Genomic DNA, 57,671 nt, shown 5'->3' on the forward strand with positions numbered 1-57,671 from the left:
GTACAAATGATTGATGCAATACTCGGTACAGATCGCCTTTTAAATGGCTTATTGAATCTGGCCTTATTGCTACCGAGCTTAGCTGTCGGTGCCCGTCGTCTACATGACACAAATCGTTCTGGTTGGTGGCAACTTCTTGTTCTGACTGTTATTGGCATTATTCCCCTTATCATCTGGTGGGCAACCGATACCAAGGCTGAAAGCAATCAATGGGGTCAGCCAGCTCGACAAATTTAAATCTTAGAATCAAAAAAAAGGGCGTTGATCGCCCTTTTTCATTTATCTCGACTTAACCATATTTTCGGGCAAAATCTTCATCTGAGGTACATAAGTAAATAATGAACTCAATGAAAGCCACAATCGCAGGGATAAAGGTCCAGAAGAAAATCAGATAAACAATGCCCCAGCCAACTTGCCCTAAATAAAACTTATGTACACCGAAGCCACCGAGAAAAAAGGCTAAAATTGCAGCCACAATCCTGTTTTTCTCACCCAATTGAGTCGCAAATGCTGGAGCTGAACTCAGCACATAAATGTCGTTGGCCTGACCTGTTCCATCCACGGTAAAATCAACTTTCTGACCTCTAGCAGGTGGAACTTGTCCACGCCAGCTTGCTCCAGAAAAGTTATAGCGGTTCTGGTCATCGCCACTAATCACACCAGAATTACTTTGAATAGAAAAATCCAATATCTGACCTTTCATAAATACCCTTATTTTTCTTTACATTAGCTTTTAAAGCATACGTTCAATTGCACACATTTAAAATATTTTTAATCACATTTTTCTAGGCGTATCAGCTTTGTTTTTTATTTCCTTCGGCTAATTTTTTAACCAATAAAAAATCTCAGCAGCCGCTTTATAATTTAAAGCGTAAAAATTTGAATCTAAAAATTGCATAACAAGATTTACGTTCACACTCAAATCTACAACAAAAATAGCCAAACCCGACTAAGCTCAAAAAACTTACAATAGATGAGCACAGGAAAGACCAATACAAGAAAATAATGCGCGAAAACGAGCATTAAAAAATCCAGATGCGGCTCAATTGGAGTCACATTGATCACAACCGCATACAATAGCTGTCCCGTGATGGAATAGTCATTGTACAAAAAATTGCAATCACACCCTCTTTATCATTTTCTTGAAAGGTGATGGTTCATGGACATAGCAGCTGAATATCCCCTATTTCAATGTCGTTATCTGCCGCGTTTTTTAATTGGGCTGATCTTTATCCCTGCCATATTTATTGTTTTAGCGCAGCATTCACTCAGTAGCATCAATATGGTTCAGGATTTCAGTAGCCTGATTCAGTATTTATCGCATCAATCCCTGTCGGGCTGGTTAATGGTGATGCTTTTCATCATATTGGCCTGTATAACGATGAACATTAAACTTGTGGTCACTAGCCAAAGCATATCTGTTCAAAGCTTAGGAATAAAGCTCAATAAGCTGGTGCAGCGCGATAGGCTGTTCAAAGCCCAGCTTTATTCTTCGCATGCCTCAAAGTATCGTATGCTAAAGCCTCTCACAGCAGAAGCATTAAGCAAGGCGCAACAGTGGAAAACCTGCAGGATCGGCTTTATTTTAAAGCCTGAATTCCGCAAGCAATATAAAATGGCGCATATCGACCTGAATATGTTGAATGAGGACAACCGACGACAGCTGATCCAGATTTTGGCGCAACACTACTATTTAGACCCTAAATTTTTTTTAGGCAGAGCACAATTTGCCAGACGAAAACTGCAGCACAAATTTTAATAAAAAAGCGCTCTCCGCGCTTTTTATCATTCCCTGTTTAGGCCGGAATACGCAGCACCTGCCCTGGAAAAATGTCATCGGCATTTTTTAGCAAGGGACGGTTGGCTTCAAATATTTTGTTGTATTGATTAACATCTCCATAAAATTCTTTGGAAATTTTAGACAGGGTATCTCCCGATTTGACGGTATAGAATTTACTTTCAGGTGCCGGGGTAGCGACTGTCATCTGATCATCCACCTGGGCGACATGATCGATATTTCCCACCGCCAATACAATTTTTTCACGGTCAGCCTGGCTTTGCACCTGACCTTTAATGGTCGCCAGATCCGTCGTGCCATTATAACTAACAGATAGCCCAGTTACAGGTAGTCTCAATGCCTTGATATGCCCTAGAAGCTTGTTTGCAATTTCCTGTGCAGAGGGTTCAGCTGGAGTGGCAGGCGCAGCCTGTTGTTCTGCGGGTGCTGTATTTTTTTTACCAATACCTTTTACAAAATCAAAAAGACCCATTGTATTTCTCCATCATTATTATTTGTACGATTTAAAAATAGCGCTCTTTTTTTATACCTAAAATCTATTCACAGAAAGGTTGTCTTTGGTCAAGCATCAGTAAAGATTTGTAGGGTCTGTTGACATTTCATAAATGGCTTGCGTTGTCGCAAACATAGAAGAATTGTCAACAGACCCTATTTATAATTTTGATTATTCAATAAAAAAGCCACCTTTCGGTGGCTTTTTTATATTCAGCAGAGCTGAAACAACAATTAACCTAGTTTCTTAGAAACATAGTCAATAGCTGATTGAACAGTTGTGATTTCGTTAGAATCTTCATCAGGGATAGTGATGTCAAAATCATTTTCGAAAGACATAACAAGCTCAACTAAGTCCAAAGAGTCAGCACCTAAGTCATCCATAAAAGATGCTTCGTTTTTGATTTCTTCAGCTTTAAGACCAAGTTGTTCTGCAACCGCTTGTTTGATACGTAGTTCGATATCGCTCACAGGAATTCTCCTCATTGCTTGTGGCGTTTTTAATGCCGTTAGTTTAATTGAATATCTTATTTTTGCAAAGTTTATAGTTGAGCTTAGCTCATGTATAAACCGCCATTTACATGTAAAACAGTACCGGTAATGTAACTTGCCTTCTCGGAAGCCAAGAAACTTACAGCATTTGCGATATCTTGTGGATCACCTAAACGGTTTAACGCCACTTGATCACTCATTTTCTTGCGAATGTCTTCACTGAGTTGTTCAGTCATTTCTGTTGCAATAAAGCCTGGAGCCACGGCATTCACGGTAATTTGGCGGCTTCCCATTTCTTTTGCCAGACTGCGACCAAACGCTTCTATGCCTGCTTTGGCAGCAGAATAGTTGGCCTGTCCTGGATTTGCAAAGTGTGCAACGACAGAACTGATATTAATAATGCGGCCAAAACGTGCCTTGGTCATGCCTTTTAAAACACGCTTAGACAGGCGATATACGGCTTTCAAATGAATATTGAGAATGTCATCCCAATCATCTTCTGACATACGCAGTAACAAATTATCTTTGGTAATACCGGCATTATTCACTAATGCAAGTACAGGGCCATGTTTTTGTTCAATTTCTGTAACCAGAGCATCAATCGCTGCTGCATCACGTACATCAAGAACTTTACCTGCGCCATTTTCAGCAAAACTTGCAGATAACTTTTCTGCGCCTGCTTCTGAAGTGGCTGTACCTACTACAAAATAACCGTCTTGAATCAATTGCTGAGCGATGGCTGCACCAATCCCTCTGCTCGCGCCTGTCACTAATGCGACTTTGCGTTCCTGTGTCATGCAATTTTCCCTTCCGCCACTAAAATGGCGCTTAACGCATCTTCCATACGACTGTTGCTGTCGAGTGGGAATGCTTTTTCGATATTTGGTAAACGCTTCGCAAGGTTAGCCAACACATTCCCCGGACCACATTCAACCACGTACTGCACTCCCTGATCTTGAAGGAACTGCATGGTCTTGGTCCATTGCACAGATTGATACAATTGTGCAGTCAATGCCTGACGTAACCCTGCCACATCTGTCGCGATTTCCGCGTTGACATTTTGTATTACAGGAAGGCTAGGTAGCTCAATGGCAGTATGTTCCAAAGCTTGTGCAAATTTGTCAGCAGCTGGTTTCATCAGTGAACAATGCGATGGCACAGAAACTGGCAAGGCAATGGCTTTACCGCCATTTTCTTTGGCCAAGTCCATGACCGCTTCTACCAAAGTCTTATCACCAGCAATCACCACCTGGCCCTGAGCATTGTAGTTAGCAGCTTCTACTGAACCACGCCCCTGTATATTGACCTGTTCACATAGCTCAAGCACTTTGGCATCTTCCAGCCCCAAAATCGCAGCCATTGCGCCCTGACCTTGCGGTACTGCATCTTGCATAAGTTTGCCACGCAAATTGACCAGCTTAACTGCATCACCCAGTGACATCGCTCCAGCGGCAACCAATGCGCTGTATTCACCCAGAGAGTGTCCTGCAAGATATTTTGGTGCCACCCCACCCAATTCTAACCACACACGCCATAAAGCGATTGATGCTGTCAACAATACAGGTTGGGTAAATTCAGTCTGATTTAAACCTTCGCCGCTTTGTGCAATCTGCCATAGGTCAAAACCCACAGCTGCCGATGCTTCTGCAAAAGTTTCTGTCACGCTACTAAACTGTTCAGCCAATTCTGCGAGCATGCCGACTTTTTGTGAGCCCTGACCCGGAAATACAAATGCTGTTTTCGTTGCTTGAGCGACTTGCTCGAGTTGTTTAGCAGACATAAAAAAATCCTGTAATGAAGTGATATTGTTATTCAACAATCGGTTAAATAACCAACATACACTTATGTAAGCTTATTTACGGAACGGAATTTAACATTTAATTTTTGTTTTGGTAATTGCCAAATACAACAAAAATACAGCACAAAAAAAGGGAGCTTAACGCTCCCATTTTTTCTACTAAGCTTGACGCTTAATACATCATCAATTATTCAGCAGATGCTTTAGCGAATAATTGGCGACCACGGTAGATACCATCTTTAGATACGTGGTGACGACGGTGAGTCTCGCCAGTAGCTTGGTCTACAGTTAATGCATTCTCGGTTAAAGCGTCATGTGAACGGCGCATGTCACGGCGAGAGCGACTTTTACGGTTTTGCTGAACGGCCATGATGGCTCCTTACAAAGATCGAAAAAATGGATCAGAACAAATTCAGTTGTCTTATACTTAACAGTATAACACAAAAATTAGTTAAGTTTACCCTTCAAACTTGCCAAAACACCAAACGGGTTGTCCCGTTTTTCTTCGACAATGTCCTCAGCGGCAGGTTGATGCTTATGCTCACAAACGTCATGCTTAGGAGACAAAGGCACCAACAATAACAATTCATCTTCTATCAGAGAAAGTAAATCAGCCGTCGCAGGCGCATCATAGCTACCTTTTGTCGTTGCTTCACTTTCACCTAAGACGATGAAATCAGCATCCTCATCCAAGCGCTCTATCAGTGATTCATCATCCACAAGCGCTAAATGAAAGTCTGAAACGAGAGAGATTTCAACGGGATTCAGACAACGCTGACATTCCATTGGCACTTTCGTTTCAACATGACCATCTAACCATACGACACGATGATACGCATCCATTGATAGCTTACAGTCTATGTTGATCAATTGGTTATCAATTGATCCAACAGCTTCACGGGAAATTCGAACAAAGCGAGACAATGGCAGTGTACCTGACCATGTAAAGCCTTGTTCAGCCCATTTAAACGGCTCAATCTGTGCCGGAAAGGTATTTGCTGACATAATTAAGGCGGCAATTCTACAAATTCATCGGTACTCTGTCAAAGATTAAGATACAATTTTGTACTTATTTAGACAGATCAATTGGGTAATACAAGTCATGCATCAGTTGCAGCCGCAACCTGAAGTCACCACTTCATTACAGTTAACTACTTATTCAACCTCAAGTTCTGCTGTTTATATCGACCCTGTGCAACTCTCACCTTGGGCCAGTTTGCAAACAGAAGTTCAACAAGTAGATTGGCTTATACTACACTTTAATCACTGGTTTTCCCACTTAAATGTGAGTTTAGTCAAAGGCGATTTTGAACCTGAATATTTTCCGGCAACTGCAGATGCCCCTGCCCGCATTCAATTTGCCCATGGCTTCTTTAATAGTGCCTTACATGAAATCAGCCACTGGAGCATTGCCGGAGAGCAAAGACGTTTATTGCCAGATTTAGGCTATTGGTATGCCCCAGATGGACGCAGTGCTGAACAGCAAGCGCTGTTTGAACAGGTCGAAATCAAGCCGCAAGCGATTGAATGGATGTTTGCCAAGGCCTTTGGACGAAAGTTTCGCGTGTCTTTAGATAATTTAACTGGTGATAGTGGTAATGGTGCCAGCTTTAAAGACAATGTTTTTGCTCAGGTTCAGCAATATTTTAAAGGTGAGGCCAAGCTTCCACGTGATGCTGCACATTTTATTGTCTGTATCTGTGCCTGTACCCGGGGTGGCAAAACATTACAAAGTGATGAGTTTCAACGTCACATGTTGGATTAAATTACACAAAATCATCACAGCTTGATTGCAAGACTTTGTAAAATCAACAGATAATGTCTAACAACAAGTCGGGGGAGAATAAATATGCTGCATTTAAGAATACATCCTGATAATCCTCAGCCGCGTTTGATCACTCAGGCGGTAGAGCGGATTCGCGCCGGTGATGTGGTGGTTTACCCGACCGATGCCGCTTATGCCATTGGCTGCCAGATCGGAAATAAAAATGCCATGGAGCGGATTGCACAGATTCGTGGCTTAGGGCCGAAACATCAATATGCCATTCTGTGTTGTGATTTATCCGATATTGCTACCTATGCCAAGGTGGACAATGCCATGTATCGGTTGCTTAAAAACAATACCCCCGCTGTCACCACCTTTATATTACCTGCAACCAGTGAAGTCCCTAAGCGACTGATGCATCCTAAAAAGAAAACGATTGGCCTGCGTATTCCAAGCAATCCGATTTGTCGAATGTTATTGAAGGAATTGGACGAACCGCTATTAACCAGTACGCTGATTCTTCCCAATCATACAGAGCCTTTAGATGATCCGTATGATATTGAAATGGAACTAAGCAAACGGATTGATGTATTTGTCGATGGCGGTCTGGGAATTTTAAATACCACCAGTATCGTGGATTTATCCGGTGATCATCCTGAAGTGATCCGTCGCGGTATGGGTGATGTCAGCGCGTTTGAATAAGCACTGTTAAGATTAAATATTAGGGAGTGATCAGGATCAAGGAGTAGCGCTAAAATGGATCTGTTTTATGTGCTGCTCAACTATCATGATTTTGAGGCAAATAGCCGCATTTATGCGGAAATTCCCTGGACACTTGAGTCTAAAGTCAAAATTATTGCGGCAGAGGCTGAGCAAGCCCCTTCCCTGATGATCAATAACACCGCATATGCGTTTTTCTCAGAAATTGCATTGATTCACAAATTATCCAGCCTCTATCAAACTCAGAATCTATGCCTGCAAGACAGTGCGCAACGAATCATCGAATTCATCCTCAAGTTGTCTGAACACACCTCAACAGATCACTCATCGCAATAGCGCAGTAACATTAAAGAAAATCACGCAAGCGCATTTTTTGTTGACCATTCACGTCAAAATTATCGGCTTTTAACCAAGCCAGATAGGCCTTTTCCAATTCAGGCCATTCTTGATCCAGAATGGAAAACCAGGCGGTATTGCGGTTACGGCCTGGCAAATACGGTCTTGACGAAAAGTGCCTTCATGCTGAAAATCAAAACGCAAGGCAGCACGTTTGGATGGCAGGTTCAAGTCATCACACTTCCATTCCACACGGCGAAAGCCCTGCTCAAAACAAGCTTTTAATAATAAATAACTTCTGTCGAAGCTGTGGACTGCTTCATTAAATATGAAAAATAAATATTTCCAATTTCAATAACATGATCTGCAGAACGCTGATTCAGCAAGCCTAGCCATCCCACAAACGTATGATTAACCTCAACCAGATAATGGGTTGAATCTTTAAAACCAAAGCTCTTTTCAAGAGCAGCCCGTAATTCCTCTGCACTTTCAAAACCTGAATAAGGCAAATAAGTCCAACAACTGCGATCTACTTCGCCATGTACACATTGCCAAAGTTGCTGCATCCGATTCGGGTCAAGTATTGCTGAGGACAGCACCTGCAAGGTGGCATGTTTTCCATACAAGCGGTCTGCTAAAAAACTGATGGGGAAAGGATTAGACACCGGAAGTCCAATAAATTGACCATATTCATTTTCTTGTAGTGTTTGATTATTTTTCATGACAATTAGATTTCTTTTTATTGGCTTTAATATTGTCTAAAAATTTTGTTTTATTCTATTCCGGACTTTCTTTAATTTTATTCAGTATATAAGGCTGGAGACATGGCCAGCTTTGTCCATGAAAATTTAAATATTAAATCCAATAGATCGGTCTAAAGAATCAAAATCCTACAAAACCAGTCCATTTCACATAATCAAGCCGCTCAAAAACCTTACTTAATTTCAGGTTTTTTTGTATTTGATCACTTAACTAATTTATTTGAAGTCAAATTTCCATTACACTAGCGCTTACTAAATTACGTGCTTTTTCTTTCGATGCGAGATCGAAGCAAAAGCCTTCTGCATGCCTTTGAAAATTCGCGTGGCCTATAACTGCAATGAATCAACCTATCCATAATCCTATGGAGCCAAGCTCACACATCCGTGTTATGGATGAGTGGCAAGAATCGATTCCAGAGGATTTATATATTCCTCCTGCTGCATTTGAAATTCTGTTAGAGCATTTCGAAGGTCCACTCGACTTCCTGATTTACCTGATTCAAAAAAGCGGTTTTGACTTATTACAGCTCGACATCGCTCCAATTGCCGCACAGTATCTATCTTATATGGATGCCATGAAGTCCTTGAATATTGAGCTGACGGCAGATTATATGGTGATGGCAGCCTTATTGGCCGACCTGAAATCACGACTGCTGTTGCCAAAACCGAGCGCTAGCATCGTCGTTGAAAAAGATCCCAAACAGGAACTGATTGACCGACTGGAAACCTATTTACGCGTGAAACAGGCGGCTGAACGTCTGGGTCAGATGCCGGTTCTGGAACGTGATACCTTTCCAAGCAATGTCAGTCTGGGGCATGTGGTGCAAAGCAATGAAGGCTATGATGTCAGCCAGCTACGCGATGCCCTGTTTTGTGTGTTTAACCGCCCAGAACCGGTGGTTCATCAAATTCAACAAGAACCCGTACTGCTAGAAGAACGCATTGCTTTTATTGAAAGCCGCTTACAGTCAGGTGAAATCCTGCATTTCGAGGCCTTGCTGAAACCGAGTCAAGGACGTATGGGTATGGTGGTCACCTTTATGGCCATTTTAGAGCTTAGCCGCCAACAAAAAGTGAATATTATTGCGACAGGTATTGAAGCGCCACTGGCGATTCAAGGAGTACAAGCATGATAAATGATCAAGCGATACCCCTATCTGTTGCTGATAACCAACATGAAGTTTTGATGCAACTGGAAGCCATTATTTTTGCCAGTGAAACAGCTGTTTCGCTTGCACGTTTGAAAGAAGCCTTCCAAAATCAATATAATAAACAGGAATTGCGTCAGTTGTTACAACAGCTCGCCATGCTACAACATGGCAGATCAATCGAACTGGTAGAAACCGCACAAGGGTTCCGTTTCCAGGTTCGGGCTAAATATCGCAATATCATTACTCAGGTGTGGCCGGAACGACCAACTCGTTTATCGCCTACCCTGCTCGAAACCCTTGCTGTGATTGCTTATCATCAACCAGTAACCCGAGCAGATATTGAACAGATTCGTGGAGTTTCAAACAATAGTCAGATCCTTCGATCATTGTTTGACTGGAACTGGATTAAAGAGTCCGGTTTTAGAGAACTTCCGGGAAGACCCGCGTTGTTAGTTACAACGCCACAATTTTTAAATGCTTTTGGCCTGTCTTCACTGGGTCAATTGCCTCCCCTGCAGGATGCCAAGGAAGCTTTTATGGCGCTCGATGCTCACGCACCGAAGTCATAGATAGGTGAACTGTTGATGATAATTTCTAAGGTTATGCTGTCATGAGTGAAAAATTACAAAAGGTGCTTGCACGCGTAGGTTTGGGTTCTCGCCGTTATATGGAAGAAGTCATTGCTGCTGGTCGTGTGAGTATCAATGGACGCGTTGCCCAAGTGGGTGAACGCATTGAACCGGGTGATGAGCTTCGCATCGATGGTCGTAAAGTCCAATTTCAGATTGAAGATGAAATTCGTCGTCGTGTTCTGATTTACTACAAACCAGAAGGTGAAATTTGCTCACGCAATGATCCTGAACAACGTCCAACCGTATTCGAGCAACTGCCTGCGATTGCTAATGATCGCTGGGTCATGGTCGGCCGTCTGGATATTAACTCAACTGGTCTTTTACTGTTCACGAATGATGGTGAATTGGCCAACCGCCTCATGCACCCATCAAACGAAATTGAACGTGAATATGCTGTTCGTGTGATGGGTGAAGTAACGCCACAAATCAAAAACAACATGCTTAAGGGTGTCGTTTTAGATGATGGTCCGGCAAAATTTGAATCATTCACTGAAATTGGTGGTGACGGGATTAACCGTTGGTATCAGGTGGTGGTTAAAGAAGGTCGTAACCGCGAAGTGCGTCGTATTTTCGAATCACAAGGTTTAAAAGTCAGCCGCCTGCTTCGTACCCGTTATGGTACTGTCATTCTACCGCGCGAACTTCGTACCGGTCGCTGGATGGAGCTCGATAAAAACGATATCGATAACTTAACCAAAGCTGTTGAGTTAAAACCGCGTCAAGGCACAGGCTTGTTTGGTATGGCAAAACGTCGTACTGAGCGCATGCAAGATAAACCAATGGCGGCACGTCGTGGCGGTTATTTACGTCAGCAACGCCGTGACACCGAAGAGGGTGAAAATCAAAACCCAATGGCCTATGCACAGCGTGATCGCCGTGAAAACCAGAATGGTCATGCGCAACGTCGTCAAGAGAGCACCCAAACCGGTAATGCTCAACGCGAACGTCGTGACAGCAATAGCAATGGTTTTGGCCAACGCGGTGAGCGTCGCCAAGACAGCAACCAAAACACTTATGCTCAGCGTGAATCACGTCAAGGCAACAGTAATAGCTATACACAGCGTGAAAACCGTCCTGAAAACTTTGGCAATCAAGGTACTTATGGCCAACGCGAACGTCGTGATAAAAATGCGCCACGTAAACCATTTGGCAACAAAAGCTTTAAAAAGTTTTAATTTTTAAAGCTTTTCCTTGCAAATAAAAAGCCACTCTATTGAGTGGCTTTTTTATACCCTTTTTTAGGGGAGAATTAGAATAAAACAGGAATATCAATCCACTGTGCCTTGGGAAAATGTTTCACCAAATACGCTTTTAAATACTCAGATGTATCTTTAGAAATCAATGCATCTTGCGATTCATCATTTAAGTTATAAGCCAGGGCAAACAGTTCCAGACCACGACTTTTTAAAGCTTCTAAGCTCAGCAAAGTATGATTAATACTGCCTAAACGACCTGAACTGACCAAAATTACCGGGAATTTCTTTTCTGCCACATAATCAATGGTCAGTAATGTTGTGGTTAAAGGCACCATCAAGCCACCAGCACCTTCCAGCAAAACCACCTCATATTTATTCGCCAATTGCTGAGTTGCATCTGCAATTTTCTGAAAATCAATTTCGCGACCATCAATTTTGGTCGCCAAATGCGGCGAAGCCGGATAAGTAAAAATTTCCGGCATGGTCAATTTAGTTTCATCTTCCGGAAACCAGCCCATTTTCATAATTTCACGATGCTGTTCGATATCTTCAGAAATATCGGTATTGCCGGTTTGCACCAGCTTTTGGGTAATGGTTTTTTTGCCCTGCTGATTCCATAACTTGGCCAAGTAGCCTGTGGTATAAGTCTTGCCAATTCCGGTATCAATCCCACTGATAAAATAAACATCTGCTGTCATGCTGTGCTCCGAGCAATGCAATAAATAGGATGGTAACTGAGCTGGTATTGTCGTTGTCCCATCTGATCAAGTTGTGAAAATTGCTGATAGCCCTGATAAAACTGCTGTAAAGACTGTTTGCTCCAGCGATGCTGCGAAGCGGTTGCAGTGACCCCGGTAGCCTTTAAATGTTGCAGTACAGCTTTAGGATGGGAAAAGCTCAGCATTTCCAGGTTTTCGGAAAGATGCAGGATTTCAAAACTCTGCTTAAGCAGCTTGTTCTGAATCTCATCAAGAGTCAGATAATTCAGTCCTTGCCCAGTCAGTGCCTTAATTTCTCGTAAATTCTGCTGACCGAAAGTGGAAAAACACAAATAGCCATTTTCGATAAGCGCCGCTGCACTTTTTTTAAAGATCGAATCAATATCACCCACCCATTGCAAAGCCGAACTGGAAGTAATCAGGTCAAGGGATTGCGGAAAATCCAGTTGCTCAATATCGCTAATCCACCATTTTAGTTTCGGATCATTTTGAAAATGCTGCTGAACTTCAGGATACAGGTCATTTAAAAACAGTTGTTGGATTGCAAAATGCTGCATCAGCAAGTGACTTAAATTGCCTGATCCACAACCGATTTCAAACACACGGTCTAAACTGTTTTTGGATATGTATTCTTGCATCAACCCAATTAAATGCTGGCAAATCTGTTTTTGCACCACCGCATGTTGAGCATAACTTTGCCCGGCCTTGGCAAAACGCTGTGAAATTTGGGATTTATCAATATTCACGGCTAGAACTCACAATAATGCCACCAATTGTTCAAGATCGGTCTGATTGACTTGTGAAGTCAGTGAAATACGCAATCTGGAACTGTGTTTTGGCACTGTGGGCGGACGTACCGGCATAATATAAAAACCGGCCTGTTGTAGCTGCTTGGCCTTTTCCACCGTGCTTTGCGACTCACCAATAATTACCGGCACAATATGTGAAGTAGATGGGCAATCAAAGCCTTTGGCCTGTACCGACTGTTGCAGATTTTGGCTGATCTGTTGCAGATGCTGGCGTTGTTGCTGTAAGTCCAAAACTTTCTGGAAAATAAAATTGCTCCAGGCCATACACATGGGTGGCTGTGCAGTACTAAAAATCAGTGGACGCATGCTATTAATCAGATATTCACGGATAATGGGATGACAGATCAGATATCCTCCGACCGAAGCCATTGCCTTACCAAAAGTTCCGACCAGCAGGTCAATATTATCAATCACGCCATATTGTTCAGCACAACCCAGCCCCTGATCACCGCGTACCCCAATCGCATGTGCTTCATCGACATACAGCATGACTTTAGAAAATTGCTGTTTGATGCGCACCAGTTCAGCCAGATCGGTTTCATCACCATCCATGCTAAAAATGGATTCAGTCACTACAATGATGCGATCAAAAGCCTCATCTGCGTGGTATTGCTGTAAAAGCTGTTGCAGATGCTTCAGGTCATTATGTCGATAACGTACATATTTGGCGGTAGATAAACGAATACCGTCAATCATGCTGGCATGCACCAGTTTATCGGCAAGAATCAGGGTTTTACTGTCACTAAGCGCAGGTAAAATACCGATATTCATGTGATAACCACTGTTAAATAACAGCGCAGCGCGACCATGAAAAGCCTGACTTAAGCTGGCTTCCAGCTGTTCATATTCAGCAAAGTTACCGGTCAGCAAACGTGAAGAAGATGAACTCATTCTGCGCAGCTCATTTGGCGTTTCATCAAAAAATTGTTCACGTAAACTCAAGTCAGAGGCCAAACCCAAATAATCATTGGATGAGAGATTAAGCATCTTATGACCCTGGATTTCAATCATTCGGCCTTGCTGAACATTGGAAGTAAATTGCCGTAAATTGCCCTGCTGTTTTAATTCATCCAGCTTCGTCGCATAGCTCTCCAACAGGCTCATGCCATTTCCTCCTGCATCTGTTTTACGACTTCGACCAGTTGTTGCAACAAGGTATTGAGTTCTACTTCAGTAATGACATAAGGCGGCATTACGTAGACCAGTTTGCCAAAGGGACGAATCCAGATGCCGCGTTGCACAAACTGCTGTTGCAGGGTTTTCATATCGACATTAAATTTCAGTTCAACCACGCCAATCGCCCCCAGCACCCGTACATTCTGCACATAATCGAGCTGTGCCAACGGTTGCAGCTGTTGCTGTAACTGTTTTTCGATGCGTTGAATATTGCTTTGCCAATCTTGTGCCAATAAAACTTCGGTACTTTTTAGCGCTACAGCACATGCCAGTGGATTGGCCATAAAGGTTGGGCCATGCATAAACACACCCGCCTCACCCTGACTGATGGTTTCTGCCACATGTTTACTGGTTAAGGTAGCCGAAAGCGTCATATAACCACCAGTCAAGCCCTTGCCTATGCACATGATATCTGGCTCAACCCCGGCATGTTCCCAGGCAAACAGTTTGCCGGTACGGCCAAAACCGGTGGCAATTTCATCAAAAATCAGCAGCACATTATATTTTTCACACAGCAATTTGGCCTGACGCAAATATTCAGGATGATAAAAATGCATGCCTCCGGCACCCTGCACAATCGGCTCCAGAATTAAAGCGGCAATGCTTTGATAATGTTCAGCTAAAGTTTTTTCCAGTTCAGCAATATCATCTTGATTCCATTCATCATAAAAACCGACTTGCGGTGCAGCAACAAAGAAACGGTTGGGTAAACTGGAGCCAAAAATTTGATGCATGCCTGTGACCGGATCGCAAACTGACATGGCATTCCAGGTATCGCCGTGATAGCCAGACCGCGGCGTGACAAAATTGGTTTTCTGACTTTGGCCTTGTGCAGTCCAAAACTGCACCGCCATTTTTAACGCCACTTCTACCGCGACCGATCCAGAGTCCGCATAGAAAATTTTGTCCAGACTGGGCGGCGTTATTTTTAATAAAAGTCTGCCGAGTTGAATCGCGGGATCATGAGTTAATCCACCAAACATAATATGCGACATGCTTTGCAGCTGATCGGTTATTGCCTTGTTCAGTTCAGGATGGTTATAACCATGAATAGCACACCACCAGGAAGACATGCCATCAATCAATTGCTGTCCATCTTCCAGCTCAATGATTGCTCCATAAGCCTGCTTAACCTTAAAGGTCGGCAATGGATCAGTCATGGAGGTATAAGGATGCCAGATATGCGCAAGATCAAAGTCCAGATCGGTTAACTCGGTCATCCATCACTCCATGCAGATGCTTGAAATCAATTTTTCATGATCTTAAACCTGACGAAAATAAAAAGAAATTGCGAGATAAACCAGTTATCCGTTTATTTGTTCTATTTTCTTTAAAAAATGACAGATTTTGCCAGTTATTATTTCAGCTTCAAACAAAGGAAAACCATGAGAGCCACTCATCAGCTCAGACTCTAAAAACTTTGCATTGAATTCTTGAAAATTTCTTTGAACTTTGTAACTAACTAAAAAATCCTGTTTTGCAAAGACATGCAATTGAGCACCTGAATAGTTTTTCAAGATATCTACATTATTTAACTGTTCAAGACACAATAGACCCTGTTTTAATAGGTCAATAGACTGGGGCTGAATCAAACTTTGTAAAGTGATGAAGTCAGCTTTGGTGGTTGCTGTGCCCTGACACACCATATAGCCAAATTTTTTTAAGGTTGAAATGGCATCCTGCTCAAATGACTGTTTGAACTGCTGAAATGTCGGCTGATCCATTGCCATAGGCCATGTATCATTTGCTACGAAACAGGGATTAGAACCCAAAGTAATCAATACTTTTTCCAGCCCATGCTGCTTTTGAATCTGATCGACCAGAACCGTTGCCAGCTGACCACCCAATGACCAGCCAGCAATTACATCAAACTGGCGGGCCAGTTCGGTTTGCTGCACTAACACCTGCTCATCCAGAGCATTGAAGATATTCCACAGTTCAACCTGATACCCTTGCTGTTCTAAAGCCTGCTTTAAAGGATTGAGCAGTTTGCTGCCACCGCCCCAGCCTGTGATGAGTAAAATACGTTGCTGCAATGTTGACCTTTAAACTTATGCTCTGATTGACTGCAGTATATAAAATTTTATTGCTTTTAAACTGCACCAAATCCACCAAAAAATGATGTACGTCTAATGAAGATTATTTTGTTAGTATTTAAGCATTCTTCCAACAACAAAATATTATGAAAGCTTCTAAAATATGCAAAGCTGGATTGCTGTGGATCAGCTGTATGACTGTATTTTCTCAGTCGGGTTATGCTGAAAACTCCATTTTTTCTAAATCAGAACAGGCCCAAAAACAGTGGGTCGGAAAATCTGCTCCGGCGTTTAAATTGCAGGATCAAAATGGTCAATGGCATTCCTTGAACCAGCACAAAGGCAAATGGGTGGTGTTATATTTCTATCCTAAAGACAACTCTCCAGGCTGTACTCAGGAAGCCAATCAGTTTAAGGCACTCTATCCGCAGTTTATAAAAAATCATGCGGTAGTGCTTGGCGTCAGTCTGGATGATGTGAAGTCTCATCAAAAATTTTCAGAAAAGTTAGCTTTACCTTTTCCTATTCTGGCAGACCACAATCATCAATTGGCAGATCAATTCGGAATTGTCCGTAATCTTGGCATTACTAAAATAGCCAAACGAGAAAGCTTTTTGGTTGATCCCAAAGGAACCATTGTTTACCACTACAATAGTATTAATACACAATCACATGCGGCTCAGGTTTTGGCCGACATTCAAAAGTTTTCTAAATAGATTTTTGCTTATTCAAAATTTCAAAATCTAGGCAGTACGATTTGGCACAAATGATAAACTGGGTTCAAATAATAAAAAATAAAGATATAAAAAAAGCCCGACTATGGTCAGGCTTTCTCTGTCTAAATTTGTAATCTTACATTTGCGATTGAATATAGTTTTGCAAACCAATGAGTTCAATTAAACGAATTTGTTTTTCCAACCAGTAGGTATGATCTTCTTCAGTATCAGACATTTGCTGACGCAGCATCTCACGGGTAACGTAATCGCCTTTTTCTTCGCAAAGTTTCACACCTTGCGCCAGTTTTTCACGCACATGATATTCGAGTTTTAAATCTGCTTTTAAACATGTGACCACATCTTCACCTGTTTCGATGTCATCACGGTTCATATTCGGTGTACCTTCCAGGAATAATACACGGCGAATAATCGCATCGGCATGAGCAGCTTCTTCCTGCATTTCATGGTCGATCCGTTCAAAAATCTTAGTTAAACCCCAATCTTCATACATGCGAGAATGAATAAGATATTGATCACGAGCCGCCAGTTCGCCACCGATCAACATATTTAGATAGTCTACGACTTCTGGATTGCCACGCATTTCAATTACTCCCTACCCTTTTTATAATATTATGGACAAAACCGCCCCTTAATGCAAAATATAAATTATGTAAGTTTATGATTTTTATAAAATTAAAATGAGAAACATACGCATTTGCAGTTTATTTAACAAAACTTTCCATATATAAAATAAGCCTTTGCGTAATTGAAGAAATTTCCACAAGGCTTATTTAAACTGTAAAAGTATATTTTTAAGATTTGTAACGCTTACAAATAGTTCTTATTTCCTCCGCCAATAAAAAACATGAACTTTGCAATACCTGTCTCACTTGACAGGCGTTCAGCAACCCACCCTGCTGGTTTTAAACCAATTAGATACAAGTAGATTATTTATTTATAGGAAATAGAGCATTACCAAGTACAACTTTTAGCTAAAGTAAGCATCAATCAGTCAAAGACACGCCTGTGATTTCACTCTAAGATATGCGCAAACTTAAAAACAACAATGGTTTAACTCATGACGAATCTACAACATAGCACACCCATTCTTGTGACAGGTGCGACAGGCTACATCGCTAGTTGGGTCATTAAAAATTTACTGGAGCAAGGTTATACCGTACATGCTACTGTCCGTGACCTGAACAAAAAGCCAAGCTTTGCACATTTAGATAAAATTGCCGCTAAAACCACGGGCACACTTAAACTTTTTAAAGCCAATCTACTTGAAGCCAATTCATTTGATGAAGCCATGCAAGGCTGTGAAATCGTGTTGCATATGGCATCGCCTTTTGTGGTGAACAACTTTAAAGATGCAATCAAAGACATTATTGAACCTGCTATTTTAGGTACTGAAAATGTGCTGAACAGTGTTAATAAAACCGAGTCAGTTAAACGTGTGATCGTGACCTCAAGTATTGCCTCTACTTATGGAGATGCGATTGATATTCAACACACCGCAAAGAATGAGTTTGATGAGTCGCATTGGAATACCACCAGTTCAGAAACACATCAACCCTATTCCTACTCCAAAGTCATGGCAGAATGTAAAGCATGGGATATGCAAAAAGCACAGCAACGTTGGGACTTGGTCTGTATTAACCCAGCGCTGGTTCTCGGTCCCTCATTAACCGCAAATACCCAGTCAGGCAGTGTAGAAGTGCTGCAACAGTTTGCCAACGGCATGACTTTACTCGGTGTACCGCCGATGTGGAATGGTATCGTGGATGTCCGCGATGTAGCTGATGCACACACTCAAGCTGCTTTTAATCCGGATGCCAAAGGTCGCTACATTATTAGTGGCGGTACGCTGAGCTTACTGGAAATGGGGAAGATTTTACGTCACAACTTTGGTCCTAAATTCCCTTTCCCACGCAACCAGCTCCCGAAAGCGGCTTTCAAACTGTTTGGGCCTTTGGCTGGTTTTTCCAAGTCATTTGTTGAACTGAATATGGGTTATCCAATCTATTTTAATGCCAGTAAAAGTCAGCAGGAACTGGGCATGCAATACCGTAATATTGAAACCAGTTTGGTTGAGCATTTCCAGCAATTACTGGATGATGGTGTGGTGAAAAAGTACATTCCTTAAGCTGTAAAAAAGCCACCTTCGCGGTGGCTTTTTAGTTGAACTTTACATTTGTCCGTATTCAGCCATCAAGCTTAAAAAGTCAGTTTCATTCATCACTTGCACGCCCAGCTTTTCAGCTTTTTCAAGTTTAGAACCGGCTTTTTCACCTGCAACCACGCATTTGGTTTTACTCGACACGCTACCGCTGACACGCGCGCCTAATGCTTGGAGTAACTGTGTCGCTTCATCACGTCCCATACTGCTTAGCGTCCCGGTAACCACCCAGCTCTCACCATTAAGAGGCTGACGTGTAGGTGCAATTGGTGCATCCCAGTGAATGCCGGCTTCAAGCAAACGATTCACCACTTCCAAGTTATGTTCAGCCTGGAAAAAATCGATAATCCATTCAGCGGTAATATCACCGACATCTGGTGTTTTCTTTAAGGCTTCAAGATCGGCAGCTTTGAGGGCATCAAAAGTCTGAAAAGTATTGGCCAGCATGCGTGCTGTGGTTTCACCTACGCCACGAATCCCCAGTGCATAAATGAAGGAAGCCAGCGTGGTTTTCTTGCTGTTTTCAATTGCATCAAACAGGTTCTGAACAGATTTTTCCCCCATTTTTTCAATGCTGAGTAGTTGTTCACGATGTTCATGCAAGCAATAAATATCGGCCACATTTTTCAACAACTCGAGGTGCAATAAAGATTCCACCCAGCGATCACCCAGGCCTTCAATATCCAGCGCTTTGCGCGAAACAAAATGGCGAATCGCTTCAATACGCTGTGCTGCACAGTACAAACCACCTGAACAACGCGCCAAAGCTTCACCTTCCGGCATCACCACCGGCGAATCACAGACTGGACAATTTTCAGGAAGATGGACGGCTACCGCCTCATCAGGACGAAACTCAGGCCAGACTTTTTCCACCTTGGGAATGACATCACCACTACGGTAAACGCTGACCGTATCGCCAATACGGACATCCAGACGGTGGATTTCACCAATATTATGCAAAGTGACATTGGATACCGTTACCCCACCCACTGCAACAGGGTTTAAACGCGCGACTGGGGTTAAAGTACCGGTACGTCCCACTTGCCAGTCAATATTTTCAACCGTAGTTAAAGCGGCAACTGCGGGGAACTTGTACGCTGTTGCCCAACGTGGTTCACGACTCAAGAAACCCAATTGTTTTTGCTGTTTTAAGCTATCCACTTTAATGACCATGCCATCAATTTCAACACTCAAATTCGCACGTTTCGTATTGATTTCTTCATAAGCCTTTTGCACATCCTGAATATTGTCACAAATAAAATGACATTCCCCCACCGCAAAGCCAAATTGGGTGAGCCATTCCAGGCTGGCATACATAGTGGTTTGACCATGATGCGGTTCACACTGCGCAATACCATAAGCATAAAAGGCCAAAGGACGCGAGGCGGCAATATTTGGATCGAGCTGACGCAGACTACCTGCAGCGGCATTACGCGGATTAGCAAAGGTCTTCTCACCTTTGGCTTCATTTTCCGCATTGAGTTTTTCAAAGCCGGCTTTAGGCATCAGCACTTCACCGCGCACTTCTAATAGCGCAGGAACTGAACCTTGAGCAGATGAAAGCACTTTCGGCAAGTTACGAATGGTTTTGACATTATGGGTAATATCCTCACCGGTTTCACCATCGCCACGTGTAACCCCCCGTACCAGCACCCCATTTTCATACCACAGTGAAATCGCCAAGCCATCAAACTTCAGTTCGACATCATATTGAATCTTCTGATTCGGTAAACGCTCTTCGATACGGCGGGCAAAGGCAAACAGATCTTCTTGGTTAAATACATTACCCAATGACAGCATTGGTACCGCATGGGTCACGCTTGCAAATTTAGTCAGTGCTTTGCCGCCAACTTTATTGGTCGGGGTATCCGCTTGTATATATTCTGGGTATTGTTCTTCTAAGGCTTTGAGCTGATGAAAGAGCTGATCATATTCACTATCTTCAATGCTGGGTTGATCCATCACATAATAAGCATGATTATGCTTGGCTAAAATTTGAATCAATTGACGCATTTGCGCTTTGATAGTTGAATCTTGAGTCATTTCTACACCATAAAAAAGGGCGGTCTAGTTCCGCCCTTCACAAATATTTGATCTACTCGCTATTATAGAAATCGAGTCGTCCAGTTTCAAATTAAACTTCTGTACTCTGACCTACACGGTAGTCGATCGCAAAATGACGCCATTGCTCACGCAGTTGTGGCGTAAATTCCTGATTATTCTGATCATACACGGTACCGTCAACTTCACGTGCAATTAAACGTGAAAGACTGTCCATGGTATCAAAGGCATTTTGTACATCACTATGTGGCAAAGCCAGGAAGAAGGCCAAGCCTTTCACCTGTTCAGTGGATAAGGTTTCCAGATCGAAACCGGATGCACCCTCATCGGTAATTTGCAATACCGAGAACAATAACTTACTGCCATCTTCACTATAGCGATGGAAACAGGCCATTTCACCAAAACGCAGACCGTATTTAAGCAAAACTTTTAGGGTTTTTTCCCCTGAAAGTACGCGACGTTCCGGATAAACATTTAAAGCCACAAACTCGGCCGCAGTAGATAATGCACTGGCTTCATCCACGCGTTGCTGTTCGTGCAAGTGTTCATCCAGAATGCTGCTTTCATCTTCAAAGTCTGAAATTTCAGCTTTGTCGATATTGCTGTTCAGGTTAAATTCAGCTGACTCTTGTTCTGCAGTTTTTTCAGCTTGAAGTGTTGACTCCTGTTTCACTTCTGCTGTTGTATCTGCCAGTGTATTTTTTGCTTCTACAGGTTCAACTTGAGCAGTTTCAGATTTTTCAGTTTTTACTTCTGCCTGCTTCGGCTCTGGTTCCTGTTCAGCAGTCTTTTCAGCTAAAGTCGGTTCAACACGTTCTGCTTTTTCAGCTTCTTGGGCACTTTGTAATTGATCACGGACATGGCGAGGAATGACCGGTTGCTGGCTATCTGTATTTACATGAAGTTCTGAATCTAATGAAGGTGCTGCATCCGCAGGTTTTTTAAACAATAACCTTAAACCGAATAACATAATGATAACGGCGATAACAATACCAACAATCGTGGTGACTTCCATTTTATGACTCCGCAACTAAACCGTATTCTTTTGCCTGTTCCAAATCGACAGTGACTAATTTTGAGGTGCCCGGTTCCGGCATGGTAACACCTAACAAATCGGTTGCCATCGTCATTGCAACTTTATTATGGGTAATGTAAATGAATTGAACCTGTTCAGAAAGTTCTTTTACCAGGTTACAAAACCGACCCACGTTTGCATCATCTAAAGGTGCATCCACTTCATCCAGTACGCAGAACGGTGCCGGATTTAAACGGAAGATGGCAAACACCAATGCCAATGCTGTTAATGCTTTTTCACCACCGGACAATAACGCCAGAGAACTGTTACGTTTACCCGGTGGTCTGGCCATTAGTTTTACACCCGATTGCCAGTCATCTTCAAGGCTTAAACTGGCTTCCCCGCCATTAAATACTTTAGGGAACAAGTCTTGCAGTTCATGATTGACCTGATCAAAGGTGGTCATAAACAATTTACGGGTTTCCTGGTCAATGCTCTTCATAGCACCTTGCAATTGATCGACCGTTTTTTCCAGATCTTCAATCTGGTGGCTGAGTTCTTCAAAACGTTTGGATACTTCCTCATATTCTTCAGAAGCCGCCAGGTTGACCGCACCCAGTTTTTCAAAGCGCTGCTGTGCCTGTTCCAGCTGTTTTTGATGTGCGGTCAGATCAATCGTTAAACCGTTAATCACTTCACTATTCAGTGCAGCCAATTGCTCTGAATAATGCTGGAAATCAGATTTGGCTGCTTGCCAGGCCAGACGCTTCTCTTCCAGCTGCCCGCGCAATTTTTCATCTTGCTGCTGGTGCTGATGGCGCTGTTCGGTCAAGTGCTGCTGTTTTTCCTGAATGTTATTCAGTTCTACTTGCCACTCACTCCAGGTTTTTTGCAGTTTCTCGGTGATTTGCGCCTGCTCGTTAAACTGGGATTGCAGTGCCGGCAATTCCAGCTGTACCGGATCGACAAACTTTTTCGCCTGTTCCATTTGCGCAATAATCTGCTGATATTGCGCTTTTGAGAATGAAGCATCTTTTTCCAGTAGCTCAATCTGCTGCTGGGTCTGCGTGGCTTGACGACGCAACAGTTCCAATTCCTGTTGCGCCTGCTGCCAGCTGTGCTGGGTATTTTCCAGCTGTTCACTCAGCTCATCAACCTGAAACTGCATGGTTTTGTAATTGGGTAAAGCCTGCTCCAGTTTCAGATTCAAGGCATGCAAATCAATTTCCAGATCATCTTTCTGCATGGCATCTTCTTCCAGCTGCTCATCCAGTTGTTGTAACTGATTTTGCAATTGTTGCTTTTGTACTGAAAATGCCTGAACCGTGCTTTGTATTTTCGCAATGTTGACATCAAGCTGTTGCAAGGCCTTTTGCTGTAGTTTTAACTGGTCTTGCTGATCTTGAATGTTTTTTTGCAGGCTCTGAGTCTGTTGTAACACGGCTGGCAATTGCTGTTCCGCGGCTTCAAGCTGAGGTAGCTGCTGTGCCAGTGCAGTTTCAATTTCATCTAAACGGATACGATGGCTGAGAGCCCCTTGCCCGGCTTGACTTGCTTCGTCATAAAACAGACCAATTACCCAATCCGCACCGACATGATAGCCATCCAAACTCAAGATAGTCTGACCCATGCTTAATTGAGATTGCAAAGACAAGGCTTGAGTGAGCGTGTCTGCTACAGCAACCTGCTGCCAAATAGAATGCTGCGGTGACTCAATCCAGTCGGCTAAACACGGTAAACCAGCTATCTGCATCCGATCTTGCGAACTATTGCTTTTAAGCTGACGGGCAATACTCTCACTAAAACCAGCATTCGCCTCTAATACTTGTGCAGAAAGCCATTTTGCCAAAAACTTTTCAATCAGATTGGCATGTGCTTTGGCCTGATCTTTCAGTTTCAAGACTTGCATCAACTGTACAGCATCATTCTGAACTTTCGGACTATGCTTAATCAGCAACTGTTCGAGATTTTTCTGTTCCGATTGCAACACATGAATGGCTGACTTCAAACTTGCAGCATCATTTTTTTGCTGCGCGTATTGTGTCTGTGCAAGTTCTAAAGTTTGCTTCTGGGTTTGAATATTGTGTTCTAACTGCTCAATCTGCTGGCTAAGTTGAACTTTTTCATGTTCCAGCTGTTCAATGTCATCTTGCTGATCCTGATTTTGAATCTGCGCTGTTTGCTGTTGCAGGGTTTGTTTTTGCTGCTCGATCCGGGCAATGTTTTTGGCCAGCTGCTCACTTTGCGCCAGCATCTGCATTTTTTGCTGCTGCTGTTTTTCAACCTGGGTTTTTACCAGTTCAAATTGCTGTTGTACCTGTTGCTGTTGCGCTTTCAAGTCACCCAGATTTTGGCTCTGATCCTGCCCCTGACTTTCTTGCTGCTGTAACTGTTCGGTCTGCTGCTCATGCTGAGCTTGCAAAGTTTCAATTCGCAGTTCAATCAGTTGTAATCGCTCTTTGGTCTGTGATTTTTGCTGTTCCAGCTGGCTTAACGTTGTCGAATTTTGCTGGAACAAGGACTGCTTCTGTTCCAGCGTCATTTTTAGTTCAGAGAGTTTCTTTTCAGCCTGTTGCCACTCATTTTGCAGTGGCGTGGACTGCTGAATCAGGCGCTGAAATAACTCACTGGTTGCGGTCAGGTCATGTTCCAGCGTGGTGAGTTCAGAGCGCACCAATTTAAAGTTATCACCCAAGTCGTTCATTTGAAGGGTATATTCTTGCTGTAAGCGGCTGCTTCGCTCACATTGAAAAGACAGCACTTCCACTTTGATGGTGCGAATCTGGGTTTCCAGTTCTTTATATTGAATGGCTGTTTCTGACTGACGTTTTAGGGTTTTCAGCTGCGACTTCAATTCCGCAGCAATATCTTCCAGACGCGATAAATTCTGTGTGGTGTGATCCAGATGCAATAAAGTTTCACGGCGGCGTGCCTGATAGCGTGAAACACCGGCAGCCTCTTCAATAAACACCCGCATTTCTTCAGGTTTGGCATCGACCAGACGGTTAATCATACCCTGTTCGATAATCGCGTAGGAACGTGAACCTAAACCGGTTCCCAAGAAAATATCGGTAATATCACGACGACGACATTTGGTGCCATTCAGGAAATATTCAGACTTGCCATCACGATTAACCTGACGACGTACTGCCAGTTCATTATAGGCATTGTAGGCTCCGCCGAGCTTGCCGTAGGTATTGTCAAAACGCAGCTCAACACTGGCCACCCCGACAGGTTTACGTTTCGCAGTTCCGGTAAAAATCACATCCTGCATGCTGCCGCCACGCAGCTGGCGCGCGCTGGATTCCCCCATCACCCAACGTATGGCATCAATCACATTCGATTTACCACAACCATTGGGTCCAACCACAGCGGTACGATTCGCCTTGAAATGTAAAGTCGTACTATCGGCAAAAGATTTAAAGCCGGAAAGTTTTAAGCTGCTTAAACGCATAATGTCCTGATCAACGTCGTGAACGTCTTGCCCATGCAAGTTCGATTTGTTTCATCCGTGTTAGAGATTCCAACACAAGGTTGCGCAAGTGTCGACAAAAATCGTCCATAAATAAAGTAGCTTGTTGTGATTTTCGGATCAAAACTGCATCAGTCACCAACTTAAACAAATCAAATGATTCCTGTAGCTCACGACGCGAGATATTTAAGGTTAAAAAATAGCTGCGGCGCAGTGAAGGTAACAGTTCCTGATAGACTTTCATTAAGTAGGGATTGCCGACCATTTCATGTTGCCGAGCCAAGCCCTGAAAGATCAGGTCATAGAATTTTTCGGTATGCCCCTGACGGGTTTCTTCCTGCAATTGTTCCAATAAGGCCTGAATTCTTTCAGCTTCATGGCTACGCCAGGTTTCGGCCATGCGTTGCACAATTTGACCACAGAGCAATGCACACAGCTCAAACAAGGCACGTACCTGTTGAGCAGACATTTCCGAGACAATCGCACCACGGCGAGGGTAAATTTCAATCAGCTGCGTACGTTCCAGCAACAGTAGCGCTTCACGTACCGAACCGCGGCTGACATCCAGTTCCGAGGAAATTCGCAATTCTTGAATGCGCTCACCCTCAACCAGTTCACCGCGAATGATTTGTTCACTAATATGCTTGGCAATTTGCTCGGACAAACTGTCCTTTTCTTGTTCTTGCATACTGTTCCTATCTTGTTTTTATAAGATGCAACCAAAGAACTTTGGATAAATCCTGATTGTTACTTGCTTTTTTACTTAATTTTAACTGTAAAAAATATGACATTGTCAGACAATTTTTAAGTCGTTAAAGCCAATATCAATTGGTTATAAAAGAATAGAATAAAACTGTTTCTCCCCTTTTATCATCTATCCTTAGATTAACCTCACATAAGTTATTAATTTTAATTAAAAAATAAATTTCATTTTTTGAGTATTCACATCCTATAAAATAACAGGATGAGCAATACTCAAGTGTGTATGCAAAAAACATAGCACACTTTTTAATCTCTTTTATATCGCTTTTTAAAATTAAAAAAAGGTCGAAAAACCTTGATAAATAAAATACAAACCCACAGTTGCCAATAGACAGGCAAAACATCTTTTCAGCATGGCTGGCGATAACTTATGCGCCACTTTTGCGCCTAATTTCGCTGTCATAAAACTCATGATACTAATACCAATGAAAGCATAGATATGCACATAGCCAATGCTATGCGGTATTTTGGCCTCAGTATTGGAACCAAACCACATAAAGCCCAAAGCGCCGGCAATGGCAATCGGCAAGCCACCTGCGGCCGAAGTCGCCACCGCTTTTTGGATCACCACGCCGTGACGGCTTAAATACGGCACGGTCAGGCTGCCACCGCCAATGCCAAATATGGCAGAAGCAATCCCGATTCCTGCACCCGCCATGATTTGCATACCTTTGGAAGGTAAATGATGGTTAGGGTCAACCGGTTTGCTTGCGCCATTAAACATGGTGTAGGCCACCCAAATAGCAAAAAAACCAATCAATAACTGCAATCCCTGACCTGACAGATAATCTGCAATGCCTGCCCCTAAAAATGCCCCGAATGCCAAACCCGGAGCCAGATTGCGAAATACGTCCCACATCACTGCACCTCTTTTATGATGTGCTGTAATGGAGCTAATAGAGGTCACAATAATGGTGGCCAGGGAAGTCCCCAGAGCCAAATGCATAATCACCGAAGGATCATAATGTAACTGAGTAAAGACGATATAGAGGATGGGAACAATAATCAGGCCGCCACCGACACCAAACAATCCAGCAGCAAAACCCGCCATTGCACCAATCAATAAATATATGATTAATTCCATTCGGTCATTTCCAGCCATTCGTAAATACAAGTAGAGCGTGATATTAGATGAGTTTTACCGTTTTTTCCAAAAAATTAGTAAAATCATTGAATTGTATTTCTTGTCATCATCCATTTAACGCATAATCATCCTATCCATTAAAAGAGCTGTTCTTTCCGGCTCAATTCTGGTTTTGATGATGCATCATTATTTTATGATAAACCGAGTTTGAATAAGGAAGTGGATCGTTTTTTAAAAATTAGCAACGATTTGTATTCCATTCATTCCCCTACCTTTCAAGTTTTTTAAACCCTCTGCATTTTTTAATCTATAGCATGAATTTCATGGCTCACCATGCAATTCAGAAGTATGGCTTGAATCATCCACATTTCGATTATCCGTATGATCAAAATTACAGATAGGCTAAAATTTAGCCTTCATTTTGCTGTTGGATAGATCGCATGATAGAAACTGAGCGCTTAATACTTCGGCAATGGCAAGCAAGGGATCATGCAACTTTCATCAAGATGGGATTAGATCCTGACGTAATGAAATATTTTCTCCGTTGTTTAACCCCAGAGGAGAGCCTGAATTTTGTTGATAGCGTGACAAGCTTTATTGATAAAAATGGATGGGGATTTGGGGCTATAGAATTAAAACAGATGCATGAATTTATTGGATTCATTGGCTTACGCAGCCAACCGACCCAGTTCGATTTTTCTCCCTGTATGGAAATCGCCTGGCGCTTAGCAAAACAGTTCTGGCAAAAAGGCTATGCCACCGAAGGCGCTCAAGCTGTTTTAGATTATGCCTTTAATACGCTAAAGCTGAATGAAGTGATTTCCTTTACCGCTTCAGTCAATACGCCTTCTGAAACGGTGATGAAAAAATTGGGCATGCACAAGGTCAAAGAGTTTAATCACTCTCAACTACCTGCAAATCATGTTTTGGCAAGACATGTTTTATATGAAAAATATAAGCCTATTTAGCATAATGAGCATGAGATAAAAATCACGCATAGCTTGATTCATGCTTCATCGTTTAGGCTTTACTCCCTCTTCCGCAAAGACCTGTAGTACCAGCTACCATTGCACCCCTCCATACATATATGATTAACTCCATTATTCACATGCCACTAGCTTAGATTTAAATGGATTTAGAGACCCGACAGCTGCAAAAAATCCTGGATGATGCCCATCATCTTCCTGAAGTTTTAATCCTGAAACCTGTTACCACATCGACCAATGATGATGTGCGTGAAATTGCACTCAAAGGTGTGCACAGTGTTTTGGTTTGCAGTACCCGACAAACCCAAGGTCGTGGACAGCGTCAACGAGAGTGGGTATCTCCAGAAGGCAACATCTATTTAAGTACCTTGCTAAATACACAAACACCCATTGATGGCCGGCTGGCGCTTGAAATTGCACTGAATATTTTGCAAATGCCCAGTCTTATTCCACTTGAACTGCAAGTGAAATGGCCAAATGATCTGTATAGCTCCCAAGGTAAATGGGGCGGTATTCTGATTGAACCGATTTCCCCGCATCAGGTCATTGTCGGGGTCGGTATCAATCTTGAGCCTGTTCCCAAAGAGCAGATTGACCAGCATGCCACCTCACTGCGTGAATTGGGATTAAAGGATATTTCCCGTATTCAGCTGATTGCAGAATTGTATATGGCCATTCAACAAGCCAGTGCATGGTTTGATCATGACTGCTATAACCTGGCAGCACGCTTTAATCACTATGCCGCCTTTAAAGATCAGGCGGTCGAATTTGAAGACCATTCAGGACTATGTTCAGGTATCTTTTTAGGAATTCAGGACGATGGTTCGGTCAGTATTGAAACCCATGAAGGATTAAAACAATTTTATCAAGGGCGCTTACGCTGCCTGAACCTCTCTGAGTAGAGAAATGCAATGAAGAATTTATGGCTGGATATCGGCAATACCCGACTCAAATACTGGATTACTGAAAATGATCAGATCATTGAACATGCTGCAGAATTGCATCTGCAATCTCCTGCCGAGCTGCTATTAGGCTTAATCCAGCATTTTAAAAGTCTAGGTCTGCAACAAGTCGGGGTATCTTCGGTTCAGGACAAAAAGAATAATGAACGCATCCAGAAAATTTTAAAATTTCTAGATGTGCCAGTAAGTTTTGCCAAAGTCCATGCCGAATATGCCGGTTTGCGCTGTGCTTATGAAGATACCACTAAATTTGGTATAGACCGCTGGCTGCAAATGCTAGCCGTAGTGAATAATCCAGCGCAAAAATATTGCGTGATCAGTTGTGGAACTGCATTGACCATTGACCTGACAGATGGCATGCAACATTTGGGCGGTTATATCCTGCCAAATCTGTATTTACAGCGTGATTCGCTGATTCAAAATACCAAAGGCATCAAGATTCCCGATGCAACATTTGATGAACTGACCCCAGGTCGTAATACCATCGATGCCGTACACCATGGCATTCTGCTCAGTCTGGTCAGTACCATTGAAAAAGTGCTGGATAAATATCCCAGCCAACTCATTTTAACTGGTGGTGATGCGCCATTATTTGCCAGATATCTTGCAAAATATCAGCCTGCAATTGAGCCTGACCTGCTACTCAAAGGTTTGCAGAATTATATTTATTCGCTCACTGAAGCCTGATCTTGCCGAATCAAATAGGGTTGTATGCTGTGCCAGACTTCAGGCAGTTCGGTACAGCCTTGCGAATCGATAAAATGTCCCTGATGCTCGGCGGCAATCAGTTCGGTATCCAGACTTTTGGCCTGTTCGATGCTGAATTTGGGCTGGACGCGATCATCCCCTTCTGAATAAATCACTACCCGATGTTCGATCTGACGTTTTAGCAATTCAAAATCTATCCGGGCAGCGTCAATAAAAGGATTCACTTCATCTAAGCGTCCCAGACGCCCATTAAAACCGGCAATCAGAATCAGCTGCTGAATACGTTGGGTTTTTAAATGTCGGGATAAATAATGCAGTGTCGCAATACACCCCAGACTATGGGCAATCACGATACTGTTTTCATCCAGTCTGCCAGCCTGCTCAGTAATTTGCGCTTCCCACACCGACAATTCCGGACGTGGTGAAGGATCGAGACGAAGGATTTTCAGGCTAAAATGTTGTTGAGCCGCAAGCTGCTGAAACCAGGGATACCAATTTTCTTCCGGGCTTGCGGTATAACCATGTATCACAATCACTTGAGCCATTGTGATTCTTCCTTATCCATGAACTCTTTGAGGATCTAACCAGCCTAACCTGAATAAGATGTTTCAATTGTTATATGTTTTTATCTCAACGGAACTGGAGTAGGTATTTTTTATCTCTGTCCAATCAGCCTGATATTTTCTCAGAATTTAGCTTAAGCCTCATAGCCTTTAGCTAGCCAACATAGGCTTCAATATCTCCCACACCTCTTTAAACTCAGTAAAGCCATCTTGACACATAAAATGCCCAGCATCTTGCACTTCCTGCATTTGCGCATTGAGATAATGTCCAAGCAGTACAGCCATCGGCGGTGGAACAAAGGGATCATTGCAAGAAAATAATACAAAACGTCGGGAAATCTGTTTTTGTAAAATCGACATATTGAGTTTGGCTTGCTCAATAAAAGGATCCAGTTCAGGGCGAGCAGTCAATTTATCCTTAAAACCAGCGACCAGAATCAGACCTTTAATTTGAGTTTCACTTAAGGCTTGGGCTTGCGATAAAAAATGTAGGCTGGCCAGACTCCCCAAGCTATGCGCAATAATAATACTTTGCTGATCCAGTTGAGGAATTTGCATCTTTAACGCTTGTTGCCAGAGCTGAAAATCAGGCGCATTGGCATCTGGCAATATTAAACGTCTGGCAAAATTCCCAGAATGCTGTATCTGCTGGCTCAACCATGGAAACCAGTGTTCATTAGGTGAGGTACGATCACCATGCACGATATAAACTTTCTTTTGAATCGATGGCATCTGTTTTCTTCTTATTATGTGTTTTAGTGTGATTGTTTTCACGTAATTATTAAGCAAAGGGCTACAAAATGGAATGAGAAAATCCAGCTGATTGGTAAAAAAATGAACTGAAAAATTGAAATAACAATAAAAAAGACGCCCTAAAGCGTCTTTTTGGTGTTCAAAAGATTATTTCTTTTGATCGTTATTACCGAACAATGGTCCCATACCGCCGCCACCGCCAAATTTATTTTGCATGCCACTCAATGACTTCATCATTTTTGCCATACCCGACGGATTGGCAAATTTCTTCATCATTTTAGCCATTTGTGCATGTTGTTTAATCAGTTTATTGACTTCAACAACTTCCATACCACAACCCGCTGCGATACGTTTTTTACGGCTCGGGTTCATCAGGTCTGGGTTACGGCGTTCTTTAATGGTCATCGACTGGATAATCGCTTCCATTTTTTTCACTTGCTTTTCAGGGTTCGCTTGCGCAATCGCATCTTGAATACCTGAGTTGCTCATGCCTGGAAGTTTATCCAGAAAGCCCATCATGCCGCCCATTTTGTTCATTTGTTCAAATTGCATCAGCATATCTTCAAAGTTGAAGCTGCCGCCTTTTTGCAATTTTTTCGCCATTTTTTCGGCTTTTTCTTTGTCGATTTTACGTTCAACTTCTTCGACCAAAGAAAGTACGTCACCCATACCCAAGATACGCTGTGCAATACGCTCAGGATGGAATGGCTCAAGCGCATCGAGTTTTTCACCCATACCCAGGAATTTGATTGGCTTACCGGTAATCGCACGTACCGAAAGTGCCGCACCACCGCGCGCATCACCATCAGTTTTCGTGAGGATCACACCGGTTAATGGAAGCGCATCATTAAAGGCTTTGGCTGTATTTGCCGCATCCTGACCAGTCATGGCATCGACCACAAACAGGGTTTCAGTCGGCTTGATGGCAGCGTGAAGCTCTTTAATTTCGTCCATCATTTCGTCATCGACGTGTAGACGACCAGCAGTATCGACAATTAACACATCAGCGAATTGGATTTTCGCTTGTTCAATTGCACGGTTGGCAATATCAATTGGTTTTTCATTGGCATTCGATTCAAAGAAAATCGCGCCCACTTCACCCGCTACAGTTTGCAGCTGTTTGATTGCCGCTGGACGATAAACGTCGGCAGAAACCATGGCCACTTTTTTCTTTTGACGCTCTTGCAGGAAACGTGCAAGTTTTGCCGCAGTCGTGGTTTTACCCGCACCTTGCAAACCTGCAAGAAGTACAACCACAGGGGGTTTGGCTGCGAGGTCAAGGCTTTCATTGGCCTCACCCATCATTTTGGTCAGTTCGTCATGGACAATTTTTACGAATGCCTGGCCCGGTGATAACTGAGTCATCACTTCCTGACCCAATGCCTCTTCCTTAACTTTCGCGATGAACTCACGAGTTACAGGTAACGCCACATCGGCTTCAAGAAGTGCCATACGTACTTCACGTAACGTATCTTTAATATTGTCTTCGGTTAGCTGCCCTGAGCCAGTAACATTTCTTAAACTCTGCGTGAGTCGTTCTGTTAAGGTATCAAACATTGCAAATTCCGCTTAAAATAGCCGTGAGCAAAAAATTGTTTCTTAAAATAGAAAATTTATGCATAGAATGCTATAGGATACTGTAGTTCGCATCGAATTTATATAAATGAATATTCATCATCCTGAAAAAGGTTTGACATGATTAGCCTGCCCTTGGTTTACACGATCTTAGCATTAATCGCTTATACCTCATCTTTTTGGTATCTGTTTATCCACTTAATGTCAAAACGTGATCCAAACCATTGGCTTATTGGGCTGGTACTGGGTTTAGGGGTAATGTTGCACGGGGCTGTGCTGTATAGCGATATGCTGACCCCTTTAGGCATCAATTATGATGTTTTTGTGCTGATGTCATTTACCTCGGGTCTGATGCTGCTGCTCAGCCTGCTGTTCAGTACCTTTCGTCCCATTTTGGCACTGAATTTACTGGGTATTCCTGTTGCTGCAATCGGTCTCATTTTAGGTTTTACCTTAAGCAAGACCAATCAGGTGATTGAACAGCATTCTTTGGGCCTAGACATTCATATTATTTTGTCTTTATCCGCCTATGCGGTTCTGTTGATGGCCACCATTCAAGCCGTGATTTTGTGGTTTCAAGACCGGGAATTAAAAAATAAAACCAAAAGACTATGGGTTAATTTATTACCTTCATTCCAGGCGATGGAATCCTTACTGTTTGATTTAATCATTACCGGTTTTATCTTGCTGACTTTAGCGCTTGGTTTTGGTTTCTTTACCATTGAAAATTTCTTTGCACAGCATTTGGCGCATAAAACGGCGTTTAGTATTATTTCCTGGTTTGTTTATGGCTTCCTGTTGATTGGCCATTACCAGTTTGGCTGGCGCGGTCAGAAAGCCATTCGCTTTACTTTGATTGGTTTCTTCTTATTGGCAGTGGGTTTTATTGGTTCCAAGTTTGTACTGGAAATGATTTTGGGCAAGTAAAATTCTTTTGTTCAGTTTGCCTAATTAAAAGCGTGGAACATGATAAATTATTAAAAAGGCCCACCCCTTATGGTTTGGACCTTTTTTTTCACACGATATATCATTGATTAAAAATAATAAATTGATGGTTTCGTATAACTTGTATATGTTAATTTTAGAAAATCTTAATCATCGCTCAAATAAATTATTAATATTTTTCTTCAGAGTAGTAGCAACATTAGGATCAAATCCATCTACTAAAAATCTACTAATTAACCCTTCTATTAAAGTATAAATTAGCTCAGACAAATCTTGATGATCTGCTAATAGGCAATTTTTCGATACTAAATCTTTTATCCACTGCTTATGCTTTTTAGAAACGGAAATTATATCTTTTTCATTTTGACCAGACTCAGCTACAGCTCTAACAAATAAGCACCCTTTGAAAGATTCTTGTTGAAACCATTCCATATGCCAATCAAAAATTTTATTAATTGCACAAATACCTTCTGCCGTTCCAATGTATTTGAATAAGCTCTCTTTAAATTTTTCATCACGAGCTCTAAGAACCGACTGAACCAACTGATTTTTATTTTTGTAGTAAGTGTACATAGTGGTTTTAGAACAACCAGATTCATCTCGAATTAGATCTACCCCGACGCCAACAAAGCTATTTTGATTAAATAGTCTTTCTGCTGTATCTAAAATTTTTAATGCTGATTTTGACATTTGTCGCATCCTAAAAAATAATACAGATCTGTACTATTTTTTATTTTATCTATATTATGGTTTGAAAACAATATTTTGAAAGAGGGATAGACATGTTTTCGATTTTTGAAGGAAAGGAAAAATTAGCTGCATTTCCCAAAAGGCATGAAGTTCTTAGAAGTTTATTTGGAGGAACGATCAGCATCTTTCTTCTACTTTTGCTTACTAAATTAACAGGTAATCTCTACATCATGGCTCCTTTTGGCGCTACTTGTGTAATTCTGTATGCTGTTTCACAGTCACCATTGGCACAACCTAGAAATGTTATATTTGGTCATTTCATTTCAGCTTTTATCGGCTTATTTTTCCTTAAGTTTTTCCTTGATTCTATTTTGACTATAGCTTTATCTGTAGGCTGTGCAATTGCCTTAATGCAAGTTTTTAAATGTGTACATCCCCCAGCGGGAGCTAATCCATTAGTGATACTTTTAACAGCAAATTCCATCAACTATGAATGGAGTTTCTTGGTTTTTCCTGTGTTATTAGGATCTATAGCTTTAGTTTTGGTTGCTACTGTTATAAATAATATTAAAACTAATAATAAGTGGCCTCTATATGGCTTAGGTTTAATCAGAACCAAGTAATAAATTGACTGAAGGTTAAATCTATTTAACAGAGTGGCACTTATACGAAATGCAAATGTAAGAAACCATTTAAAGTATCTGTATTCTTACTAATTAAAATGTCTAGTCTATGATATACATCAACATCATGGATTGAATATGCATTTGAGATGCTGATCACTATGTCTAACGAACAGATTTAAATCCTGTTTTTAACTCTTGCAGTTAAAACAGGATATTTCTACTTAGGAATAACAATACGAAATATAAGGGTTGAGACCTATCTCACACTACAATATTTCAAAGCCTTTTACCTAGACAACCTACATAAAAAAACGTATAACACCGTTTTTCAAATTTAACGGGCAAACCTCACTGTGAAACTCATCCTTGCACCCATGGAAGGCTTAACAGACCCCATTATGCGTGATGTACTCACGTCTGTGGGCAGCTTTGACTGGTGTGTAACCGAGTTTATCCGTGTCACCAACTCTGTTTTGCCAGATCATATTTATTATCAGTATTGCCCAGAATTACTCAATGGCGGCAAAACAGCATCAGGTACACCTGTGCATGTGCAGTTTTTAGGTAATGATCCTGAAATGCTGGCAGCCAATGCCATTCGTGCTGTTGAACTCGGTGCACCTGTCATTGATATGAATTTTGGTTGTCCGGCAAAAACGGTTAACCGGCACCGTGGTGGTTCTGTGCTGCTGGATGAACCTGAAGTGGTACATCTGCTTGTCAAGGCTGTACGTGATGCAGTACCTAAACATATTCCGGTTTCTGCCAAAATGCGCTTAGGATATATGGACAGAAAATTTACCCTGGAAAATGCTCATGCCATTGAGGATGCTGGTGCTGCCTGGGTCACAGTGCATGCACGTACCAAGGCGGAAGGCTATACCCCTCCTGCATTTTGGGATCAGTTGCAACCGATTCGTGAAGCCTTAAACATCAATGTCATTGCCAATGGTGAAATTTGGACCAATGCAGATGCCAAACAATGCCAACTTGAATCTGGCTGTGAAGATTTGATGATTGGCCGAGCTGCTGTAACCACACCGGATATCACCCAATGTATCCGTCAGAATACCGACGAAACCTTGATCACCTGGAATGAATTATTGGCTTTACAAATTCGTTTCCTGAATGGTCCCTATAAAAAGGAAGTGAATATGGTGGGACGCTATAAACAGTGGCTCGGTATGATGTCCAAGCATTATCCAGAAGCCAAAATGCTGTGGGATGAAGTGAAACGCATCAAGCAACTGAACGAAATTATTGAAAAATTAAATCAGCTATAGCATTAAAAATAAAAACCTTTGAATATTCAAAGGCTTTTTTATTTAGCTACTTTCTTTACGCTGTTTTAAATTTTCTACATGTAGGCGATTAGTTTTCCAGGACTTCTCTAAAACTTCTTTTTCAATCCGCAATTGAATCCGTTTCAGTTTCATGGCGGGTATCACTTCCTCCTGAAAACCTTTGACATAATCCACCCATGCAGCACCATGAAATACATTGGCAGGCATTTCTGTTTTAAATTCACTTTCTGGCATAAACACAATCACTGAATGCAGGTACTCTGGCTCAACAATATCGGAAAGTACATCTTCGAGTACTTTCATGTGCTTATAATTCTGATGCAATGGATTTTGAAATTTATAGCTTTTCTTATAAATCTTCTGTGTCCACATTTTTTGACGTTCACCACCAAAAATCCAGCCTTTATAATTTTTGGTTTCAATCACGAAAATCCCAAAGGGACTTAACAGAATATGGTCAATTTGCGTCGTTCCTGCCTGTTCATCTGGCAAAGTACAATCATTTAATAAAATATATTGTGGATCTTTCAAATAAAGTTTGACGTGTACAGCTACCGCTAATTCCCCAACTTTTCCTTTCAAAAAAGGTTTAAAGAACAGCGCCAGCAAATAATAAAATGATCCACCACAGCTGTGAAAAAAGTGGTATAAAAATTTGAGAAATGTTCATTCAATGAAGTTCATATTATATTTTTAATAACAATAACATAAACTTATTAAATTAGTGAAGATTCAAGTTTCAATAAAATTTCTTTGTTGTCCAGTCCACCGGCAAAACCGACCAGTTTACCGTTTGCACCCACCACACGATGACACGGCGCAATAATAGAAATCGGGTTTTTCCCGTTAGCGGCGCCCACTGCACGTACCGCTTTGACGTTACCGACTTGCTCGGCAATATCACGGTAACTGCGGGTTTCGCCAAAGGGAATGGTCAGCAAGGCTTGCCAGACTTTCTGCTGAAATTCAGTCCCTTCAAAATCTAGAGGCAAATCAAATTGCTGCCGTTTTCCAGCAAAATATTCTGTTAACTGTTTTTGGGTTGCCAATAAAATTGGATGATCTACCTGTTCCATCAGTTCGGCTAAACGTACCCGTTTGGGATTTTCATTTTCCCAAAGTACCGCCACCAAAGCCGTGTCATTGGCGACCAGTTTTAAGTTACCCACAGGAGAAGCCATTTCCATAAATGCCAGTTTCATTGTCTTCTCCTGTAGTGCATTAAATAAGCGATATAGTAAGGAAGAGTGGTTATGATGATGACAGTTTCATCAATACCAATCCAGAAATAATCAGTACCGCAGCAAGCATGCGCATGGCCGATGCTGGCTCACCCAAAATAAATACCCCGACCAGAAAAGAACCCACTGCACCAATTCCGGTCCAGATGGTATAGGCGGTACCCAGCGGCAAGGTTCGCATGGCATAAGCCAGTAAAGCAAAACTTAACACCATAAAAACCAGGGTAATAATACTCGGGGTGAGACGGGTGAAACCTTCTGAAAGTTTCATGGCATAGGCCCAGACAATTTCAAAAATACCCGCTAAAACCAGAACGATCCAAGCCATGACGACGATGCTCCATTTGATCAGAGTCAGGTCGTCCTGACGAATTTTCTTCATGCAACAACCCATCTGGTTGCACCAAGGGAGGTCGTTCCTCCTGTCATTGATCGATAATTATATAAATAATTGAGGGAACTGGGTGCATGTTTTACATTTTTTGACCAATTGCTCACTTTAAAAGTGCAAATAAAAATACGACTGGCCTCAACCAGTCGTATTTTTTGGAGCCATGAGTGGGATTAAAATTTAAAACGTATCCCGGCACCATACAGCCATTCCTGATCAGATGCTGATTCCGTTTGCCAAGCAGTCTGCTCACGCCCCTGTTTGTATCCATAGGCCACATCAATAAAAGGCATGACCTTTTTATTGATTTCATAACGGGTTTCCAGCCCCAATTGTGCCGTGCTTAAACCGGTTTTTTGCGCATAGCTGGAGTCATCACTCAACACCACATTCAAGTCCAGATAAGGCTTAACAATCAGTTTTTGCGTCAGCAGCACATCGCGTTCGGTTTCCAGGCTCAAAGAAGTTTGATTATCCTGCCCGACATAGAGATAGGCATTGGTTTCAAAGAAATACGGTGCCAGCCCATGCACCCCAATCACGGCATCGACCTGATCCTGATCGACTTCCCGATTCTGGTCATTGCGATAGCGTAAACCGGCCTGCACATCCCAAAAATCGGCAACATTGCGACTGTACAACACTTTGGCATCATATTCCGCTTGCTCTGATTCAGCATCATCGGCATGCACTTTGATAAAAATCTTGTTTTCATCTGTGCCAATACGGGTTTCCAGTTCCGACTTTAGAACCCCTTCTCCATCGTTATTGCGTAACCAGCGACTTTCAAGCGTGGTTTGCTGATAAATCTGCCCGCCATGCTCCTTGATATGCTCGGCAGATGCAGCATCCTTCGAGTTCACATTTTCATCTTGAACAGCGATTACGGGTTTTGCTTTAACAGGTGTTTGAGCTGTAGTTGACACGACATGATGTTGTGAATGATCGACCGGTATTTCATTTTGTGCTGACGTCTGCGCTTCCGCCATCGGCATGGTTTGATGACTTGGCTGTGCAAAACTTTGTCCAGATAACAATAAGCATGAGGCACTCAATGTACTCATTACAAAGTGATTAATGATGCGCATGTGAGTCTCCTTGCTCAACTTGAGCTGGCGTAGCGGGTGAAGCTAGCATTTTATTTCCATCGACATTGGCCACCACCAGTTTGCTCATCATGCCCGATGACATGTGATAAAGCAGATGGCAATGAATTGCCCATTCGCCTACTTCATCGGCAGTCAGCAAGGCCGTGACCGTTTTACCCGGCGGCACAATCAGGGTGTGTTTATTCGGCATGTTGGCGCTACTTTGCCCATTTTCCAGCTGCATAAACATGCCATGCAGATGCATCGGATGTGCCATCATGCTGTCATTAATAAATTTCAGCCGGATACGTTCGCCATATTTCACCTGTAACGGTTCAACTTCAGTAAATTTCTTGCCATTGATAGTCCAGATATAGCGCTCCATGTTGCCGCCCAAACGCACTTCCAGCTCTCTCTCTGCCGGACGGGTATCGGGCTGTGGAGTGAGTGATTTCAAGTCGCTATATTGCAGTGCTTTATGCCCTGCTGGCGTTGAGGCATTGGCCCAGCCATAAACCACGGGTGCCTTGTGATCTACGGATGGTGTTACCGCACTATGCGACGCATGCGTTTGTTGTTGCTCAGATTCAGGCTTTGCTGGCTGTGGCATAGCGTGTTGTTGAGTCGCATGTTGCGAATGCTCCTGCATGGCAGCATGATTCATGTGCATATGCTCCATGGCTTGATGATTCATGGCTGTTGAATCATGCTGCATTAAATCCATCTGTTGATAATCCATGACAGTCGAATCATGTTGCATCGATGAATGATCCATCGTTTGATGCTTCATTGAGCCGGCACTGCTTTGATTTGTACTACTCTGATGATCATCCATCTGGGCATGGTTGGCATGATCACTGGATGCAGAACCGTGTCCCATATCTTCCATCGTCAGTAATGCACGTGGACGCGGCTTAGGCATGTGAATCGCATGCGTCACTGGAGAATTTTCATTATGCAGTGTCCCAATCGCAAACCCGCTCCGGTCAATCGATTCGGCTTCAATTTGATAATGATTGGCTTTCGGCTCAACAATCACGTCATAAGTTTCTGCATTGCCAATGCGAAACTCATCTACAGGCACCGGTTGAACCGGCTGGCCATCGGCGCTCACCACAGTCATCTTCAAGTCTGGAATACGCACATCATAAAAGGTCATGGCTGAAGCATTGATAAAACGTAAACGGACTTTTTCATTCGGCTTAAACATGCCGGTCCAGTTTTGTTCAGGCGTTTTACCATTGATCAGGAAGGTATAACCGGTGACATCAGACAAATCGGTTTTCAGCATGCGCATCTGGTTCCACATGGTACGGTCTTGCCAGGTACTTTTGAGTCCATCGCGCTGCACTTGCCTCAACACGTCGGCCACAGTTTCACGCCTATTTTGATAATACTCTGCGGACTTTTTCAGATTCTTTAAAATCTGTGCACTGCCCGACTGATGAAAATCGGACAGCATCACCACATAATCACGATCAGCCTGTTCATGCGCTGCTAGCGGCTTTTTCCCTTGAGGATAAATCACCAGGGCGCCATATAAGCCGTCCTGTTCCTGTCCTTTGGAATGCGAGTGATACCAATAGGTGCCGTTTTGCCGCACCTTGAAACGATAGACAAAATCAGCTTGTGGTTTAATGCCTTTAAACTGGTTAAAACCCGGTACGCCATCCATCAATCCCGGCAACAATAAACCATGCCAGTGAATGGAGCTATCCTTGTTTTTCAGATTGTTATGCACATGAATCACGGCATCATCCCCTTCTTCAAATTCTAGAAGGGGCGCAGGAAATTGACCATTTACGGTAATCCGTTTTAAGGACTTTCCGGTGATATTCACGCTCTGTTCATCAATGTTGAGATGATATTCTTTGACCGCGGCAAACGCCCACGATGATGACACTAAACACACCCCGATCACGAGGCTTTGACTTAATTGTATAGACATGACTGAACCTATAATTTAAAAATAAATAGTTTTTTTAAATCACGGTCAAGCTTTTGGGGGACGTAAAATCTGCTGCCAGAAACCGCTTAAATGCTGGGCGGAATAAGCAAAATTCAGCTGTGGATGTTCTTGAATGGCTTGCACATGCACCAGAGGGTGTGCTTGAGAATCCAGCCAGAGACTGAGACTCTGGCAATGCAACTGTAGGCAATCATTACAGCTGAAATGCTGCTGTTGATCGCTCATGCCCTGATGACAATCCAGATCATGGTGGGACACGTCTACCTGTTCGACAGGATGCTGCTGCATGTGCGGTTGAGTTTTGAGTGAATCATGGCAACCTGACATGGTCGTCATGGACATTTTATCTTCATGTTGAGCCGTCAATTCACTCATCATTTGCTGATGCATCGGCTGTTCAAATGCCAAGACAGCATTACTCCACCCGATGGCAAAACCCATCAGGAACACAAACCAAGCCTGTTTGCGTAATAAAGTGAGCACAGTATTGTCCTTAGCCGATGCACAATAAAAGATAAATCATGTTCTTTTGATTTCAGTCTACCAGCATAACCAAGATATAAGTTATACACAATTTTTAAATTTATGCTAAACAGTGTCAAGTCCGGTTGAATAATGCCAACTTAAACAATAAAGTTATTTTTTAAACAGTGTTATTTTTAAGCATAGATGAATAAAGCATCATATTTTTTAATGCCTTAACAAGCTAAAAAAGGACTCAGTTGAGTCCTTTTTATACATTTAATGTCTAATTATTAAGCTATTGATCTACAATTGTTTATAAACTAATCAAGTTATCCATATAGTTATCTACACAGATATCCATATGGTTATCCATAAAGTTATCCACAACTTAGCAATAATTAATTGTAGATTATTAAAGATTAACTGAACCTACTTTTGCCAGTTCCGAACGCATTTCATCAATGACAGCTTTATAATCCGGTTTGCCAAAAATAGCAGAACCAGCAACAAACATATCGGCACCCGCTTCAGCAATTTCACGGATGTTGCTTGGGGTCACGCCACCATCAACCTCTAAACGAATATCACGACCTGAGGCATCAATAATTTTGCGTGCCTGACGCAGTTTATCCAACGTCATGGGAATAAATTTTTGACCGCCAAAGCCCGGGTTTACACTCATCAACAAAACTTGGTCGACCTTGTCCAGCACATAGTCCAGATAATGCAATGGCGTGGCCGGATTAAACACTAGACCCGCTTTTGCACCGCCCGATTTAATCAGCTGTAAAGAACGGTCAATATGCTGAGTCGCTTCTGGGTGAAAAGTAATAATGTCAGCACCGGCTTCCAGAAAATCACCAATCATGCGGTCTACCGGTGACACCATCAGATGCACATCAATCGGCGCCTGAATACCGTATTTTTTTAATGCCTTACATACTCCAGCACCAAAAGTCAGGTTAGGCACATAATGGTTATCCATCACATCAAAATGTACAACATCTGCACCTGCAGCAAGCACATTTTCAACTTCTTCACCCAAGCGGGCAAAATCGGCAGATAAAATGGAAGGTGCAATTAAATATGGCTTGGACATGGGAGAACCTGGCTATGAATTTGAATTGATTTTTCACATTATAACAAATTGCATCTCACTGCTGTGACCCAATCCAAGTTATTCGCCCACTCAATCAGAGACACCAGCAAAAAAATAAGGAGCTTTGATGCTCCTTATTTTTTTGATAAAACCTGATGCTCGATAAAACTTTATGCTTCAAGTTGTACGGCATGAAAATGCAGATGGTCATCCATAAAGGTCTGAATAAAGTAATAACCATGATCATAGCCAGCATGTTCACGCAAAGTCAGGGACTGGCCTGCTTCGGCACAGGCCTGTTTGAATAATGCTGGATTCAGCTGGCTATAGAACTGGTCCTTAGCCCCCTGATCAATCAGAATCTCCTGAAACAAGGCACCTTTAGACTGAACCAGAGCGGTTGCATCATGCTTTTTCCATTCTGTCTGGTCAGCACCTAAATAATGTGCAAATGCCTTTTCACCCCATGGACATTCGCTCGGTGCACAAATAGGCGCAAAAGCAGAGACTGATTTAAATTTTTCTGGATATTTAAAGGCCAGTGTAAGTGCACCATGTCCGCCCATGGAATGGCCAAAAATCCCGACTGCATGTGCCTGAACCGGAAATTCCTCGATGACTACATCATAAAGCTCTTCAGCGATGAAGCTTTCCATTTGATAATGCTCCGCCCACGGTGCCTGAGTAGCATTAATATAAAATCCGGCACCCTGCCCCATGTCCCAGGAATCTCCAGCTGCGACCTGTTCACCTCGCGGTGAGGTATCCGGACTAATCAGGATAAAACCTAGCTGGGCTGCCAAACGTTGTGCATGTGCCTTGATGCTAAAGGTTTCTTCAGTACAGGTCAGACCCGCCAGATAAAACAGTACCGGACAAGCCTGCCCGCTTAAGGCTTGTGGTGGCAAGAAAATGCCAAATCTGGATTCCCCGTTCAATACCTTGGAATTCAGGCTATAAATTCGCTGTTCACCCTCAAAACATCGATTCTGCTGGATGAGTTCCATCATTATTGTCCTTATTGTGCTGCCACGCTTAATTGTGGGGTTTCTGTCTTGATTTCTGTTTTCAGGTCTGCTGGAAACAGGCGCTGCTCTAATTGCGGCAGCATAAATTCCATATTTTTGCCAATCGACCATTGCGGTTCAGAAGCTTCAAATCCTTGCGCTGTTTCCCATTGTGCCACGGTTTTTTTGGTCTGCTCAAAAGCGCCTTCTATAGACATCTGCTCACGCATGGCCTGATCAAAAAAGGCTCGTCCGAAATAGGTATAATCGGCTTCGTTAGAACAGCCAAAAGAAGAACGGTCCGCCGCAGATGCGGTAATAATTAAAGTATTATCATCTTGTAAGGCCGGGACAAAACTACCTGAATAACAGGCCGAAATCACAATCACCCGCCAGCGAATGCCAGACTTATCCAAGGTATCTCTGAGCCATTTGGGATCGACATCATTCAGATCGATCGGTGCATTTTCCATTTCAAATTCATTCGGCAAACCGTGCGAAGTCATGTATAAAAATAACACATCACTTTCTTTATTCATTTGCTGGCCAATACGGCGTAATGCCATCTCCATACTGGTACGCGAAGCAATGGGTATCTGGGTTCGGGTTTCCGGATTATTAACCAAAACCATTGAACGGCCAAAGGTACCGAAGCGCGTATCAAATTGTTCTTTAATCCGTTCTACTTCAGACTTAAAAACATCTTGATAGCCTGCACCTGCGACCCCAAGAAAATACCAGTGTGACTGGGCAAACTCACCATATTGGATAGATTCCAGCGACTTGTTCAAGATCCGGCTTTGCGCATAAAAGGCATCTTCAGCAAAGCTTGGCGGGGTTTCTTCCACTTTCCAGATCGGCTGGTTTTTAACCGACATTTGCCACACTACAAGGGTGAAAAGCGTTGCGGCAACGATCAGTGCCCGCTCCCACCACGGCCATTTTAATTCACGTGAAAACACCCATACTACCGCCAGACTTTGCCAGACAAACAGCACCATGAAGATGGTCGGCAAATAGTCATAGAACATGTAGGGCAATACATCAATATAGCCCAGATACTGGATCAAGCTTTGTAATAAGGCAATATGAGTATCCAGTACCAGCCACAACAAGGCCGGTACCAGCATAAGACGAAGATTATTAATCCGCTGCGACAGGAAAATACCGACAATCAACGCGATAAAAGGCCATAAAGCATAACTGATCAGGCCCTGTGAGTTGAACTGCCCGATCTCATCTGCACTGAGCCAACTGAATAAACTGTTGGCACTGCCGCCTAAAATTCCCCAAAAAATCAGTTGCAGAATGGATGGTCGAACAATTTGCAAAGATCGGCGCGAACCTAAAAAAAGCCACATCCCGGCAGTTTGGTTGCTCTTAAAATCATGCCAAAAATTGATGGAGGGTTTAAAGTCGATCATAAGATTTTCGGGGGGCTTTAGCTCGCGAGTTTACACTCTAAGTTTATGCTTGATGGAATTTTTATCAATGCTGCTTTGGGACTATATAACAAATTAATGCACATTATTGAAACAATTACCAAACTACTCGGGAAAATGATGCTGAAAATATGCATCAAAACGACAGGCATCTCCCTGCCATTGATGATCCGGTTCCAGATTAGCCAAATAGACAGCCAGACGTGGCCGCTTCACCACCACACGTTTTGCCACTTTTTGTGCCAAAGTTAACAGATTATCACCCAGATCCATTCCCCCATGTTCAGGCAATAACAGATGTAATAATTGCATCTGTTTTTTCACTTGTGCCTGTTTTTTAATGGCTTGCTGATTTTGGTCACGCTGCGGAAACATCGGATCAAGGTAAACCACATCCACCACTCGCTTCTGTTCAGCCTGCTGCACTAAATAGTCGGCAGAATCAGAAAAAACCAGATGAATTCGTGACACTACTGAACTGAGAAAAGCATCATTTTGCGCATGGTTTTTACTGTCTTCCAGTAAGGTAAACAAGACTGGATGCCGTTCAACCAAGGTAACTTCAGCACCCAAATGTGCCATTAACAAACTGTCATGACCTAAACCGGCAGTCGCATCAATTAATGTAGGCTTTTCACCCAGATTACAGGCGCGTGCAATCATTTCAGATTTTAACGATGAACGTTTTAAACGCGGTACTTCAGCTTGCCAGTCGGGCTGCATCTTCATGCCATTGGCACACAACCACAGACCCGACTCGTCTGCACATAAAGCCAGTTCAGGATTTAAACGCAGAAATCGGGCATTCAGCTTTTCAATGGTCTCAACATTTACAGTGACTCCACGCGAAGAAAGCACAGCAGAATACTGCTGTGCTTGTGCTTGAAACTGAGCTTCTGTAAACAAATGCATTACCAAGAAACCCAGCCTGTCCACCAAGTTGCCAAAATAAACAGACCAAAACCTATGCGGTAGTACGCAAATGCAGTGAAATCATGTTTCGATACATAGCGGATTAATGCACGAATCACGATAAGTGCAGAAATAAATGCCACAATAATACCCACAGCTAGAACAGCCATATCATTGCTATGCAAATCAGCCCTCATTTTATACATATCGAGTAAACCAGCACCCATTAATACAGGAATACCCAGAAAGAAGGAAAATTCTGCTGCTGCTTTACGTGATACACCTAAAAATAAAGACCCGATAATGGTTGAGCCTGAACGTGAAGTCCCTGGAAATAAGGCTAAACATTGAATCAGACCAATTAAAGTTGCTTGTTTATAGGTCAAATCATCAACTTCTTGAGTTTCAATGCTATGCGGACGGCGTTCAGCCCATAAAATAATAAAACCACCCACAATTAAGGCAATCGCGACAGTAATTGCATTAAACAGGTAGGCCTTGATGATATCGCCAAACGTTAAGCCGATAATGATGATTGGAATTGAAGCAATAATTAAGTTAATACTTAAACGGCGGCCCTGTTCTTGACCTTTTAAGCCACCGATTAAAGCGCCCCAAAGTTTGCCCCAGTACTCGTAAATCACCGCTGCAATTGCACCAATCTGCACTGCAACCGCAAACATATCTCTTTTTTCAATGGTCCAGAAATCTAAAAGCTGACCTGCTAAGATTAAATGCCCGGTACTTGAAATCGGTAGAAATTCAGTAATCCCCTCTACCAAGCCCATGATGGCCGCTTTAAATAATAATAAAAGATCCATATCTAACCTTAAGTTGCTTTAATTTGTTCTGGAATTTTTTTCCACGCATTATCACGCAAATATACTGGTAGTGCTTCTTCAGCCGCAACCCACTGCTGCTGCAATGCAGCAATACGTGCAATTTGTGCAATATCTTGTGCTGTGGCAACAATCTCTTTGAATTCTATAGCTTCAGGCTGAATTAAAGCTGAACCTGAACCGACAAGTTCAAATCTGATGGCCTGATTGGCAGCACTATAATTTAACAGTTGCTCTGTATCCACAGCCTGCATAATGCCGTGCTGATCTAGCTCAAAACTGGCAATATAAACTTCGTTCATGCGGGCATCCAGCACCGCAGTGACTGAGCGTAGACCCGCTACACGATAGGCTGCCTGCGCTAAGGCCTGTAAGCTTGAAACTGGAACTACCGGCAAATCGTTTGCCCATGCCAAGGCCTGAGTGACCGCTGCATTAATGCGCACCCCACTAAACGAACCGGGACCACGGCTAAATGCAATTGCAGTTAAGTCAGCAGCAGACAAAGCAAGCTGGTTAAAAGCTTGTTCGATCATTGGGAGAATCGTTTGCGTTTGTGCTTTTGCTCGTGCATCTAATTGAAAAAATAATTCTTGAGTGTCATCTACAATAGAAACGGAACACTGCTCATTGGCAGTTTCCAATGCCAGCAATTTCATGCACAACCTTAATTCATTTACATATAAAAACGTCGGATATGATACTCCACTCATGCGTGCTAGGCGAGATTTTCCATTCGCAGGATACAAAAAAGCCAAGTCTATACTTGGCTAAACCTATCCTTTAGAAATTAAAGTTCAACAGACTCTAAATGCTGAAAATTCTTGAAATGTTCTGCGTAGTGCATGGCACTCATTTTTAATTTGACTTCCGCTGCCTGATCTAAAGTCTTCACGATTTTTCCAGGTGAACCCATCACCACAGAATTGTCAGGAATCACTTTCCCTTCAGGAATTAAAGCATTGGCACCAATGATGCAATTTTTACCTATAACGGCATGATTCAAAATCACGCTGTTAATGCCAATCAAGCTATTATCACCAATGGTACAGCCATGCAGCATCGCTTGATGCCCTATCGTGACATAACTGCCAATATGCATTTCAATGCCGGCATCGGTATGTAAAACCGCATTTTCCTGAACGTTGGTAAAATCACCAAGTTTAATCTTGCTGTTATCGCCTCGGATCACGGCACCAAACCAGACACTGACCTGCTTTCCCATTTCCACTTGACCAATCACTGTGGCCGTATCTGCCACCCAGCCATCCCAAGGCTGATGTGTTGCTTGAGGTGCATGTTCCTTAAATTTGTACATCATTTTTTTCATCTTCCTTAATCTTGATATTGCTAAATTTATCTGGTCTGCTTAAGTTTTTTGCCGTAAAAGGCAGGCGAATTTAATAAAAAAGGCCATTCTTTTTGATAATTCAAACCATACTGAAACAGTGACACCAGCATCCGCGCAGTTAAGCCCCAGACAATTTCATTTTCCACACGCATGCTGGGAAAATACAAGGACTGATGAGCATATCGGACTTCATAGGGAATAGGCGGTGCATTCATTAAACTGCTGAGCGATGCAAAAAAAATACGGTCAATTTCAGTTGGTTGAGGTATCAATTCTACTTCAGCAGGAATCAGTCCAACCACAGGTTTGACTAGCATGCCATTACGGGCTTTTTGCATGGGCAAATCTCCAATCAACTGCACATCAAATGGATTAAGCGCAGTTTCCTCATAGGCTTCGCGCAAAGCGACCACAATATTACTGGTATCTTGCGGATCTCTTTTCCCACCTGGAAAAGAAACCTCCCCGGCATGATTGGATAAATATAAAGAACGGCGCGTCAGCAAAACTTTAGGATCGGACTCATCGGTAATCGCAATTAGTACAGCAGCCTGAGCAGGCTTTATACGCGTAGAAAAGCGCAACCTGTGCTGTAATAATTGTATTAATGAGTAGTCATCCATGTGTTACTGCTCCTGCTACCTTCTTTATTTCATCATAGCTGAATTTTTATTCCAAAGGATAGAAATGATGCCAAATTTGGATTTTTCAGTTATGCTGATCAACACCTTTATCATTGACGATGAATATGAATTTCTGTGTAATTTGCGGACATAAAACAACGGAAAAAATTCCACTCGGCGATCATCAACTACGCCGTGTATGTACAGATTGCGGTAATATTCATTATGTCAATCCCAAAGTGATTTGCGGTGCACTTGTATTGTGGGAAAATAAAGTTTTGCTTTGCCGCCGTGCTATTGAACCACGCTATGGTTTATGGACCCTGCCTGCAGGTTATATGGAACTGTTTGAAACCATGGAACAAGGCGCTGCCAGAGAAACTCGGGAAGAAGCTGAAGCTGAAGTCGAAATTGAACAACTTTACTGTATGTACAATATTCCCCGAATTGGGCAAATTTATGTGCTGTTTAAAGCCAATTTAGTGAATGGAATATTCGGTGCAGGTGAAGAGACCATTGAATCACATTTATTTGAAGAACATGAGATTCCCTGGACTGAACTTGCTTTTCCAAGCGTAGAACGGACCTTAAGACATTATTTTGCAGACCGTAAAACTGCTTCATTCGACATGCATTTAGAAACTTTAGGAACCCGTTTAGATCATACCGGTTAAAATTTTCTAATTTTTTAACCTACAAAAAAAAAGCCCATCATGAGATGGGCTTTTTTTTGCTTTTGTTAGATTTTAGGTTTTACGGTATAACATGAAGCCAAAGCAAAAGTTAATGTGCCTCCACTCAACTTGGCAAGTTGTTCATCATCAGTAGTATGTGTTTGATTATTGGTATTATAAACTTTTTGGAAGCTTGCTAAGGTACTTGCCCATTTTACCGTATCAACAGCAGAATCTTTAAATGTAACCTCTGCTGTGCCCGTATTAAGATTTAATAAGTTACTTACATTAAGTAAAGCTCCGCCAATCACAATACTATCTCCAGAACTTGAAGTCTTAATATTGGAATTCATACCGACTAAAGCACCATTAATATTACCCAACTTTGCATTCGCCAATACCATACGTAAGGAAAGAGTCCTATCATTTGTGAAAGCACGAGATACCGTACCTATGCGATATTGTTGTACACCATCATTTACATAAGTTGATGAATTAAATTTACTGCTATCACAAGAAGCCGTACTCATATCTCCTGTAGAGTCTGACTTCATATTGGTTCGAATGTTCCCCTTTTCGTCAATGACTATTCCGAGTACTACATCTGGCACCGTTGTATCTGTAAATTTAAATGTTAAATCTGCATACATCGGGAATAGATAACCTTCACCAAATTTCACATTATTAATTGTCTTAAATACCCTTTTATCTAAATACGTAATAGGGAAAATTTTGTACAAGTCCAATGTACCTTGAAAATTTTCACTTCCTATCGTCTGACGCCACAAACCAAAATCATATCTATCCGCCAGAGCCACTTCTGTTTTTCCAGTTAATAACTTATAGAATTTTTCTTTACCAGCAATCATATAGTCATTATATAAGGTTCCCTGATAAATGCTTAGAGGTGTAAGTACGTTATCAACCTGGAAATCAAAATTCTGATCAATTTTTTTGGTCACTGGATTAATCCAATGATTTTGTGCATTTGCTGTCATACGAATAGGTTTTGTAGTGGTCAGCAGTTTAGTATTTAAACCACCTATAGTCGATGTATTACTGATACCTGCTCCACGCCATTGCAAACCACTTCCGAAAGTATAACCATCACGATCGGTAAGCAACATGAAATGTCCAAATAGATGCTGCGTTGAACTATCCGTAGTATTACAGGTACTTTTATTACACCCAACCAAACCATCTGAACCACTTAATAAACTACCAAGAATACCAGACGTTGAAAATAACGAAAACTCCGGTTGATACACCCCTGCATTTGCAATAGTGGTGAGTTTTAGTACGGTAGTACGTGCCTGTTCATCACTTATAGTAGAAATATCAACCCAAGGTTTAAGGAGAGATTCAAATTCAATATCTGTTACATTGACAAATTTTTCCTGTGCAATGGATTCTAGGATATTTTCAAGATCACGTCTCATCTGATCGGTGATATATAAGGCTTGGATATCTGTTGGATCCACAATACTATTGCCCTGTTGTGCCAGTGCTTGCAATATTTTTGCAATTCGTATCGCAACTTTTACAGTGCCATCCGTATTCGAATTAATATCTACAGCCTTCTTCCCTGTTATTCCAAAAGCAATATCTAAAATAGTCAAACGAGGCAGTTGTGATGTGCTTACTTTGGCAATTTCGTTTAAGTTTAATGTGCCTAAATTAATTTTTTTATCTTTTTCACCCTTGATAAAGAAAGTAATTGTATCCCCAACTTTACACGCGCCTTGTGCTACGCCATTTTGTAAATCTAAATAGGTGACAAAGCTATTTTTTTTATCACTACTACAGGTAAAATTTAACCCATCCAATGGATAATCTAATGCAAATCCTAGGCAGCCTGCGGAATCTATAGTACACGCCCCATGTGCCGTACTGGAATCATAGACTTCAGGAATAACATTGGCACTTTCACCGCCACAACCACTTAAAGCTGCCATCAATGTCGTGAGGGCAAAAGGGAGTAAATATTTATTTTTCATCCTAATTCTCTTCTTATATCCTTAGCGAATTGCTATTAATTTTAATTGACCCTGATTGGTGAGCGCTTTATTTTCCAAATCTATCGCACTAGCTAAAGGAGTCAATAATATATATCGACTTTGAACAGGAATATGAACAATTCCTTCAATTTTTTGATGTGTAGTGGATGACTCAACAGCTTCATGATTTTTAAAACCTCCTGCGCCCTCAAGCACACAACCACTCGAATCTAAAAAAACTACAAATGGCCAATAAAAGGTCGGATTCTGTTGCCTTGATGCATAAGAGTTAATCTGAATATTCTGAATTGCATTGGAAATTTCCACAATTTCAAAATCAAATTGTTCTTTTAATGGTGCACGGGGCCAGACATTGACTTCCTTATCCAAACTGACAGTTTTCGCATTTTTAATTTTTTTATCCTGAATACATTGTTGACCTAAACTTTTAACAGCCTCTACTTGAGAAACCCGATAATAGGTCGATGACAATGCAATGGGGCCACTATCCTGTTTTTGATTCTTCTTAAAAATTGATTGCAGCAGGGATTTACTCACCCCTTTTTCACGCTCAACCATTTGTAAACGCGTCGCTCCATGCTTGGTATCGATGATACCTTCGGGCATAGCATAAAAACGCTTCTTACCTTCCAGATTAAATTCCTGGTCTTCCAGATATTCATTTTTTATATATTGCGTACCATCAATCGTTACATAGTTTTCCGCATTTTTAGCTTCTTTAGCTGTACTGGTCGCGAGATGTATAGTTTCTTCCACCTTTTTAGGGTTGGATTGAGACTGCAATACAGCTTTTTTCTTTTCCTCAGTTTTGGGTTCTACATACTTCGCTTGCGGTATTTTAGCCACATCAAGATGGGTAGAAGCTGTTTTTTTGGCATTTTGAACTACTACTTTATTTTCCCCCTTTAGTTGCAATGATGGGGGTGTTTGAGTAGCAGCAGTCTTAATTTCCGATTGATTAATTGAGGAATGGACTGATTGATTTTCTTGAACAATAGTATCTGCTGATGCAGATTTACTTACCTCAGTTTCTCTATTTTTGGGCTGAGATTTTTGCTGTACCACCATAGGCCGGCCATCTGGCCCAATAATAGTATAAAACTCGCCTGCATACGAAAAAGATACCTGCACCATACATAGTGTAAGTATCGATTTCACCAATGAATTCCCTTTCATTATTTTCAATTTACCTACCATCGTGTTCTATAATTCAATCCTAAAATCGTAACTTTGGTATCCGTTTTAACATTTAAACCCGCATATGGATTTAACAGAATATTATTTACACCCGTTTGGTTTGACAGACTACTCGTATTTGCCGGAATATTATCTTTGCTACGTAAAAAACCAATCGATAAATCTAAATCAGTATCTGCATCAAAACGATAGCCCACACCTAACCCAAACAATTGTGCATTGTTAATCGGAACCATTGTATTTCGCTTATTATCAGGAATTGCACTACTACGAGGTTCATAACCAGCTCGTAATTTCAAACGATCCGTTGCAGAATACTCCACACCTATGCCAAAATTCCAAGGTGAAGTAAATGCCAGCGGAAGTGCAAGAGAACTGTCCCCAATATTTTCAGATAATAATTTGGCAATTTTTAATGCTGAAACTTGTCGATCAAATTCAAATTTAAACTTGTCCCAAGCTTTATAGTCTGTCCAGCCTACATCAAAATTAACTTGTAAATCAGGTAAAACCTTATATTTTATTCCCGCCTGAAAATGTGCTGGATATTCAAAGTCCATTGAAACAAGTCCAGACTCGCTTGCAGGTATAGAATTCGGGAAACCTAAAATTGCAGCAAGAATTTGGCCCGTAGGAGATGACATTAAGCCATTAATCAGCTCACGAGGTGCCTTTGCATTATCAATGTGATATTTGCCTTTTAAGCGCATTTTTGCTGCACTTTGATACACCATACCAAAGCTAAAATCGTCAGTCGGCTCCCACATTATACCCAAGTTATAACTTGGACTAAGCGATTGCTCCATGGAAAGTTGCAATTGACCAAACTTGCCAAATGGATTCATGCCTTCTTTGGTGTTACACATTCCTAACAAAAGAATGTCGGTAATAATGTCCGAGTTTTCTTTAAAAGGCGTACAAACGACTTCATCAATCATTCGTAACATACCAATTAATTCATTGGGAAAACGCAAATCCGTTTTTAGACCAATGGCTTGGTATGACATACCAATAGAAGCCCCCACAGATAACTCATCATTCACTTGATAAGCAATAGATGGAGACAAATAGGTAATCCTTTCTAGAGCAACCTGTTGCCCCATATAATTCCCAGGATTACCATTTTCGGCACCAAAACCGGCAACCAAAGGTGCATACATTGCCGTGGCAAATGTTGTTTTGGAACCTGGTGGCTTATAGGCAATACCTGCTGTAGGTGCTGCCATAGGTAGACCCTCACCAAGATCAACCATTTTTTTCAATACGGGAACGTATAGACTTACGTATTCTACATCCCCATTGACGGTACCTTTAAAGTCTGTACATAAATCGGAAGAAACCTCTGGTCCATCATTACACACCATCGGGTCATCTGAATAGCCAAATACGTTATAACCAGCAGGAACTGAGAATTCCCGTTTAATGTCAAAATTTGCAAGAATCCCTTGTACATCAGTCTGCAGACCTTCAATTTTGGTCAAGGCTGCAGGGTTAAAATGAATTGCACTAATTCCTGGAGGATCTGCAGTAACAGCATTCCCCATACTCAATGATCTGATATCAACAGATAAGTTGGTACCTAATTGAGCAAAAGTTGCACTTGAACAGCCCGATACGATAATTGCTGCGGCTAACGGGCGAAGTCGAATCTTATACATACGACTACCCTCTTAGCGAAGTTTCTTACCGAAACCTAAAATATCAAGTGGGAATGACAGACCTAATGATACATCTGGTGCATCTTCTGTTAAGCCTATACCCACAGTTCCGTTGACAATGGTCTCAGGTGAAACACGAACACCCAATGAAATTGCTAAAGTGGAACTCGTCTGATCAGCCGGTGAATAACTTTCACCCGAAGTATAAGTAAATTGTGAACCTGTATTAAAACTTTGCTGATATGACATAGTCATAGACACATCATAATTAAATGAATAAGCAAAGCCTAAAGCAAAACCACCGCTGATTCCTGGTTCAAACTCATCAATGACGCGAGTACCACGGCGCTGGTTCAGTCCGGTTTCCTTAAAACCATAGTTGGCTGAAACGGAAGCGAAAAGTACAACAGGATCAATATACTTACGCGTACTTGCACCAATACCAGCAGAGTAATAACCTTTACCTGTAGCTAAATCATCAGTCGCATTAACTTCATAAGGACTATCACCCGTTTTGGTTGAAACATTCCCAAATAAAATCAGTGGTAATCTGCCTGCTTTTAGTGGAAATGGTTCCCAACGTGCACCAAAAGAAATATCACCTAAGCCAGCTGTAGAGGCATCTTTTAATAAATCTGTTTTAGCAACTAAAGGGACTGAAGCAGTGAAGGTCAGATTATCTAAAATACCATACTGAGCAGTAAAGGTATTGGTAATGGAATGAGCTGCATTTTCTTGAACACGAAGTTGATACAACTGCCCATTAGCCATCTCTGCATCAATCTGTGTATCACGATAATATGTATAATCAATATCATAATAAGATGAAATATCACCTTTTTTGATTAATGAATATTGTCTCTCATTGGAGGTAAAAACTTCTTGCAGGTTTGCTTCTTTACTAGCATCTCCTTCTTGCTGTTGTAATGCTGAAGAAGCTTGTGTATGTGCATCAACGGGTTGTGATTGCGCGGTTGTACTACTATCTACAGACGCTAAAGCTGTTGCCTCATCAGCTTGTTCATCAACAGCTTCATATTCACCAAGTGCTGACTCTTCCTCTGCGCTCACGGTTGCTACCGTTTGTGTATTTGCAGGCTGCGATGCTGTAGAGTCAACTTCAGTTTCTTGCTGATCTACAACCTCATATTCTCCAAGTGCTGGTTCTTCAGCTGCATATGCCACCCCTATTGCCATTTGAACACTCAAAGCCAATAAAGTTTTGTTCATCCATTTACAATTCATATTCCATCCCACCATTTTTCTTTTTTTAATCTGCCACTTTTATACTTTATTTACTTTTATAATAAAGGCGTAAAAAATTATATGTTGATTCCCCAAACTTTTCTGAGCTTTCGTTTACATTTTTATCTAACCGAATTGTTGAGGCTTTATCTGCAATTTTATCCATATAAAATTGTGGATATTGAATATCTACAAAAGCATAGCGATTCACAGTGGCATCTTCAACATGTCGCAAATCTGTATCATGCAATGCCAATAAATTTTTTCTTTGTTCCGGTGCAACATTAATTAAAAACAGGGTATTATTTTCCCAAATATCTTTGAAACGCGTTTCATCAAAACTGATATTGCCCAGCGCAGGATCAGCCACATAAACACGTCCATTTTTATATGCTTTAAACACAACAAAATGTTTAAATCCTGCATAAGAAATTGGCACAATTGCCGGTTCAGCCTGTTTAACTAAATCTGAAAACTCCCCTTTATATCCACCACTTTCCAAACCCATGGCTGCGACAAAGCGTTTCATATCTAAAAGAGAAAAACTACGGCGTTCAATAATTTTTTCAGTTTCACCAAACTTTAATAGACCATTCATGGTTTGTTGTTCTGATAACTGAGTACCCACATAACCATTCATCAATGTGGTTAATGCAGCTGATCCACAACTATAGTCATAGGCTTGGCGAACAATACCTCTAAATTGATCTTCCAGGGCGGGCTTAATAAGTACAGCTTCCCGGTGCATGCGATTGAAGGAATCTTGCCGAGAATCCAAGGTTTCAGTGTAATACACAGCTTCCGCTGGTTTTTTCTTAATTTCAAAGGCTTCTTTGGCAGCGTAATATATCAATGCCGAGCCTAGTGCGATCTCTAACATATATTTTGACTTTTCTAGTTAGCGGCATGACGTGCCTTTGTTCATTATTTTTTTAGAGCTTATGCTCTACATCCATGTAAAAAGGAAGATAACCTTTTTTATAAAAAAAAACAGCTTTTTTTTAGTTTTTTTGAAGAATTTCACATTATTTTTGTAAAAAAAAGCGCGTGATTTCACGCGCTTTTTTTTAATTCAGAATTAACGACCGGAAATCGTAATTACAGAACCTTTAGCCATTGATGTAGGTGAATTCATATAATAGGTTTGTAAACCTTGCACTTCCACATCACCAATAGTACCTGCAGTAGCAGTACCACGAGCACCTAGAGGTGTAGCAGTAGTAACAGATGCTGGCTTAGAACCTAAAGCAATCGCTTGAACATAAATGTCTGTTGCATTTGGACTATCATTTAAAATAACAAGCCCACCTGGAGTGACTTTAATTTTATTCGAAATAGACAAATCAGTACCATTAGCGTCAGCTACTTGGATCTTACCTAACCAGATGTCACCGCCACCAGCAGAATCATGAATACCAAGATCTGAAATTGTCAAACCACCTTGCATAGTTGTAGAAAGGTTAATCATAGCCCCTTGTGGAGATGCACCCAACTGAACATTTGCAGTCATTACACCAGTTTTAATATTAAGACCAGTTATGATTTTATTATAGTTATCTGATGCACCGCGACGGATTCCAGTTGCAGCTGTATCACCAGACTTCGCTACACCAATCTCACCAATACTAATATCTAAGCCAGATACTTGTGCAGCAATATTAATAAATGCCCCACCAGCTGCAGTAGTACCAGCATCGGTATCAATTTGTAAATCAGCCAAGTTATGTGAAGGTAATAAACTTGCCATATTTGCAGCAATTACAATACCATTAGTAGCAGTAGCACCAGTGCCATTACCTTTAATAACAATTGCACCTGCAGTCGACGTACCACCTAAAGCAGTAGCAGTTAAACCATCATTATCATGAATTAATAGCTTTTCAATTTCGATTTTAGAAATACCAATCCCGATGTTAATACCATCTTGACCAGTTGTAGCACCCAATGAAGCATCATCCATTGCTTGCATTGCCATAGCATTTGCACTAATTGCTAATGAAGAAACTAAAGCAAGTTTAGTAAATTTTTTCATTTCGTACTCTCCCAAGAGTATTATTTTTTTGATTGTTAACTACTCGATTTCACTGATTGTTTTTTATTTTTTGACAATAGTGAGTCTTTCCTTGAGCAGCTGATTTGCCCTAGTTAAGTTATATCTGTGTGATTTTTT

Annotated in this window: 57 protein-coding genes and 3 pseudogenes; 17 read left to right on the forward strand and 43 right to left on the reverse strand. The window is 41.8% G+C overall.

Annotation, left to right across the window (positions count from 1 at the left end):
- A partial coding sequence (locus tag LZZ98_RS13810; protein WP_237788349.1) for a DUF805 domain-containing protein occupies positions 1-237 on the forward strand: 237 nt, incomplete at its 5' end.
- A 52-nt stretch (positions 238-289) separates the two neighbouring features.
- Here LZZ98_RS13810 and LZZ98_RS13815 read toward each other — a convergent pair.
- Positions 290-703, reverse strand: coding sequence for a TM2 domain-containing protein (locus LZZ98_RS13815; protein ID WP_237788350.1), 414 nt, complete (start codon positions 701-703; stop codon positions 290-292).
- Between the two features lie 456 nt (positions 704-1,159).
- Between LZZ98_RS13815 and LZZ98_RS13820 the strand changes: the two genes are divergently transcribed.
- Positions 1,160-1,759 carry a hypothetical protein gene (locus tag LZZ98_RS13820; RefSeq protein WP_237788351.1) on the forward strand — a complete coding sequence of 200 codons (600 nt, stop codon included), beginning with the start codon at positions 1,160-1,162 and terminating at the stop codon, positions 1,757-1,759.
- A gap of 37 nt (positions 1,760-1,796) precedes the next feature.
- Here LZZ98_RS13820 and lysM read toward each other — a convergent pair whose 3' ends face one another.
- The 6 genes from lysM to LZZ98_RS13850 all read right to left on the reverse strand — a co-directional run bounded on the left by lysM (position 1,797) and on the right by LZZ98_RS13850 (position 5,585).
- Positions 1,797-2,270 carry a peptidoglycan-binding protein LysM gene (gene lysM / locus LZZ98_RS13825; RefSeq protein WP_237788352.1) on the reverse strand — a complete coding sequence of 158 codons (474 nt, stop codon included), beginning with the start codon at positions 2,268-2,270 and terminating at the stop codon, positions 1,797-1,799.
- Positions 2,271-2,524: 254 nt separating this feature from the next.
- On the reverse strand, positions 2,525-2,761 hold the full coding sequence (acpP, locus tag LZZ98_RS13830; protein WP_004651013.1) for an acyl carrier protein: 237 nt from the start codon (positions 2,759-2,761) through the stop codon (positions 2,525-2,527).
- 83 nt (positions 2,762-2,844) lie between these two features.
- Positions 2,845-3,579 carry a 3-oxoacyl-ACP reductase FabG gene (gene fabG / locus LZZ98_RS13835; RefSeq protein ID WP_237788353.1) on the reverse strand — a complete coding sequence of 245 codons (735 nt, stop codon included), beginning with the start codon at positions 3,577-3,579 and terminating at the stop codon, positions 2,845-2,847.
- Positions 3,576-4,562, reverse strand: coding sequence for an ACP S-malonyltransferase (fabD, locus tag LZZ98_RS13840; protein WP_237788354.1), 987 nt, complete (start codon positions 4,560-4,562; stop codon positions 3,576-3,578). Before fabD ends, fabG begins: the two co-directional genes overlap by 4 nt.
- A gap of 205 nt (positions 4,563-4,767) precedes the next feature.
- Complete coding sequence (gene rpmF, locus LZZ98_RS13845) at positions 4,768-4,950, reverse strand: 50S ribosomal protein L32 (protein WP_004279227.1); 183 nt, start codon at positions 4,948-4,950, stop codon at positions 4,768-4,770.
- Between the two features lie 77 nt (positions 4,951-5,027).
- A complete protein-coding gene (locus tag LZZ98_RS13850) occupies positions 5,028-5,585 on the reverse strand; it encodes a YceD family protein (protein ID WP_237788355.1) in 558 nt (185 codons plus the stop codon).
- Positions 5,586-5,682: 97 nt separating this feature from the next.
- Here LZZ98_RS13850 and LZZ98_RS13855 point away from each other — a divergent pair, with 97 nt between their 5' ends.
- The 3 genes from LZZ98_RS13855 to LZZ98_RS13865 all read left to right on the forward strand — a co-directional run bounded on the left by LZZ98_RS13855 (position 5,683) and on the right by LZZ98_RS13865 (position 7,401).
- Positions 5,683-6,345: an elongation factor P hydroxylase gene (locus tag LZZ98_RS13855; RefSeq protein ID WP_237788356.1), complete on the forward strand. Its 663-nt coding sequence runs from the start codon at positions 5,683-5,685 to the stop codon at positions 6,343-6,345.
- Between the two features lie 84 nt (positions 6,346-6,429).
- Positions 6,430-7,047 (forward strand): L-threonylcarbamoyladenylate synthase, encoded by a 618-nt coding sequence (locus tag LZZ98_RS13860; protein ID WP_237788357.1) that lies wholly within the window; start codon positions 6,430-6,432, stop codon positions 7,045-7,047.
- Positions 7,048-7,101: 54 nt separating this feature from the next.
- The gene (locus tag LZZ98_RS13865) at positions 7,102-7,401 is read left to right on the forward strand and encodes a hypothetical protein (protein WP_237788358.1); all 300 of its coding nucleotides are present in this window, start codon (positions 7,102-7,104) and stop codon (positions 7,399-7,401) included.
- 10 nt (positions 7,402-7,411) lie between these two features.
- Here the strand turns inward: LZZ98_RS13865 and LZZ98_RS13870 are convergent.
- Positions 7,412-8,123 (reverse strand): annotated as a pseudogene (locus LZZ98_RS13870) (GNAT family N-acetyltransferase).
- A gap of 377 nt (positions 8,124-8,500) precedes the next feature.
- Between LZZ98_RS13870 and LZZ98_RS13875 the strand changes: the two are divergent.
- The 3 genes and pseudogenes from LZZ98_RS13875 to rluB all read left to right on the forward strand — a co-directional run.
- The gene (locus tag LZZ98_RS13875) at positions 8,501-9,295 is read left to right on the forward strand and encodes a segregation and condensation protein A (protein WP_237788359.1); all 795 of its coding nucleotides are present in this window, start codon (positions 8,501-8,503) and stop codon (positions 9,293-9,295) included.
- Positions 9,292-9,882, forward strand: a complete 591-nt coding sequence (gene scpB, locus LZZ98_RS13880) for an SMC-Scp complex subunit ScpB (protein ID WP_237788360.1) — start codon at positions 9,292-9,294, stop codon at positions 9,880-9,882. Before LZZ98_RS13875 ends, scpB begins: the two co-directional genes overlap by 4 nt.
- Positions 9,883-9,923: 41 nt before the next feature.
- Positions 9,924-10,778 (forward strand): annotated as a pseudogene (gene rluB / locus LZZ98_RS13885) (23S rRNA pseudouridine(2605) synthase RluB); the annotation flags it as partial.
- Between the two features lie 416 nt (positions 10,779-11,194).
- Here rluB and bioD read toward each other — a convergent pair.
- The 5 genes from bioD to LZZ98_RS13910 form a co-directional block, all read right to left on the reverse strand.
- Positions 11,195-11,839, reverse strand: coding sequence for a dethiobiotin synthase (bioD, locus tag LZZ98_RS13890; protein WP_237788361.1), 645 nt, complete (start codon positions 11,837-11,839; stop codon positions 11,195-11,197).
- Positions 11,836-12,606 (reverse strand): malonyl-ACP O-methyltransferase BioC, encoded by a 771-nt coding sequence (bioC, locus tag LZZ98_RS13895; protein ID WP_237788362.1) that lies wholly within the window; start codon positions 12,604-12,606, stop codon positions 11,836-11,838. Before bioC ends, bioD begins: the two co-directional genes overlap by 4 nt.
- Positions 12,607-12,615: 9 nt before the next feature.
- Entirely contained in the window at positions 12,616-13,773 is a 1,158-nt protein-coding gene (locus LZZ98_RS13900; protein ID WP_237788363.1) for an 8-amino-7-oxononanoate synthase, read from the reverse strand.
- Positions 13,770-15,065, reverse strand: coding sequence for an adenosylmethionine--8-amino-7-oxononanoate transaminase (bioA, locus tag LZZ98_RS13905; protein ID WP_237788364.1), 1,296 nt, complete (start codon positions 15,063-15,065; stop codon positions 13,770-13,772). Before bioA ends, LZZ98_RS13900 begins: the two co-directional genes overlap by 4 nt.
- 84 nt (positions 15,066-15,149) lie before the next feature.
- The gene (locus LZZ98_RS13910) at positions 15,150-15,881 is read right to left on the reverse strand and encodes a hydrolase (protein WP_237788365.1); all 732 of its coding nucleotides are present in this window, start codon (positions 15,879-15,881) and stop codon (positions 15,150-15,152) included.
- Positions 15,882-16,075: 194 nt separating this feature from the next.
- Here LZZ98_RS13910 and LZZ98_RS13915 point away from each other — a divergent pair, with 194 nt between their 5' ends.
- A complete protein-coding gene (locus tag LZZ98_RS13915; RefSeq protein WP_442862719.1) occupies positions 16,076-16,597 on the forward strand; it encodes a peroxiredoxin in 522 nt (173 codons plus the stop codon).
- 136 nt (positions 16,598-16,733) lie between these two features.
- Here the strand turns inward: LZZ98_RS13915 and ftn are convergent, their stop codons facing one another.
- Positions 16,734-17,198 (reverse strand): heteropolymeric bacterioferritin subunit Ftn, encoded by a 465-nt coding sequence (gene ftn / locus LZZ98_RS13920; protein WP_237788367.1) that lies wholly within the window; start codon positions 17,196-17,198, stop codon positions 16,734-16,736.
- Between the two features lie 477 nt (positions 17,199-17,675).
- Between ftn and LZZ98_RS13925 the strand changes: the two genes are divergently transcribed.
- Entirely contained in the window at positions 17,676-18,743 is a 1,068-nt protein-coding gene (locus LZZ98_RS13925) for an SDR family oxidoreductase (RefSeq protein WP_237788368.1), read from the forward strand.
- 42 nt (positions 18,744-18,785) lie between these two features.
- On the opposite strand, the gene ligA is transcribed toward LZZ98_RS13925, so the two are convergent.
- From ligA to LZZ98_RS13950, 5 genes are all read right to left on the reverse strand, one after another.
- A complete protein-coding gene (ligA, locus tag LZZ98_RS13930; protein ID WP_237788369.1) occupies positions 18,786-20,819 on the reverse strand; it encodes an NAD-dependent DNA ligase LigA in 2,034 nt (677 codons plus the stop codon).
- Between the two features lie 91 nt (positions 20,820-20,910).
- Positions 20,911-21,852: a cell division protein ZipA C-terminal FtsZ-binding domain-containing protein gene (locus tag LZZ98_RS13935; protein ID WP_237788370.1), complete on the reverse strand. Its 942-nt coding sequence runs from the start codon at positions 21,850-21,852 to the stop codon at positions 20,911-20,913.
- Position 21,853: 1 nt separating this feature from the next.
- Positions 21,854-25,306: a chromosome segregation protein SMC gene (gene smc / locus LZZ98_RS13940; RefSeq protein ID WP_237788401.1), complete on the reverse strand. Its 3,453-nt coding sequence runs from the start codon at positions 25,304-25,306 to the stop codon at positions 21,854-21,856.
- 10 nt (positions 25,307-25,316) lie between these two features.
- Positions 25,317-26,012, reverse strand: coding sequence for a GntR family transcriptional regulator (locus LZZ98_RS13945; RefSeq protein ID WP_237788371.1), 696 nt, complete (start codon positions 26,010-26,012; stop codon positions 25,317-25,319).
- A 348-nt stretch (positions 26,013-26,360) separates the two neighbouring features.
- Positions 26,361-27,170, reverse strand: coding sequence for a sulfite exporter TauE/SafE family protein (locus LZZ98_RS13950; protein WP_237788372.1), 810 nt, complete (start codon positions 27,168-27,170; stop codon positions 26,361-26,363).
- A 440-nt stretch (positions 27,171-27,610) separates the two neighbouring features.
- Here LZZ98_RS13950 and LZZ98_RS13955 point away from each other — a divergent pair, with 440 nt between their 5' ends.
- From LZZ98_RS13955 to LZZ98_RS13965, 3 genes are all read left to right on the forward strand, one after another.
- Entirely contained in the window at positions 27,611-28,138 is a 528-nt protein-coding gene (locus LZZ98_RS13955; protein ID WP_237788373.1) for a GNAT family N-acetyltransferase, read from the forward strand.
- 161 nt (positions 28,139-28,299) lie between these two features.
- Positions 28,300-29,058 (forward strand): biotin--[acetyl-CoA-carboxylase] ligase, encoded by a 759-nt coding sequence (locus tag LZZ98_RS13960; protein WP_237788374.1) that lies wholly within the window; start codon positions 28,300-28,302, stop codon positions 29,056-29,058.
- A 9-nt stretch (positions 29,059-29,067) separates the two neighbouring features.
- Positions 29,068-29,805 carry a type III pantothenate kinase gene (locus tag LZZ98_RS13965; RefSeq protein WP_237788375.1) on the forward strand — a complete coding sequence of 246 codons (738 nt, stop codon included), beginning with the start codon at positions 29,068-29,070 and terminating at the stop codon, positions 29,803-29,805.
- On the opposite strand, the gene LZZ98_RS13970 is transcribed toward LZZ98_RS13965, so the two are convergent.
- The 3 genes from LZZ98_RS13970 to ffh form a co-directional block, all read right to left on the reverse strand.
- Complete coding sequence (locus LZZ98_RS13970; protein WP_237788376.1) at positions 29,784-30,371, reverse strand: RBBP9/YdeN family alpha/beta hydrolase; 588 nt, start codon at positions 30,369-30,371, stop codon at positions 29,784-29,786. The two genes, LZZ98_RS13965 and LZZ98_RS13970, sit on opposite strands and share 22 nt — an antisense overlap.
- 168 nt (positions 30,372-30,539) lie before the next feature.
- A complete protein-coding gene (locus tag LZZ98_RS13975) occupies positions 30,540-31,121 on the reverse strand; it encodes an RBBP9/YdeN family alpha/beta hydrolase (RefSeq protein WP_237788377.1) in 582 nt (193 codons plus the stop codon).
- Between the two features lie 168 nt (positions 31,122-31,289).
- Positions 31,290-32,699 carry a signal recognition particle protein gene (gene ffh / locus LZZ98_RS13980; RefSeq protein ID WP_237788378.1) on the reverse strand — a complete coding sequence of 470 codons (1,410 nt, stop codon included), beginning with the start codon at positions 32,697-32,699 and terminating at the stop codon, positions 31,290-31,292.
- Positions 32,700-32,837: 138 nt separating this feature from the next.
- Here ffh and LZZ98_RS13985 point away from each other — a divergent pair, with 138 nt between their 5' ends.
- Positions 32,838-33,644, forward strand: coding sequence for a cytochrome C assembly family protein (locus tag LZZ98_RS13985; RefSeq protein WP_237788379.1), 807 nt, complete (start codon positions 32,838-32,840; stop codon positions 33,642-33,644).
- 168 nt (positions 33,645-33,812) lie between these two features.
- Here LZZ98_RS13985 and LZZ98_RS13990 read toward each other — a convergent pair whose 3' ends face one another.
- Positions 33,813-34,352 (reverse strand): TetR/AcrR family transcriptional regulator, encoded by a 540-nt coding sequence (locus tag LZZ98_RS13990; protein WP_237788380.1) that lies wholly within the window; start codon positions 34,350-34,352, stop codon positions 33,813-33,815.
- 92 nt (positions 34,353-34,444) lie between these two features.
- On the opposite strand from LZZ98_RS13990, the gene LZZ98_RS13995 reads away from it, so the two are divergent.
- A complete protein-coding gene (locus tag LZZ98_RS13995; protein ID WP_237788381.1) occupies positions 34,445-34,975 on the forward strand; it encodes an HPP family protein in 531 nt (176 codons plus the stop codon).
- A 356-nt stretch (positions 34,976-35,331) separates the two neighbouring features.
- Positions 35,332-36,261: a tRNA dihydrouridine synthase gene (locus LZZ98_RS14000; RefSeq protein WP_237788382.1), complete on the forward strand. Its 930-nt coding sequence runs from the start codon at positions 35,332-35,334 to the stop codon at positions 36,259-36,261.
- Between the two features lie 42 nt (positions 36,262-36,303).
- On the opposite strand, the pseudogene LZZ98_RS14005 reads toward LZZ98_RS14000, so the two are convergent.
- The 14 genes and pseudogenes from LZZ98_RS14005 to LZZ98_RS14070 all read right to left on the reverse strand — a co-directional run bounded on the left by LZZ98_RS14005 (position 36,304) and on the right by LZZ98_RS14070 (position 48,709).
- Positions 36,304-36,952 (reverse strand): annotated as a pseudogene (locus LZZ98_RS14005) (nuclease-related domain-containing protein).
- A gap of 46 nt (positions 36,953-36,998) precedes the next feature.
- Entirely contained in the window at positions 36,999-37,484 is a 486-nt protein-coding gene (locus LZZ98_RS14010) for a methylated-DNA--[protein]-cysteine S-methyltransferase (protein WP_237788383.1), read from the reverse strand.
- 49 nt (positions 37,485-37,533) lie between these two features.
- Complete coding sequence (gene sugE, locus LZZ98_RS14015; protein WP_092818910.1) at positions 37,534-37,851, reverse strand: quaternary ammonium compound efflux SMR transporter SugE; 318 nt, start codon at positions 37,849-37,851, stop codon at positions 37,534-37,536.
- A 236-nt stretch (positions 37,852-38,087) separates the two neighbouring features.
- Complete coding sequence (locus LZZ98_RS14020) at positions 38,088-39,002, reverse strand: copper resistance protein B (RefSeq protein ID WP_237788384.1); 915 nt, start codon at positions 39,000-39,002, stop codon at positions 38,088-38,090.
- The gene (locus LZZ98_RS14025; protein ID WP_237788385.1) at positions 38,989-40,950 is read right to left on the reverse strand and encodes a multicopper oxidase domain-containing protein; all 1,962 of its coding nucleotides are present in this window, start codon (positions 40,948-40,950) and stop codon (positions 38,989-38,991) included. Before LZZ98_RS14025 ends, LZZ98_RS14020 begins: the two co-directional genes overlap by 14 nt.
- Before the next feature lie 45 nt (positions 40,951-40,995).
- Positions 40,996-41,454 carry a hypothetical protein gene (locus LZZ98_RS14030; protein ID WP_237788386.1) on the reverse strand — a complete coding sequence of 153 codons (459 nt, stop codon included), beginning with the start codon at positions 41,452-41,454 and terminating at the stop codon, positions 40,996-40,998.
- A 394-nt stretch (positions 41,455-41,848) separates the two neighbouring features.
- Positions 41,849-42,535 (reverse strand): ribulose-phosphate 3-epimerase, encoded by a 687-nt coding sequence (rpe, locus tag LZZ98_RS14035; RefSeq protein WP_237788387.1) that lies wholly within the window; start codon positions 42,533-42,535, stop codon positions 41,849-41,851.
- Positions 42,536-42,705: 170 nt separating this feature from the next.
- Positions 42,706-43,542 (reverse strand): S-formylglutathione hydrolase, encoded by an 837-nt coding sequence (gene fghA / locus LZZ98_RS14040; protein ID WP_237788388.1) that lies wholly within the window; start codon positions 43,540-43,542, stop codon positions 42,706-42,708.
- Between the two features lie 11 nt (positions 43,543-43,553).
- Positions 43,554-44,966, reverse strand: a complete 1,413-nt coding sequence (locus LZZ98_RS14045; protein ID WP_086174934.1) for a C13 family peptidase — start codon at positions 44,964-44,966, stop codon at positions 43,554-43,556.
- A 123-nt stretch (positions 44,967-45,089) separates the two neighbouring features.
- Positions 45,090-45,896, reverse strand: a complete 807-nt coding sequence (locus LZZ98_RS14050) for a class I SAM-dependent methyltransferase (protein WP_237788389.1) — start codon at positions 45,894-45,896, stop codon at positions 45,090-45,092.
- Positions 45,896-46,717, reverse strand: a complete 822-nt coding sequence (locus tag LZZ98_RS14055) for an undecaprenyl-diphosphate phosphatase (RefSeq protein WP_086197691.1) — start codon at positions 46,715-46,717, stop codon at positions 45,896-45,898. Before LZZ98_RS14055 ends, LZZ98_RS14050 begins: the two co-directional genes overlap by 1 nt.
- 8 nt (positions 46,718-46,725) lie before the next feature.
- Positions 46,726-47,394 (reverse strand): tRNA (adenosine(37)-N6)-threonylcarbamoyltransferase complex dimerization subunit type 1 TsaB, encoded by a 669-nt coding sequence (gene tsaB, locus LZZ98_RS14060; RefSeq protein ID WP_237788390.1) that lies wholly within the window; start codon positions 47,392-47,394, stop codon positions 46,726-46,728.
- Between the two features lie 131 nt (positions 47,395-47,525).
- The gene (locus LZZ98_RS14065; protein WP_237788391.1) at positions 47,526-48,056 is read right to left on the reverse strand and encodes a gamma carbonic anhydrase family protein; all 531 of its coding nucleotides are present in this window, start codon (positions 48,054-48,056) and stop codon (positions 47,526-47,528) included.
- A gap of 35 nt (positions 48,057-48,091) precedes the next feature.
- On the reverse strand, positions 48,092-48,709 hold the full coding sequence (locus LZZ98_RS14070; RefSeq protein ID WP_237788392.1) for an NUDIX hydrolase: 618 nt from the start codon (positions 48,707-48,709) through the stop codon (positions 48,092-48,094).
- A gap of 125 nt (positions 48,710-48,834) precedes the next feature.
- Between LZZ98_RS14070 and LZZ98_RS14075 the strand changes: the two genes are divergently transcribed.
- Positions 48,835-49,383 (forward strand): NUDIX hydrolase, encoded by a 549-nt coding sequence (locus LZZ98_RS14075; RefSeq protein WP_086174940.1) that lies wholly within the window; start codon positions 48,835-48,837, stop codon positions 49,381-49,383.
- A 65-nt stretch (positions 49,384-49,448) separates the two neighbouring features.
- On the opposite strand, the gene filF is transcribed toward LZZ98_RS14075, so the two are convergent.
- The 6 genes from filF to filA form a co-directional block, all read right to left on the reverse strand.
- The gene (gene filF / locus LZZ98_RS14080) at positions 49,449-51,380 is read right to left on the reverse strand and encodes a putative pilus system protein FilF (protein WP_237788393.1); all 1,932 of its coding nucleotides are present in this window, start codon (positions 51,378-51,380) and stop codon (positions 49,449-49,451) included.
- 21 nt (positions 51,381-51,401) lie between these two features.
- Positions 51,402-52,559, reverse strand: coding sequence for a putative pilus assembly protein FilE (gene filE / locus LZZ98_RS14085; protein ID WP_237788394.1), 1,158 nt, complete (start codon positions 52,557-52,559; stop codon positions 51,402-51,404).
- A 32-nt stretch (positions 52,560-52,591) separates the two neighbouring features.
- Positions 52,592-54,256 (reverse strand): putative pilus system OmpP1/FadL family transporter FilD, encoded by a 1,665-nt coding sequence (filD, locus tag LZZ98_RS14090; RefSeq protein ID WP_237788395.1) that lies wholly within the window; start codon positions 54,254-54,256, stop codon positions 52,592-52,594.
- 12 nt (positions 54,257-54,268) lie between these two features.
- Positions 54,269-55,486: a putative pilus system protein FilC gene (gene filC / locus LZZ98_RS14095; protein ID WP_237788396.1), complete on the reverse strand. Its 1,218-nt coding sequence runs from the start codon at positions 55,484-55,486 to the stop codon at positions 54,269-54,271.
- A 61-nt stretch (positions 55,487-55,547) separates the two neighbouring features.
- The gene (filB, locus tag LZZ98_RS14100; RefSeq protein ID WP_237788397.1) at positions 55,548-56,381 is read right to left on the reverse strand and encodes a putative pilus system C39 family peptidase FilB; all 834 of its coding nucleotides are present in this window, start codon (positions 56,379-56,381) and stop codon (positions 55,548-55,550) included.
- Between the two features lie 198 nt (positions 56,382-56,579).
- The gene (gene filA / locus LZZ98_RS14105; RefSeq protein WP_237788398.1) at positions 56,580-57,533 is read right to left on the reverse strand and encodes a putative pilus system protein FilA; all 954 of its coding nucleotides are present in this window, start codon (positions 57,531-57,533) and stop codon (positions 56,580-56,582) included.
- Positions 57,534-57,671 lie beyond the last annotated feature (138 nt).

It is taken from the genome of Acinetobacter sp. SM34 (genome assembly GCF_022012365.1).
Lineage (GTDB): Bacteria > Pseudomonadota > Gammaproteobacteria > Pseudomonadales > Moraxellaceae > Acinetobacter.

Excerpts from the sequence above, each read along its gene's own strand:
- LZZ98_RS13815 (WP_237788350.1), bottom strand. The coding sequence starts at position 703 with ATGAAAGGTCAGATATTGGATTTTTCTATTCAAAGTAATTCTGGTGTG.
- LZZ98_RS13820 (WP_237788351.1), top strand. The coding sequence starts at position 1,160 with ATGGACATAGCAGCTGAATATCCCCTATTTCAATGTCGTTATCTGCCG.
- lysM (WP_237788352.1), bottom strand. The coding sequence starts at position 2,270 with ATGGGTCTTTTTGATTTTGTAAAAGGTATTGGTAAAAAAAATACAGCA.
- fabG (WP_237788353.1), bottom strand. The coding sequence starts at position 3,579 with ATGACACAGGAACGCAAAGTCGCATTAGTGACAGGCGCGAGCAGAGGG.
- fabD (WP_237788354.1), bottom strand. The coding sequence starts at position 4,562 with ATGTCTGCTAAACAACTCGAGCAAGTCGCTCAAGCAACGAAAACAGCA.
- rpmF (WP_004279227.1), bottom strand. The coding sequence starts at position 4,950 with ATGGCCGTTCAGCAAAACCGTAAAAGTCGCTCTCGCCGTGACATGCGC.
- LZZ98_RS13850 (WP_237788355.1), bottom strand. The coding sequence starts at position 5,585 with ATGTCAGCAAATACCTTTCCGGCACAGATTGAGCCGTTTAAATGGGCT.
- LZZ98_RS13855 (WP_237788356.1), top strand. The coding sequence starts at position 5,683 with ATGCATCAGTTGCAGCCGCAACCTGAAGTCACCACTTCATTACAGTTA.
- LZZ98_RS13860 (WP_237788357.1), top strand. The coding sequence starts at position 6,430 with ATGCTGCATTTAAGAATACATCCTGATAATCCTCAGCCGCGTTTGATC.
- LZZ98_RS13865 (WP_237788358.1), top strand. The coding sequence starts at position 7,102 with ATGGATCTGTTTTATGTGCTGCTCAACTATCATGATTTTGAGGCAAAT.
- LZZ98_RS13875 (WP_237788359.1), top strand. The coding sequence starts at position 8,501 with ATGAATCAACCTATCCATAATCCTATGGAGCCAAGCTCACACATCCGT.
- scpB (WP_237788360.1), top strand. The coding sequence starts at position 9,292 with ATGATAAATGATCAAGCGATACCCCTATCTGTTGCTGATAACCAACAT.
- bioD (WP_237788361.1), bottom strand. The coding sequence starts at position 11,839 with ATGACAGCAGATGTTTATTTTATCAGTGGGATTGATACCGGAATTGGC.
- LZZ98_RS13900 (WP_237788363.1), bottom strand. The coding sequence starts at position 13,773 with ATGAGCCTGTTGGAGAGCTATGCGACGAAGCTGGATGAATTAAAACAG.
- bioA (WP_237788364.1), bottom strand. The coding sequence starts at position 15,065 with ATGACCGAGTTAACCGATCTGGACTTTGATCTTGCGCATATCTGGCAT.
- LZZ98_RS13915 (WP_442862719.1), top strand. The coding sequence starts at position 16,076 with ATGACTGTATTTTCTCAGTCGGGTTATGCTGAAAACTCCATTTTTTCT.
- ftn (WP_237788367.1), bottom strand. The coding sequence starts at position 17,198 with ATGCGTGGCAATCCAGAAGTCGTAGACTATCTAAATATGTTGATCGGT.
- LZZ98_RS13925 (WP_237788368.1), top strand. The coding sequence starts at position 17,676 with ATGACGAATCTACAACATAGCACACCCATTCTTGTGACAGGTGCGACA.
- ligA (WP_237788369.1), bottom strand. The coding sequence starts at position 20,819 with ATGACTCAAGATTCAACTATCAAAGCGCAAATGCGTCAATTGATTCAA.
- LZZ98_RS13935 (WP_237788370.1), bottom strand. The coding sequence starts at position 21,852 with ATGGAAGTCACCACGATTGTTGGTATTGTTATCGCCGTTATCATTATG.
- smc (WP_237788401.1), bottom strand. The coding sequence starts at position 25,306 with ATGCGTTTAAGCAGCTTAAAACTTTCCGGCTTTAAATCTTTTGCCGAT.
- LZZ98_RS13945 (WP_237788371.1), bottom strand. The coding sequence starts at position 26,012 with ATGCAAGAACAAGAAAAGGACAGTTTGTCCGAGCAAATTGCCAAGCAT.
- LZZ98_RS13950 (WP_237788372.1), bottom strand. The coding sequence starts at position 27,170 with ATGGAATTAATCATATATTTATTGATTGGTGCAATGGCGGGTTTTGCT.
- LZZ98_RS13955 (WP_237788373.1), top strand. The coding sequence starts at position 27,611 with ATGATAGAAACTGAGCGCTTAATACTTCGGCAATGGCAAGCAAGGGAT.
- LZZ98_RS13960 (WP_237788374.1), top strand. The coding sequence starts at position 28,300 with ATGGATTTAGAGACCCGACAGCTGCAAAAAATCCTGGATGATGCCCAT.
- LZZ98_RS13965 (WP_237788375.1), top strand. The coding sequence starts at position 29,068 with ATGAAGAATTTATGGCTGGATATCGGCAATACCCGACTCAAATACTGG.
- LZZ98_RS13970 (WP_237788376.1), bottom strand. The coding sequence starts at position 30,371 with ATGGCTCAAGTGATTGTGATACATGGTTATACCGCAAGCCCGGAAGAA.
- LZZ98_RS13975 (WP_237788377.1), bottom strand. The coding sequence starts at position 31,121 with ATGCCATCGATTCAAAAGAAAGTTTATATCGTGCATGGTGATCGTACC.
- ffh (WP_237788378.1), bottom strand. The coding sequence starts at position 32,699 with ATGTTTGATACCTTAACAGAACGACTCACGCAGAGTTTAAGAAATGTT.
- LZZ98_RS13985 (WP_237788379.1), top strand. The coding sequence starts at position 32,838 with ATGATTAGCCTGCCCTTGGTTTACACGATCTTAGCATTAATCGCTTAT.
- LZZ98_RS13990 (WP_237788380.1), bottom strand. The coding sequence starts at position 34,352 with ATGTCAAAATCAGCATTAAAAATTTTAGATACAGCAGAAAGACTATTT.
- LZZ98_RS13995 (WP_237788381.1), top strand. The coding sequence starts at position 34,445 with ATGTTTTCGATTTTTGAAGGAAAGGAAAAATTAGCTGCATTTCCCAAA.
- LZZ98_RS14010 (WP_237788383.1), bottom strand. The coding sequence starts at position 37,484 with ATGAAACTGGCATTTATGGAAATGGCTTCTCCTGTGGGTAACTTAAAA.
- sugE (WP_092818910.1), bottom strand. The coding sequence starts at position 37,851 with ATGGCTTGGATCGTTCTGGTTTTAGCGGGTATTTTTGAAATTGTCTGG.
- LZZ98_RS14020 (WP_237788384.1), bottom strand. The coding sequence starts at position 39,002 with ATGCGCATCATTAATCACTTTGTAATGAGTACATTGAGTGCCTCATGC.
- LZZ98_RS14025 (WP_237788385.1), bottom strand. The coding sequence starts at position 40,950 with ATGTCTATACAATTAAGTCAAAGCCTCGTGATCGGGGTGTGTTTAGTG.
- rpe (WP_237788387.1), bottom strand. The coding sequence starts at position 42,535 with ATGTCCAAGCCATATTTAATTGCACCTTCCATTTTATCTGCCGATTTT.
- fghA (WP_237788388.1), bottom strand. The coding sequence starts at position 43,542 with ATGGAACTCATCCAGCAGAATCGATGTTTTGAGGGTGAACAGCGAATT.
- LZZ98_RS14045 (WP_086174934.1), bottom strand. The coding sequence starts at position 44,966 with ATGATCGACTTTAAACCCTCCATCAATTTTTGGCATGATTTTAAGAGC.
- LZZ98_RS14050 (WP_237788389.1), bottom strand. The coding sequence starts at position 45,896 with ATGCATTTGTTTACAGAAGCTCAGTTTCAAGCACAAGCACAGCAGTAT.
- LZZ98_RS14055 (WP_086197691.1), bottom strand. The coding sequence starts at position 46,717 with ATGGATCTTTTATTATTATTTAAAGCGGCCATCATGGGCTTGGTAGAG.
- tsaB (WP_237788390.1), bottom strand. The coding sequence starts at position 47,394 with ATGAAATTGCTGGCATTGGAAACTGCCAATGAGCAGTGTTCCGTTTCT.
- LZZ98_RS14065 (WP_237788391.1), bottom strand. The coding sequence starts at position 48,056 with ATGATGTACAAATTTAAGGAACATGCACCTCAAGCAACACATCAGCCT.
- LZZ98_RS14070 (WP_237788392.1), bottom strand. The coding sequence starts at position 48,709 with ATGGATGACTACTCATTAATACAATTATTACAGCACAGGTTGCGCTTT.
- LZZ98_RS14075 (WP_086174940.1), top strand. The coding sequence starts at position 48,835 with ATGAATTTCTGTGTAATTTGCGGACATAAAACAACGGAAAAAATTCCA.
- filF (WP_237788393.1), bottom strand. The coding sequence starts at position 51,380 with ATGAAAAATAAATATTTACTCCCTTTTGCCCTCACGACATTGATGGCA.
- filD (WP_237788395.1), bottom strand. The coding sequence starts at position 54,256 with ATGTATAAGATTCGACTTCGCCCGTTAGCCGCAGCAATTATCGTATCG.
- filC (WP_237788396.1), bottom strand. The coding sequence starts at position 55,486 with ATGAACAAAACTTTATTGGCTTTGAGTGTTCAAATGGCAATAGGGGTG.
- filB (WP_237788397.1), bottom strand. The coding sequence starts at position 56,381 with ATGTTAGAGATCGCACTAGGCTCGGCATTGATATATTACGCTGCCAAA.
- filA (WP_237788398.1), bottom strand. The coding sequence starts at position 57,533 with ATGAAAAAATTTACTAAACTTGCTTTAGTTTCTTCATTAGCAATTAGT.